Consider the following 57,671-nt stretch of genomic DNA (forward strand, 5'->3'; position numbering starts at 1 on the left):
AGTGCTCCTGTATATCCGTATGATTCTAACCCAGAAAATGTCATGTACGCTTTGGAAGAAAGTCAAATATTCAATTTCTTCTGTGGAGATGTTCATGTACGTGGCGTATATCCTACCTATATTGATAAACACTGGAAAAAACATAATGTGAAATTGGAAATTGAAGATGGAGATTTAGAGTTACTAAAAGAAGGAACCGTTGATTTCATTTCATTCAGTTACTATATGTCCAGGACAGAGAGAGTAGGAAGAACAGAAGCAGATGGTCGTCCTGGAAATGTGATTGGTGGAGCGGCAAATCCTTTTCTTAAAGCAAGTGATTGGGGTTGGGAAATTGACCCTACAGGTCTTCGTATTATTCTAAATGAACTATATGACCGTTATCAAAAACCTTTAATGATTGTAGAAAATGGTCTAGGTGCATATGACAAAGTTGATGAAAACGGCACGATTCAAGATGATTATCGAATTGACTATCTTCGTTCTCATATTTCAGCAATGGCTGACGCGATTGAAGATGGCGTGGATTTGATTGGTTACACTAGTTGGGGGCCAATTGATATCGTTAGTGCTGGTACAGGAGAAATGGAAAAACGTTATGGATTTATTTATGTGGATCTAGATAACGAAGGAAATGGAACATTGGAACGTAAAAAGAAAAAGTCATTTGACTGGTATAAAAAAGTAATTGAAACAAACGGACAAGAACTCTAAGATGATTTTTAGAAAGATGGGTTAGATTTAAATGCTCATCTTTCTACCTTTTATACTTCTTATTAATAGGAGATAATACAAAGTTTGTTTCAACCAGGAAATAAATTAAATAGCTCTAGACTAAAAATAAAGTAAGAGGTTACCCAATCTTTACTAATTTGCCTAGATGCCACGGGCAAAGCCTGGTATTAAGGACACAATAAAGTTAATGGCGAATTACTTTGATATTTTCCATTAACTAGTATGGGGGACATGTTCCTTGTCCCACAATTACATATAGGAGGAAAAACATCATGAAACATAAACAATTAAAACAGTTTCCGAATAATTTCTTATGGGGTGCATCTACATCTGCATATCAAGTTGAAGGAGCATGGGATGAAGATGGAAAAGGACCCTCAATCATAGATGTCAAAAGAATTCCAGAAGGTACAACAGATTACAAAGTAGCAAGTGACCATTATCATCGTTATAAAGAAGATGTAAAATTAATGGCGGAGATGGGCTTTAAAGCTTATCGTTTTTCTATTGCATGGACACGGATTTTCCCAGAAGGTACAGGAGAAATCAATCAAAAGGGAATTGATTTTTATAATAATTTAATTAACGAATTACTTAAATATAATATCGAACCAATCGTTACGATGTACCACTTCGACATGCCTTTAGCTTTAGATAAAAAAGGTGGTTGGGGTAACAGAGAAACTGTCGATGCTTTTGAAACCTATGCAAAAGTATTATTTGAAAACTACGGAGATCGTGTGAAATATTGGTTAACGATTAACGAACAAAATATGATGATTTTACATGGTTCGGCAATCTTAGGTAAAGACGGAGAAAACATGGAAAAAGAGCTCTATCAACAAAATCATCATATGTTAGTGGCTCAAGCAAAAGTAATGAAGCTTTGTCATGAAATGTTACCACAAGCAAAAATTGGACCAGCCCCAAACATTTCCTATATTTATCCTGCAACTTCTAAACCTGACGATGTTCTAGCAGCACAAAACTTCAGTGCTATTAGAAACTGGTTATACTTAGATGTTGCAGTCTTCGGAAGATATAATAATCTAGCATGGAGTTTTTTAGAAGAAAGAGATGCAATTCCTTCTATACAAGAAGGAGATATGGAAATTCTAAAAGCTGGTAAACCTGACTTTATTGCATTTAATTATTATTCAACGAAAACAGTAGAGGCTGCATTAGATGGTGAAAATGTAAAAAATGATACAGGAGATCAAGAACTGGCAGTAGGTGAAGCAGGAGTGTACAAAGGACATACGAATCCAAATTTACCCAAAAATGACTTTGGATGGGAAATTGATCCAGTTGGATTTAGAACAACTCTTCGTGAAATTTACAGTAGATATCATTTACCACTTATCATCACTGAAAATGGACTGGGTGCATTCGATACATTAGAAGAAGGAGATATCGTGAATGACCCATACCGAATTAACTACTTAAGAGCGCACATGGAGCAAATTCAATTGGCAATTACAGATGGAGTAGATGTATTTGGGTATTGCCCATGGTCAGCAATTGATTTAATCAGTACACATCAAGGTTCTAAAAAGCGTTATGGCTTTATTTTTGTAAATCGTGATGAATTTGATTTGAAAGATTTAAGACGGGTTAGAAAACAAAGTTTTTATTGGTATCAAAATGTCATTAAAACAAATGGAGCAGAGCTTTAATAGGAAAAGTTTTCTAATGTTTTAAGTCTATGAAAATGCCCGATTTAAATTAAAGTATATTTATCCATGTATTTGATAGTGGGAATAGAAAGCCACTTATTGTTCGGGTGGATAACAAGTGGTTATACCAAAAAAAAACAAAATCTCCTTTTTAATAGAATTTGTACATGCCTTAAAAAAGGGAAATAAGTTAATAGGAAAATAGTTGAAATAAACAGAGTGGATATACCGTTCTGTTTACTTCAAAGTAGATATGACCACCCGTCCATAGGGTGGTCATGTTTTAATTTACAGGAGGTACAATTATGAAATTTAATAAACATATAACTAAATTTCCAGAAAACTTTTTATGGGGAGGGGCCACCGCTGCCAATCAAATAGAAGGTGGTTATGGTGGAACAGAAAAAGGGCTTTCCGTTTCCGATGTATATATTTTTGATGAGAACACGCCAAAAGAACAATGGACTGATCAATGGCATTTGATGACACATAAGCAAGTAGAAGAGGCCCAAATTCCATCAAGTACAAAATATTACCCAAAAAGACATGGAATTGATTTTTATCATCATTATAAAGAAGACATTGCATTGTTTGCAGAAATGGGATTCAAAGCATTCCGAATGTCTATTGCTTGGACTAGAATTTTTCCTAATGGGGATGAACTTGACCCAAATGAAGAAGGATTACAATTTTACGATAACGTATTTGATGAATTATTGAAACATGGAATAGAACCAATTGTTTCTTTATCACATTATGAGATGCCACTTTACCTTGCAACAGAATATGGAGGTTGGGTTAATCGGAAAGTAATTGACTCTTTTGTTCGCTTTGCTACCACTGTCGCTAATCGCTACAAGGATAAGGTTAATTATTGGATGACCTTTAATGAAATTAATGCGGTTAAGCATCATCCGTTCGTAAGTCTAGGTGTAATTGAAGAAAATCACCCCCATCTTGAACAGGCAAAGTACCAAGGAGCTCATCACCAATTCGTCGCTAGTGCACTTGTAACTAAAGAATTTAAAGAAGCTAATCCAGAAGCAAAAGTTGGTTGTATGATGAGTTATCAGTTCCTTGTACCTTATAGCTGTGATCCGGATGATATTCAAGCCACTACTGAAAAGCAACGAGAATCATTATTTTTCAGTGATGTACAAGCTAGAGGATACTATCCTGCTTATACCGCAAGAATGCTAGATGAAAAAAATGTAGTACTAGAGATGGATCCCGAGGATGAAAAAATCATGCGGGAATATCCTGTTGATTTTGTATCCTTTAGTTACTATATGTCTAGTGCGGTAAGTTCACATCCTGAAAAATTAGAAGGTGCAGTCGGAAATTTAATTACAGGTGGAATTAAAAACCCATATTTGCCCAGTAGTGAATGGGGATGGCAAATTGATCCAAAAGGTTTACGCTCTGCATTAAATCAATTATATGATCGCTACCAAAAACCATTATTTGTAGCAGAAAATGGACTAGGTGCTATAGATGAAGTTGGAGAAGACGGTAAGATTCATGATGATTATCGTATTAATTATTTAAGAGAACATATTAAACAGATAAAAGAAGCTATAATGGACGGGGTAGATGTATTTGGTTATACCAGCTGGGGTTGTATTGATATGATTAGTGCTTCATCAAACCAGATGTCGAAGCGTTATGGATACATTTATGTCGACCAAGATGATATGGGTAGAGGAACAAAACAACGAATGAAGAAAGATTCATTCTTTTGGTATAAAAAGGTTATTGAGACAAACGGAGAAGAATTATAAAAAAGAAAATATGGGCTTCAGTTTAAACTGAAATTCATATTCTTATATTTAAAATTAAAAGGGGAAGTAAAATGAAACTAATTGCAATTGATTTAGATGGAACTACTGTAAATTCTAAAAAAGAAATTAGCAAAGAAAATATAGAAGCCATCAAAAAAGCACAAGAACAAGGGCATATTGTTATGGCTTTATCCGGACGTGCCATAAATGGTATAAAACCTGAATTAGATAAGTACGGATTAAACTGCCATATTGGGGCAAATAACGGTGCATCTTTATATGTGGATGATAACTTACTTCATATGACCTTTATAAAATCAGAACACTATAAGCGAATTTCCTTAGAACTAGAAAAAGAATTTGTTCCATTTAATATGTCTACGAATAACGGCGTGTTTGCTCCTAGAAATTGGGATGAAAGAGTAGAAAAAGTAATTTCTTCAGGTGCTGTTCCAAAAGAAAATCTTCAACATAGGCACTACGAAATGTTAACCAGATCAGCAGAAAAAAAGGGTCACAATCTCTTCGATGATGTAGAAGACGTTGTCAATGATGAATCAATTGAAGTTCAGAAGTTTTTGATTGTGACATTGGATCCAAAACAGAAAGAGAGAATAGAGCAGTTTCTAAGTACGATTGAGGAAATAGGTGTAGCTTCATCTACATTAAATATTGACATTATGAACAAGGATGCTAATAAGGGAACAGCCTTAAAATGTATGGCGGATCATTATAATATTCCATTAGAAGATACGGTGGCTATTGGAGATGATAGTAATGATATTACGATGTTCCAGATGGCGGGGTTATCGATTGCAATGGAAAATGCAAGTGATGAAGTGAAAGAGTATAGTGATGTTGTTACTTTTTCTAATGATGAACATGGTGTTGCTTATGCTATTCATAAATATGTATTAGATAGAAATGCTTAGTTTAATGAAGGTAACGGAAAATTAATATAGACAAATAAAAAGAGTTTTTGATGTTATAAAAATGTAATGAAGACAAATGGAGAAGAATTATAAGGTACATGGAAATAGGTTTCTTGTCTTATTTAGAAGGAGAGACCTGTCCCTGTAACCTGAAAGTGGGGAACGAAAATGAAGCTAATTGCGCTAGATCTAGATGGAACTACTTTTAACTCTAGACACGAAATAAGTAAGGAAAATTTAGAAGTAATCCAGAAAGCACAAGAGCAAGGGCATAAGGTAATGGTATTATCTGGCCGGGCGTTAGAAGAAATCAAACCAGATTTAGAAAAATATGAATTACTATGTCCTGTTGGGGCAAACAATGGAGCCTCCTTGTTTGTAATGAATCAAATAGTAAATATGATTTCGTTACAACCTGAACAAATTAATAAAATTGTTTTAGAAGTAGATAAGGAATACCTACCGTACAGAATTACTACCAATAAAGGAGTGTTTGTTCCAAATGATTACGTTCAGCGATTACAAAAAGTACTTACAACTGAAGATGATAAAAAGAAGCTAGAAATCTATAAAGCATATTCCGAGCGATATGGACATCAACAAATTGATCATATCGAGGATATTTTAAACGATAAATCTATTTCGATACAAAAGTATTTTGTTTACACACTAGACCCACTACAAAAAAGTAGATTCAAAACGTTATTAGATTTAATAGATGATCTCTATATTGCTGCTACTCCATTATTTATGGATATCATGCATAACCAAGCTAGTAAGGGAAATGCATTGAAGTATATGGCAGAATACTATAATATTCCACTCGAAGATACAGTTGCTATTGGGGATGAAGTAAATGATATTACTATGTTTCAGATAGCGGGACTAGCCATCGCAATGGGTAATGCAACGGATGAAGTGAAAAAATATAGTGATGTTGTCACATTAACAAATGATGAACATGGTGTTGCTTATGCTATTAACAAGTATGTTTTAGGAATAGAAAATGAGAATTAACAGAATAGAGCATGTTTGATTATTACTATAGTAGGTGATCAGATGAGGAAAATTATTTTTATGGATATTGATGGAACGCTGGTAAACGACAATGGAGTTATTCCAGAATCAGCCAAGCTCGCAGTCCAAAAGGCGCGGGAGAATGGACACCTTGTATTTATATGTACTGGGCGGTCTAAGGCGGAACTTTTCCCAGAGATTTTAGATATTGGTTTCGATGGCATTATTGGTGCTGCAGGAGGCTATATTGAAGTAGGACAAGAAGTGATCCTCCATAAGAATGTAAGTAAAAAAGATGTCGAACATCTAGTAAACTACTTCAACGAAAATAAAATTGACTTTTACTTAGAGTCTAATGGTGGGTTATTTGCAAGTGAAAACTGTAAAAAGCATATTGATGAAATCATTGAAAAAATCCTCGAGGAAAATCCAGATGCAAGGGAAGAAGTAGAAAAGGGATTACGTCCATTTCATGATGCTTTAATAGATGAGGAATATTTAATTCGAGAAGATATCAATAAGATTTCATTTTTAGGATCGGATATTCCTTTCGAGGTCATTCGTAAAGAATTCGCAGCAAAGTTCAATGTCATTCCTAGCACAGTACCTATGTTTGGAGAAAATAGCGGGGAATTATCCGTTCCAGGCATTCATAAGGCGACTGCTATTGAACTGTTACTTCAGCATTTACAAGCAGATAAAAAAGATACATTTGCCTATGGTGATGGGATGAATGATTTAGAAATGATTGAATATGTCCAACAAGGCATTGCGATGGGAAATGCGAAAGAAGCATTGAAGGAAGCAGCAGATGATGTTACCGGTACCCATGATGAAGATGGTATTTTTAATAGTTTTAAGAAGTATGGCTTGATATAAACTAGATGAAGAGTTAATTTCCAATAAGTAATGTTCATGGACCATTATGAATAGCAAACCTATTAGCAGTTAAATTGGTTTGCTATTTTTTACTATAACAATGATTTTGCAAGTGCTAGATTTTGTGAAAATAAATGTTAATTATGACCAACTAAGGAATTAATAGCATGATAAATGAAGGGGCAACTATTCCATAGATTAAAAGATTAGATTTTAGAGTATTAATCATATTTCAGATATCGGAAAATATAAAATTGACTAAGTATTCAAAGGAATTATCTGGTAATCCATGTTACTATTAAAGTGTGATTATTAACTAACTGATCTTGTGGTTTTTATCTTTTTAAGAAGTTGGTTAGGGGGAAGTATTTTGAATGTAGAACAAAAAAACATTCACTTTCTAAAAGAGTACATAGATATTGAGGGTCATAAAAATGGGGTATTTATAGAGTCAACGGATTTCGAAAATCCCTTACTCTTGTTTTTGCATGGGGGACCTGGATTCCCACAATATCCGATTATTAAACAATCCGGACTTACGTGGTCAGATGATTTTACGGTTTGTTATTGGGAGCAAAGAGGTACGGGGATGTCTTATAATGCATCCACTCAAGGTGAACTAACCATAGAAAGGTTAATTTCAGACGCGTTGGTCATAATCAATTATCTAAGGGAAAAGTTTAATAAAAAAAAGATTTATATTTGCGGGCACTCCTTTGGAACATTACTTGCTAGTATTGTTGTGAGTCGATATCCTCAGTATTTTCATGCGTATATTGGAGTTGGGCAATTTGGAAGACATTTTGAATCCAACAAGCATACGTATAATTTTTTATTAGAGACATCGATTAAACAAGGGGATAAAAAGGCGGAGAAAGATATTCGTTCTGTCACGTTTGATAGAGAATTTTATAAAAATCAGGGTTATCGTAGAATCTTAGGGAGATATCTTAATAAGTTTGGAGGTGGTACGAAGAGAACGGGATATTCCAATTGGAAAGGTATTAAAGATCTATTTGCTTGTAGCCAATATACTTGGAAAGAGCGTTTTAATATACCTAAGGGAATCTTCTATAGTTATGATGCCTTATCGGAAACCATTGCCAAAGCTGATGCTGTCATACAAGCACCTCGTATGGAAGTTCCTATTTATATTTTCCATGGTTTATTCGATTATCAAACCTCTTACAAAGAGGCAAAGCGATTTTTTGAAAAAGTAGAGGCACCATTAAAAAAAATCTATACGTTTGAGAACGCGGCACATTCTCCTTTTATAGAAGAAAAAGAGAGATTTATACATATTCTTAAAAAGGATGTATTGGGTTTATATGTTACTCCCATGCAATAAAATATCTTGCAAATAGAACAAATGCGGTTCCAAGAATGGAGCCGCATTTGTTTTTATTTAGTAGATAGGAAAGTATAAAAAACTTTCCGCCGACATAAGAAGAACTAACACATTCGTTAAATGACGAATGAATGTGAGTTTTTCTAATATCAAATTAAAACGCCGCAGTCCAACCACCATCAGCTGTGACTACTGTACCATTTACAAAGCTTGATTCATCAGATGCTAGGAATAATGCAACTTGAGCGATTTCCTCAGGTTGTCCAACACGAGGAATAACACCTTGTACTGGTTTAGTACGTTCTATACCAAATGGATTAACATTTTTCATAGAAGCAGAAATATTTGTTGCTACAGCACCTGGTGCAATCGCATTACAACGGATGCCTTTTTGAGCATACATATAACCAGTGTTCTTTGTTAGACCAATAACTGCATGCTTAGATGCACCATAAGTTGCACCGGCATGAGCACCATTTAGTCCACCAGTTGAAGCAGTATTAATGATGTTTCCTTTGCCTTTTTCTAAGAAAATAGGAAGTGCTTTACGCATTGCACGCATAACACCTTTTGTATTGATATCAAAAATCAAATCCCAACGCTCATCTAGAATGTCTCCAACAGGCTCGAATCCATCCATGATTCCAGCATTGTTTACTAGAATATCTAAAGTTCCATAAGTACTCACTGCAGTATCAATCATGTTATCCACGTCTTCTTGTTTTGCAACGTTTACTTGCACTGCCGTAGCACTGCCACCATTTGCAGTGATACCGTTTACAACTTCTTGCGCTCCGTCTAAATTAAGGTCAGCTACGATTACTTTAGCACCTTCACTTGCATACAGTTCAGCAATTGCTTTTCCCATCCCGGATGCTGCACCTGTTACGACTGCTACTTTGTCTTTTAATTTCATTCTATTTTTCCTCCCTTTAGCTTGAAAAATTTTATTGAACATGTGTACATTAAAATTATATGATAGGCTTAGAAAATAAACAAACAACAAAAATTATAGAAACCGTTGGGTAATCAACACTTCGGTAGAATTTTGTTGATTAAAGGGGTGAAAAAATTTGAAACATGACTTAAGAGTAATTAAAACACAGGAAAGCTTGCGGCATGCATTATTAGAACTTTTGAAAGTAAAGCCTTTAGAGGATATTTCAATTGCAGAGTTATGTCGTTTAGCTCAAATTAATAGAGGGACTTTTTATTCGCATTATAAGAATGTACATCAAGTATTCAAGCACTATTTAGAGGTGATTGTGGAAGACTTCAGACGTGCTTATGAAGAGCCCTACATCAAAACAAGATTCAAAATCGAAAATATGAATGCGGACATGATACAAATCTTCCATCATGTAAAGAAGTATCAAGATTTTTATCAAATCGTATTTGATCACAGAATTCCAATGATGTACTACTATTTACTATTTGATTCGGTCAGAACATTTATAGAAGAATCCTTAGTGAAAAATCAAATTGACAAAGAGGAGGGAACCCTAGAGGACTATCTGTTGAGCTATCAAACGAATGCAATCCTTGGGCTATTGATAGAATGGCACCGAAAAGACTATCAAACAAACGCCGAAGAACTAAATAAACAATTAATTACAATAATTTCCCTAAACAGTCCATTCCGCAATTAAAAGCCATGGGGACAGGTTCACTGGCCTGATTAGCTAAAGGGATAATCTTTATATTTAGAATGGCATAACCAACTATTGAGAGATCAGCTACTGATAAAGTTGATAATCTAGTAGTACTTTTGGGAAGTGTAGAAAAGTAATAGCTATTAGGTGAAAAAAGTAGGCCGAGGAACCTGTCCCCATGGCACTAAATGTGGTAAAATAGTAATTTGGTACTATATTACATCAGAGGAGAATTAGTATGTCTATCGAAGAATTAAACAGTCAAACATTAAGGAAGAAAAATAAAGTTGTATTAATCATGTTGATTATCGCTACTATTTTGGGTACTGTCGTTGAGATGAGTTTAGATAAGCCACTACAACTTATATTGTTGATAGCAATAGGTGGAGGATTACTTTGTGGAGTTATAGCTTTTTTACATAATACAAATCGTTTATCGAATGCAATTTCTTATTTATCAATATTTGGTTTAGTGTTAATTGTCGGAGCTATTATGTTAGTTAGCCCTTCCGAGAACAATTTGTCATTAATTTACTTTTTATTAATTTGTTCTGCTTTATACATGAACCTTGTTCTCTATGCAATAGGGATAGTAAGTGGAATAGGTTTACTAATATTTGCCTTTTCATTTAACAAGGGTTTCTATTCGTCGGATATTACCACTTATTTAATGTTATTTTCTCTAGCTATTATTGTACTATTTTTCCAACAAAAAATAATGGGTAGCCTTGAGAAAAATCTCGCTTCCATGTCAGATGCTATGGCAGAAAAGTTAGAGGGAGAGTCGAAACAGCGTATTACTTTAGCAGAAAACTCTGAAGTTATTGCTAGTAATATGCATAAAGTAGAAGAGCAATCTGAAACAGAAAAAATTACATTTAATGAGATCAATGATGCACTACAAGAAGTTGCATCTGGAACACAGTCGCAAGGAAATTCGATAAGCAATATTATTGGAGCAATTGAGACTACAGCTAAAGAAGTGACACGGATGAATGGGGGAGTAAATCAGATAAGTGATTTTACAACCCAGATGTCAGAAGAAATTGATGAAGGTCGCTCACAATCTCAAGTATTAAATAACCAAATGGACGAATTCAAGCAATTTATCCAATCAACTGAGGAACAAATGAAGCAGCTTGGTGAGAATATTGAGTCTTCCCTTAGCTATATCGAATCGATTCAGGAGATAACTTCGCAAACCAATCTACTTGCACTGAATGCATCTATTGAAGCGGCAAGAGCTGGAGAAGCGGGTAAGGGATTCTCCGTTGTTGCGGAAGAAATTCGTAAACTAGCTGAGACAACGGATAAAACGGCAGTCCAAATTTCTTCTACATTAAACCAAGTTCATTTGAACAATCTGGAGACACAGGGACAAATGAATGTTGTTGCTAGTAAGATGGATGAAAATATAGAAGGAACGATGAAGAATCAAAACATCTTTGAATCGATTCAAAAATCGATTATTCAATTAAATGGAGAAGTCCAATCATTTGAAACTGTTGCTCATAATATCAATAAAGAAACAGGCTCTATCGAAGGGGCAGTCAATGAATTTGCTGCTATTTTAGAAGAAGCATCCGCCTCACTTGAAGAAATTTCAGCAACTGTTCAAACACAAACAAATAATAAAGAACAACTTGCACAATTAATACAAGAAACAAACAAAGCAACCCAAAACCTAACGAACCTATTTTAGGTCCATGGGGACGGGTTCCTTGGCATTTTAGTTATTAGAAGTAGGAGTGTTTCATATGCGTAACGAATCTGATATAGAATTAGAACAGGCGATGGTGAATGCCTTGGCTGTATTGAAGCAATCAGAAATGGATCTTGAAAAAAAGAATAATAATAAATACTGGGCAGAACTTACTCTGCCCTTTACACTTCATGACGGATTAAGTAAGTATACAAAAGCTGAATTGGATGAAATTCGAAAGTACTTAGATATAAAGCGTGCTAGTAGCTTGAGAAAACCGGAATTAATTCTTCGGATACAGGAAGCCTTACCTCTATTGTTGGAAAAGCTTTGTCTAAATCTGGATGAAGAGCGTTTCAATTTATTATCCCAAATGGCAAGTAACGGTGGGTATATTAATGCGCCAAAACTAGAACATGAACAAATCAGCTATCTACGTGCTACTGGGGTAGTATATACAGGAAAAAATAATGGAAATCAAGTTCTGGCATTGCCAACGGAGCTTATTGATACGATACTTTCTCTAACGAAGGATAAAAGAATACTAGAAACTATAAAAAGAAACACGGAATGGATAAAGCTTACACATGGTCTTTTGTATTATTATGGAACACTAGATATGAATAATTTAATAGACCTATTGGAAAAATATACAGAAAAGCCATTGATTCTACGAGATTATCTAACTGTCATGCATGATGCAAATACGTACCGAGTGGAACATAATGTTGACATGGAAGGATACTCTAATAGACGAGTATTTGACCCGAAAAAAGTGAAGCAGGAGCAACGAGCGAGAGCTGGCGTTTCCTTTTATCCATTTACTAAACAAGAATTACTTACTGCCGGAGAAATGGAGTTCGTGGATAGAAATGAAGGCTATCAAAGAATGGTCCAGTATATTGTAGGAAATTATGAAATAGATAAGGATGAAGCGGACAGTATAGTTGAGGAATGTGTATACGCGATTAGAATCGGACATGCTCCTAATGAAATCCTTGAATATTTAGGTACAAGACTAGAATTTATGAGTATGGAATCTGTTCAAGCGATGATGGCTCAAGTTATTCATGTAAAGAACCACACAAGGCAATGGTTTCTCAAAGGCTATGCACCTATTGAACTAGGAGAACAGGAGAAACCGTTTCTTCAATCAACACCAACAGCATCGGATAAAAAGCCGATACACACTGGTAAGAAAATTGGTAGAAATAAACCTTGCCCATGTGGAAGTGGGAAAAAGTATAAGAAATGTTGTGGCAGGTAACTGAACCTATTAACAACCAAAATTCAGTAGTTTAAACAGTATATCTGTTGAAGCGTTTAGAAAAAAGAAGTAATCGTACACCCAAATCAAAGGGGGCGGTTACTTCTTTTTACATAGGCTGCGATTAATCTAACAATAGGTACCAAGAAAATGAAACTCTTCCACTATTCTGAGCTGTTCTTTAAACCTGGCACCCTCGTATCAAATATACAAATCGACATAATATGACAAAAACCGGGAAGTGGCAGGCACCTAGGCCCCCCCCCCCCGGCAGGCCCTGTGCTCCGACACTCAGGCTAATTTAGGGTTTTCTCGAATTCTTTTGCTGTTACTGGTTTTCCGAATAGATATCCTTGGCCGAATACGTCTTGGTTACTGATTTCTAGTAGGGTAGTGAGTTGTTCTTCGGTTTCTACACCCTCAATGACGACTTTCAATTGTAAATTGAGTCCTATATTCATAATGGTTTTTACCATTGCTATATCTGTTTTGGAGAGATCTGTGATAAATGTTCGATCAATTTTGATTGTATCAATGGGCAAGCTTTTTAAGACAGAAAGAGAGGAGTATCCAGTACCAAAGTCATCGATGGATATATTTATTCCTATTTTGCGCAGCTCATTAAGAATTCTTGTAGAATCCTCTATATTTTGCATAATACTTTCCGTTATCTCTAATTCTAAAGCGCGTGGATTAACTTCAGTTTCTTCTAAAACTTTCTTCACACCATTCAAGAAATCCTTATGTTGAAACTGTCTTACAGAAACATTGACGGACATTGTTAGGTGATGAAAACCGTTGTTTTGCCATTCTATTAACTGTTTACAAGCATGGAAAAGAACCCAATTACCAATTGATACGACTTGTCCGGTCTCTTCTGCTAAAGGAATAAATTCGTCTGGTGGGATTACGCCAAATGTAGGGTGTTCCCAACGTAATAATGCTTCTGCACCTATAATCTTTCCGGTTTGCAAATCTACTTTAGGTTGGTAATGAAGAATGAATTCATTTTTGGAAACTGCCTGGGCTAATTCGTTCTCAAGCTGCATTTTTCGTGCAATCTCTTGATTTAATTCAGCGCTATACATTTCAAATTGATTTCTTCCTTTACTTTTTGCAAGATACATCGAGGTATCCGCATTTTTCAGTAAAGTTTCATAGGTAGTTCCATTCTCAGGATACATACTTATACCGATACTTGGGGTAATGGATATTTGATAGATACCAACAGTTAATGCTCTAGAAAAACTTTCTAAGATTGTCGTAGCAACTTCCTTACAATAGTCCACTGTTGCATCTTGAAGGATAATAATAAACTCATCTCCACCAACTCGGTATACACGATCACTAGTTGAAATAGACTGTTTTAATCTAACGGAGCCTTCCTGCAAAAGTTGATCACCGATTCCGTGTCCAAGTGTATCATTAACATTTTTAAAACGATCAAAATCTAATAGCATGATTGCAAATTTTCTTTGGTTTTCTTGCGCAAATGTAATTAAACTTTCTATATCTTTAAGATAACTGGCTCTGTTAAATAAGCCTGTAAGCTTGTCGTGATAGGCATGATACCATAGGTTATGAAGAAGCATACGATGCTTTTTCATGATAGATATTTGTCTGATTACGATGACAATTATAGATAAGAAAAGACCTATTTTTAAAGCATTCCAATCCCATCCTGTGCTTTGTAAGACAATAAAGGCGAGGTAGATAACACTCAGATTTAGCAGTAATCCACTATCTCTTTGGTTGAGAAAGGAATTGGAATGCCACTTTTTCTCTACCTCATAAACTTCAACATAAAAGTTACAGAACCCAATCAAAAGGATGGCTAGTAACCAAAGTGGGTATACGATGGTACCTGTTTCAAATAATCCGCTGACTAATAAATAAAGGTATAATGTATCTGCAATAATTTGGGTGAAGAAACCTAATGTTAGAAATAGAAATGTCTTATACTCCTCGGTATAACGGGTCATATAAAATATATAAATCGATAAAAATGCAATTCCTATATCAAGAATAGGGAATAGTACAAATACTGGAACAATGGATTGATAATCACTTGACAATTTAATGATTGGATCAATTAAATAATAATAACTGATTGAAATAGCCGCAATCATGAAAATTAATATATTAAATAAAAATGGACCCATGGAGAGAGATTTGTATAATAATTTAAGTTTATATAGTAATGCGATAAAGTAAAACATATACTCTGTTATTCGAATAATAAAGGAAACAGCAGGATAATCTGTATCACCATGAATCAATAGATTGACCAACCATATGAAGCTGGATAAGAAGTGAAGGGATAACCCAATTTTCATTAGTATAATAAAAATTCTATGTTTGATAGTTAAAATGCGGTAAGGTCTAATAAACCAATAAATAGAAATTGCTGCACCTATCATAGGAAATAGAGAAGCACCAAACACTTTCATCCAAGTATTATCCGTATAAAACCACAACCAACCATAAAAGCTAGCGAGGAAAAGGAGGATAAATACTGTAGCACTTTGCTTGTTTCTTGTCACGTTAGTCCCACCACTCTTTAAAAGATACTATATAATTAGTATCTTAGAAAAGAGCATGCGTATACTTTACTTTAACTAAATAAATAAATAATGATTTCTTGAGCCGCCTATCTATCGTGAAATTATGATGATAACTATCAATCAATAAAAAAATAACCCAGTTCGTTAAGAACGAGTTATGGAATAATTCAATGGTTAATTTTCTTCTTTATCTTAAATTTAATTCTTCATACTAACGGAAATAAACATGGAAGCATCTTGTTTCATAAATATTTGATTTCCATGATGGAAAGTCTTCGTTTCTGTGGAATTAAATCCAACTTCAGATAAATTTTGTTTCAATTCCTCATGAGAAAAACCATTATGAACTTTTGGATGATATATTTTATTATTCTTATCAAAATCAACAATAATAAGCTTGCCCCCACTATTCAAAAGGTTGAACATTTCTTGAAGGATTTTATTCGTATCTGGAATGTGTAGGAGTACGAGTGACATGAGAACGATGTCAGCCTTGCGTTCAGGAGTTTCTTGCGTGAAATCTGAATAAAGTACTGTTGCATTGGTAATACCATTGCGTACTATTTTACCCTTCGCAACCTCCAACATTTGTTCAGATGAATCCACCAACAAAATAGAGTCTACTAATTCTGGAAACTCTAAACTAATTAAACCAGTACCACTACCATAATCTATCAGTGACTTTGATTTACTATTTTCCAATTCCGTTCTAACTTCCTTAACAATTACTTTCGCTAATGCCTTTCTTTCCTCCGTATCGTATCTACTAGCCAACTGTTCAAAAACATTATTTTCCATCCATAATACACTCCTTATTCAGGCCATGGGGACGGGTTCCTCGGCCTTTTTAGTAAAATGATGAAGAGTAAGCATGCTCTACCAAAGTAGCGAAATCCCAAATGCAATCTCAGAGTGGTATAGTAGAAGTCCAGCAGCATATAATAAAAGCTGCTCGACAGTATTAGTTTCGTGGAAGAATCATGTGTTCAGGCGTGAGATTCTCACTTTCAGCGTAACAATTACATTAAATAACGCGATTCTTACCAGATGTCGAGTGCCCACGTATACAGCCACAACCTAGTTGGAAAAACCCCATTCTAGATTTACTCTCCATGCTTGTTATCTGTGTTGATCAACTAAAATCTGATTGCCATCTGGGTCCTCAATCGTAAAATGTGCAGGTCCTTCTGTAGACTCATCTACCTCCGTTGAAAATTTGATGCCTTTTGCTTTAAGTTCTTTTTGAATGTCACGAACGTCTGTAAAAGAGTCAAGGTTTTCAGCGTTTTGATTCCAACCTGGATTGAAGGTAAGGATATTTTTGTCAAACATTCCTTGGAAAAGGCCAATCACAGTACTACCATTTTTCATGATTAGCCAGTTTTGACTAATGTCTCCACCAAGTGTTTGAAAGCCTAGTGATTCATAAAATTCCTTTGATTTGTGGATGTCCTTTACCGTTAAACTGATTGAAAATGCTCCTAGGTTCATGGTTTGTCCTCCTTATTTATAGTTGTGATAAATTATATATTATGTAGACTACTGGATTTCACGTAAAAAATGTATATCTTCCATAGTAAGTGGCTGTCCACTAATCGTCGGCTTTATCTCTCCTGCTAGATTAATCTCACCATTTACTAAATTTTTCTCTGTAATAATACTTGGAATAGTATACTCAATCAGCTTTCCAGCTATATCATAAAATAAATAACCTTCCTTTTCATCAAAGATAAAGGAATTAATTTTCATATTAGGTGTGATGAATAAAGTTATCTTTTCTTGGTCGTTCCATATCATTTTGATTAGGACTTTTTTCTGTGTTTTCTTTTCTACTAGGGATTTCCAGGTAGTTAGTGGAGATGTTTCTTGCATGGTTTTCCTCCCTGTGTTCTTGATGGTTTCTCTATACTTTATAATAAGTATTTCCTTAAAAGTTAGTAGAACTCGGTTTAACTTAATAGTTTTTATTATAACAAAAATCATACCTAACGGTTAACCCTACGAAAGTTTGTAAAAATGTTCTGCCCTGATAACAATTTGATATAATAAATTAGATTTAGAATGAAAGGAGGTATTTTGATGACTAAAAAGACAAAACGTAAAAAGATATGGCGAATCGTAGGATTAGTAATAGGAATTATTGCTCTTATTTGGATTATTATTTTCTTTTTTCCGGTTTCTAAAAATACAGATTTACATAAATTTGATCGTGAAAGACCACTCGTCATTGCCCATGGTGGTGGAAATGATTTAGCACCATCAAACACATTAGCCGCATTTACAAATGCCCATGAATTAGGTGTTGATATGCTGGAGTTTGATATCCATATGACTAAGGATGATTATTTAGTTTCCATTCACGACCCAACAGTTGACCGCACGACGGATGGTCAGGGGAGAGTGAATGATATGACATTGGAAGAGGTCCAAGCGTTGGACGCAGGAGCTAACTTCCAGGACGTAAATGGAGAGTACAGTTATCGTGGGAAAGGCGTATATATTCCAACCGTGGATGAAATTTTTTCAACAATTAATGATTCAGATATGCTGTATACCATTGAAATTAAGGACTCTAATGATCCTGATTTATACCAGGAGATGAGTGTGTTATTGTGGAAACTAATCCAGGAATATGGTTTAGAAGAAAATGTGCTCATTGCAGCTTTTGACCAATCTATAATTGATATGGTATTAGAAGCTTCTGATGGCGAGGCACTTGTTAGTGGTGGACGGGATGAAATTACTAAGTTTGTAGTGTTCCATAAGTTGTTCTTAAACGGATTATATCAACAAGATGTTCATGCACTTCAAATTCCGACTGAAGATAGTAATATTAATCTTATGGATAAGAAGTTAATTCGTGGTGCGCATAATAGAGGAATGGACGTGCACTATTGGACGATTAATGATCCAGAGACAATGCAGGAATTAATAGATCTTGGTGTAGATGGGATTATGACGGATAGGCCGGATCTATTGATGGAGTTAATCGATAAATAAAAGGGGAGGGAAAACATTAGATTTTCCCTCCTTCCTTATGGTTTTTAATAAATAGTTTGTATATTGATTAATTCAATGACCTTATTATCTTCACCAGGATCAATGGATACAAGCTTCGTGTTTTCGATAAGGTCTGCATAAAATTCTTCTCCAGCAGGATAAACGCCATCCCATCGTAATGGAACGTTATAAACATTAATGGTACCATCCCCATTACCACTATATGTAACGGATCCATCCACTAAGCGAACACCTGCTAATTGAATAACATCTTCCGGATAAGTAGCACTGGTCTCGTCATCTGGGTTTAGTGGTGTACCAGCTGGAATATGTTGAGCATATAGTTCTTCCAATTCTTGATTTGGACCAAGTTGTAACCAGACACGTGCGTATTCAATTTGTTGACTAGAATACTCGGAAAGTAAATCTTGTTCTCCGGTTCCACCAGTATTTGTAGTTTCATTATCTGTTTCCTTGGAAGCGGTGTTATTCTCATCCTCAGTAACAGATTCCTCTGACTCACTTGCTGCAGTATCCTCATTTTCTGTTGCGACTTCCTCTGATGATTCTATGTCAGAATGGTCTTCTGGAGAAGCAGCAGTGGATTTATCCGTTGGCTCATCACTACAACCCACTAGCATAAATATTACCATACTGAAAATAAGAATCAGTGCTGTCTTTTTCATTCGTTAATCGATTCCCTTCGCTGTCATTTTTAGAAAACTAAATTATTAGTTTTCTAATAGTAGTTTAGCACAAAAAAATAAGGAGGGACTAGATTAGCCCCTTCATTCTTGTTGAATTTTACCATATTATTAGAATCACGATGAAACCAATAACCATAACAACTAACCCCACAGGAAATGCCAATCGTACATATTGTAGACTATTTATTTTTAGTTTTCCTGCTGCGATGGTGTTCGGAATATTACCTGGGATGAGTATCCCACCACTAATAATAAGTCCAAGTAGTAATGTCTTTATAGTAAGTTCATTCATTGCTGGGCTTACTTCAGACGCTGCAAGAGTATGAATTTCATAGTAAAGGATATTTGAAAAATTGGATACACAACTGGTTTGAAATTAAATTAAACTAAGGACTAAAGCGATGGAAAGTCCTATCACTATCCCTACATCTGGAGCAAAACTTTTCGTGTGCTTTCTTTTTTCAATGATAGTAATCATCTTTCCGAGTATTACCAATATAATTGCCGCGCTTAATACTGAACGGCTAAAAGTTGAACTGAAAGGAATGTCTGTTATTAAAACTATTATGGTTGGAATGATAACTAATAATATAGCAATGATGTATAAGGGTAATTTCCATTTATTCATTATGTAAAAGTGCCTCCCACTATCTTATCTTGTTATAAAATCACAATAGGATTTAACATCAATAAAATGCTCATTTAAAATCAAATCCTATGATATGACATACGTTCCAAATAAATCACCTGTTTTTATTTGGAAAAACATGCCTTTCTCATTTTCAGACTTGTTCTCTTCATTATATTATCATTTGTGATTTCAATCCAATTGATATTCCTTTGATTGCTATCTTGCTGGGGCACTTTGGTTGCCCGTATTGTCTCGTCGTCTTTAATGATGAAAGCTATATCACTTTTGTGTAAGTTACTAGGATTGATGTTTGCAGTAATTGCGTCTGCATATGGGGCTATAAAAGCACCAATATATTCTACTTTTTGTTGGTATAGGAATTCGTTAATCATGCGTATCCTCTAAATATAAGGACGTACACTACGTCATTATCCTTGAAACTTGGATTTCATTTGGTTAGTTATATCTACGAATGTAATTTTAAAAGGTTTCACTAAGATGAAGAGCCTTTGAATACAGTCATTTTAACTTTTATATTGGCCCTTATTGTTAAAGAAATTTTACACTTGTTTGTTCCCTTGACAGTATATTATCTGAAATCTATTCTTATAATTGTAGAACGTTTATTTATTAGGAGGACCAAATGAAAAAAGATATACACGTAGTCGGAGCAGTAATAGTAAATGAAGGAAAAATATTATGTGCACAAAGAGGCCCGGAAAAATCCTTACCTTACAAATGGGAATTTCCTGGTGGTAAAATAGAAAGTGGGGAGCTACCTAAAGAAGCGCTACAAAGAGAAATAAAAGAGGAAATGAAATGTAAGATTCAAGTTGGAGATAAGGTTGAACATACCAGTTATGAATATGATTTTGGAATTGTTCATTTGACAACCTATATTTGTAAGCTTGAGGAAGGAAACCCTGTGCTGACTGAACATGTCAATATTGAATGGTTACAACCAAATGAGTTACCATCATTAGACTGGGCACCAGCTGACATCCCTGCAATTGAAAAACTAAGTAAAGAGTTCAATTTTTAAGCTATTCAGGTATATTGAATAGCTTTTTGTCGATATTTTTTCTTGTGGAAGGTGGTTATTTCATGGATCAACTTGTAAGGGATTTAAAGTCAGCATTGCACAAAGGATTTATTGATAGAAAAATAAGTAATTATGGAAGATATTCTCCTAAATTATTAATTAATAACCAAAAGAACAATGAGAATGTCTTAACATCTATTTTAGAGGAACTAGATAGCTGTAATACTTTTCTGTTCTCAGTTGCATTTATTACAGAGAGTGGTCTGGCTACTTTGAAGTCTCATTTATTAGACTTAAAAAGAAAAGGAATTTCTGGAAAAATATTAACCTCAACATTTTTGAACTTCAATCAGCCAAAGGTATTTAAGGAATTATTAAAAATAACCAATGTTGAAGTCCGATTAGCTGATGTTGAGGGATTTCATTCAAAGGGATACATATTTGAAAAAGATAACCGTTATTCTTTAATCGTTGGAAGCTCAAATTTAACTGCACAAGCATTAAAGGTTAATCATGAATGGAATGTAAAGCTAACATCTCATGAAAATGGTGATCTAATTCAGCACTTTAAGAAGCAATTTGAACAAATATGGGAGCAAAGTACTTCTTTAAATGATGGGTGGATATACGAGTACGAGAAAAGATATACTCCAATAGATTTCAAGACTGCTGAGAAAGTTCTTGATTTTCCGGAGGATTATAATAAAAATCCACTTGAGGATGCGCTAAAGATTAATCCCAATAAGATGCAGCAAGCAGCTTTAAAACAAATTGCTGATGTAAGGGCTAGAGGGCTAGACAAAGGATTAGTAATTTCTTCAACTGGAACAGGTAAAACATATCTGTCTGCCTTTGATGTAAGACGTTTTGCGCCAAAGCGAATGTTATTTATCGTTCATCGTGAGCAAATTCTTAATCAGGCGAAATCTGATTTTAAGCGGGTTTTAGGTGGTTTGGAAAAGGACTTTGGAATTCTGTCTGGCTCAAGTAAGCAAACAAATGCTAGATATTTATTTGCAACGATCCAAACGATATCCAAGCAAGAAAACCTAGAGAGCTTTGAACGTGATGAATTTGATTATATTTTAATTGATGAAGTGCATAAAGCTGGTGCAAAATCCTATCTGAAAGTTATTGACTACTTTAAACCAAAGTTTCTAATGGGAATGACTGCTACGCCAGAAAGAACTGATGATTTTAACATTTATGAGCTCTTTGACTATAACATAGCCTATGAAATTAGACTGCAGGAAGCATTAGAAGAGGATATGCTTTGCCCGTTTCATTATTTTGGAGTAACTGATTTTGAATTTGACGGTGAACTTATAGACGATACTACAATCCTTTCAAAATTGGTAACGGAAGAACGTGTAAGTCATATTTTGGATAAGGTTAATTATTATGGTTATTCAGGTGAAGAGGTTAGAGGGTTAATGTTCTGTAGTCGTAAGGATGAAGCGGTTAAGCTTTCCCAAGCTTTAAATAATAGGGGTCTAAGAACTGTTGCTTTAACTGGTGATAACTCACAGGAAGAAAGAATGTGGCAGGTAGCTAGATTGGAAAACGGTGCCCTGGATTACATTTTAACAGTAGATATTTTCAATGAGGGTATTGATATACCTAGTATCAATCAGGTCGTCATGCTAAGACAGACACAATCTAGTATTATCTTTATCCAACAACTGGGAAGAGGACTTAGAAAGCATGAAACAAAGGATTTTGTTACAATTATTGATTTTATTGGTAACTACAAGAATAATTACCTTATTCCAATTGCTCTTTCCGGAGATAAGTCTCAGAATAAAGATAATATCAGAAGACATACTTCCGAAACTAGTTATATTAAGGGGATATCAACTGTAAACTTTGAAGAGGTTGCTAGAAAACAAATATTTAAATCAATAAATAGTAGCAATCTAACAGCAATAAAAGTATTGAGAGAAGCGTATATGGAGTTGAAAAATAGGTTAGGAAGAGTACCCGATATAATTGATTTCATTACAAACCATTCTATTGATCCGGTTGTTATAGTTGATAAATATAAAAACTACTATCAATTTCTACTAAAGATGGACGAAGAAGTTCGAAGTATAAATGTTTATGAAGAAAAAGTATTAACAATGCTTTCAATTGAATTATTAAATGGCAAGCGTAAGCATGAATTATTACTTTTGAAGATGCTTTTCGAAAATGGAAAAGTTCCTGAAAATGAATATCTAGATAAATTAAGAGAAACAAGATGTTCAACGGATAAAAAAACTTTAGAATCTATACGTCGTATTTTTGATCTGTCATTTTTCACTCAATCTGATAAGAAGAAGTATGGAGAACACCCAATTATACTATTGGAAGATGATAAAAGTTACACATTTAATGAATCTATCATAAGTAGTCTTAGTTCCAATGAATACTTCCATCATTTAGTAAGTGATATTGTAGTTAGTGGACTAGAGAAGAGTAATAAATATAACTGTAGTCAGCCACTTACTTTATATGAGAAGTATTCAAGAAAAGATGCCTGTAAACTTCTTAATTGGGACAATGATGAAAGTTCTACTATGTATGGCTATAAAACTAAGCATGATACATGTCCGATTTTTGTAACTTATCATAAGGATGATGAAGTAGAATCAAGTGTAGCATACGGGGATGAATTCATTAGTCCAGATACATTTAAATGGTATACTAGAAGTAATAGGTCACTTCAATCTGAAGAAGTTCAGAAGATTATCCATGCTGAAGAAAGAAACATGGACATTCATATCTTTATTAAAAAAGATGATGACGAAGGAAGTAATTTTTACTACCTTGGAAAGTCAAATCCGGATAAAGAAACGGTTGAACAGGACACGATGCTTGATAAAAAAGGAAATAAAATCCCGGTTGTTCATATGAATATGATTATGGAAAAGCCTGTTGAGAATAATCTATATGGGTATATTGTTGAAGGTGTAAATTAATAAAGAAAGCAGAAGTAACCTTGGGGAGGGACTTCTGCTTTTTAATTTATATAAAGTAGGTGGAATGATGACTAAAGTTATCAAAAGAAAAAAGTACTGTACTCAGCAGTTGAAAGAATCTATGTAAAAATATTGGAAATTTCATTTTATGGCCTTTTATTAGGAAGAATATTACAAAATTCGTGGTAATTTGATAATATTAATATTAAGAACATAAAAGAGCATTCTTACAATAAACATACACTTAGAATTTAAAATAGGGAGGATACTTATGCAATCTACTAATATGGAAACTAATTGGACTAATGTTGCTTGTGCAAGTGCTGCATCATCTTGGAATGGATATACCTATCAGGGAAAAGTTGCAGTGTATACTATGCTTTGTCTAATCAACCAACTAGGAGCTCGTAATGAAGATGTAAATTTTTACTCTCTTGAAATAGAGTTGTTTGAAGATTTTTCAATTAAGTACGACAACCAATACTTTTCAATACATCAAGTAAAGTCGTATCAAGATAAGAAAACTATTGGTGGATTTAAAGCAACTGTTCTCGAATTATTAGGAAAATGTCTCATTGAACCAACAGTCAAGGAAGCAAGTCTTCATACAGCGATCAATATAAAAGACTTTGCTATTAAGGATATAATAACGGACCTAATAGCCTATGAGCCTGATAAAAAGAAAGATCTATTAAATCATTTTAAAAAACTGCTATTTGATGAAAATAAATTCAATGAGGCATGGGATAAGCTTAAAATTAATGTGTACAATGGGGAGGTAAATGTTCATAGGGTTGTTCAAGTTGATGAAATTAACGACAAAATAAAAGAACAAATAAAGATATTTCTTCAAAATGATATACATAGGGATTCATCAACAATTAGTAGTGAAAATATTGATTATGCTTACTCAAACTTACTCCATACAATAAATAATCTCATAGCTGATATTCATATGAAAAAGCAAACAAATCCAATTATTACATTTACTGAAGTACTAAAAATTCTTCAGAATGATAGTGTTTTTAATCTAACGAATGAAACGGTTGCTAGCTTACTCATGGATGATTTAACTACATATTTTGAGGAGTACTGTGAAGAACAAGAAATTGACCTTGAGTTAGATGACGAAAAGGCAAAGATATGGACCCATCATATAGACATATTAAAATTATTGTCACCCGAAGATTTTGTGCTCATTTGTAGGAAAATTGCACCGAACATCTCTATAAAAAAGTCAAATTCTATTAGTATAACAGAATATAAAAGACTTATGGATCAACATGGAGTTAAGCAGATGTTATTTGAGTGTATATTTACTTTCCATCATTTGTTAGAAGCAGCAACAATAAAAAATGATATTCTTCTAATAAAGAAAAGTAAGGCATCTAACTTGATTACCCTTATTCTAAACCAAGGTAAGAATGCTTGTTCCAAAGTAGGCAAGGATATTTTTAATAATTTTAATCATGATGAAACTCTTTTAGAGCTGCTTTTTGAAGTGGAGACCTATATTAATAAATCAATTAATGAGGAGTATACAGGAACCATTACAGATGTGGAATCGGATACAGATTTACAGAATAAGGAGAAATTCACTGGCACAAAAAGGATAAAATTTATGGATATAAATACTGCAATGGAGGAATTTAAACCGCATGCATAACCTAATTAATAGTATCTTCAAAGAAGCAGAATTTGATAATAATGAAAGAATTAACTTTAAAGGTGACTTTTCAGCAAACTTTTCTTTTTTCACAAGGACACATAATAATAAATTTGATTTTTATCTAGTTGCTAACTTTAAAGAGGGAGAGATAAAACTTGATAGTTTAAAGAAACAATTAGATCAATGTTTTGAATCAATTCTTGAAGAAATGAATGAAACAGGCATAGATAAGAATCTTTCATTTCTACTACTTCTTGAGACTGAATCTATCGACAATTCGATTGAACGGATAAGATATATTTATAATCTAGAAGAAGACCCATATGACTTTAAGAAATATGTACTAACATATACTAAAAGTCAAGTTGATGCTTTGAAAACGTATATAGAAGAAAACGCACAACTTCCTCTAATTACAACACTTAATAATCTTTTGCAAGAGAAAACGTTATTTGCTTCTTTTAAAAAGAAGGAAGAAGACAGAAGCACTACAGAAAAACAAGAAGTTTTATTGTACGATTTAATATCAAAGTTATTCATAAAAATACCATTTCTTAGCGTGATAATAAAGCAAGAATGTCTAGATAGCTTAAAGCAAGAAATAGATGAAAGTCTGAATCAAACTCAAGCAGAAATAGTAAATTTAATCCTTGAACAACATTCAAATGATCCTGAACTTCATATAGACGGTATTTTGAATAAGATGGGGGTTGAATATAATGAATAGTATACTAAAAATATCTAGGGTCTACATTGAAAACTTCAAATCGATTGAAAAATCATGTCTTGAATTTAATAATCAAACGGTTACAATTCTTGATGGCCCAAACGGGTTCGGTAAAACCAGTATTTATGATGTCATAGAACTTGTATTGACAGGTAGTATCAGGAGAATTAAACAATTGAAAATAAACGTTGGAAATCGCGGATATGATGATTACTTGTTTGCTAAAGATCAATCTAAATCAATTATTTTAAAAGTTGAACTTGAAGTATTTGATTCTGAATTAAAATTAACTAAAAGAATCGTTGTTGGACGGAAAATTAAACCTAATTTACTAAATAGATCAAGGAAGAGACCTTTTGATTTTGACTATACTGTCCATTTGCTAGAAAATTTTGATGAGAGCTTAACAGATCAAAATAAGTCCTCTCAAACTGTAATTGAGCATCTATTTGGGGTTTCTGATTTTGAATCTAAGTTCGGTTTATATCACTATATTGAACAAGAAGAATCAAGTCATTTGCTGAAAAAAAATGAAAAAGAAAGAATGGATTCAATAAGTAAACTTTTTAATATTGAATCTGAAGTGAATGAACGAGATATTCTTGAAAAGGCTAAAAATAAATTAATCCATCATAAAACAAGCTTAAGTAAAAAAATAGGTGACATTACCATAGATTCTACTACTGCCGAAGAGAATATACAATCATCAGAAGTTGAATATTCTCAGTTGATTAATATTCCTTCAAATAAAATTGTGTGGGATCAAGAAATTATTAAACCATTGGATAAAGAAAATAAAGCCGCGTATTTGGAACAACTAGCGTCTATAAAAGGCTTAATAAATAATTTTAATGAGTTTAAGATAGAGTCCCAAAACGAAAGGATTCGAGGTATTGCTTCAAAGGAACAAAAACTATCAGCATTAGTTGTTTTGGGACACTTTGAAGAAGAATTAGAGCAAATCAAGAACAAGCATAATTTGAAAAAGAAGTTTGAAAATACCAAAATGAAGATTGAGAAAAAAGAAATCTTTACAATGGATTTAAATTGGAATTTAGTCTATGAACATTTTAGACTATCTATTAGTAAAGCGGACCTCATTCAAAAGATAAATTTTATTAAAGGATTACAAACGAATTCTAGTAATCTCTCAAGTGTAGTAGAAAAATTACTTTTAACTAGAAAAGATCTTATACTAAAATATGAAGATTATATTAAAAACAAACAAATTGATGGTAACGATTGTCCACTGTGCGGAAGAGAATGGGAATCATATCATGAACTCATTACACAAATTGATAACAAAACTGAATTATTAAAAAAGGAACTTGATAATTCTTCTGCGATTATTCTTAAGGAAATTGACAATCTATATGACCAACATTTGACTCAATTAGTTACCCAATTAGATGAAATTATAAAGAAATCCATTGATGATACATTCTTTAAACAGCTAAATGAATATAAAGTGTTAAATGTTGATTTTAATGCAGCGAAGAAATTCTTTAATGAGTTAAATATTGATATTTCGACTTACTTCAATAATGAAAAGGATTTCGTAAATAATCTAAGTGAGAGAGTGGAGAGTATAAAGGAAATATTGTACAGTAAACTTTCTAAAAGTAAACTAGAAATCGATAGATTTAATGAATATAAAGAACTTTATAGAAATATTTTTGCTAGCAATGAAGAGTTACTTAAAGATATAAGTGTTACGGGTATTGATCAAAAGAAACAATATATTGAATATATGTACTATTTGCAATCAAGTGAATCATTTATTAGGCATCAAAGATTAGTTAAACAGTTCAAGCTAGTTGACGAATCTATAAAATCCCTTACTGAGTCCATTGGTATCTATAATGAAAAAATAAATGGATACCGTGCTAAGATGATTAGTGAAATTGAAATACCATTTTATATTTATAGTGGAAAAGTAATTCAAAACCATCAAAGAGGAATAGGGGTATTTATTAAAGAAGACCCAAACGAACAAACCGGCGACCCACAATTAAAGGCAATAAATTTTGTTCCACCTGAGAAAACGGATCATGATATAATGCATTCATTTAGTTCTGGTCAGTTGTCCGCAACCGTACTTGCTTTTTCTTTAGCTTTAAATAAGGTTTATAATAATAGTGGTTTGGGAACTTTACTTATAGACGACCCAATCCAAACAATGGATGAAATAAATATGGCTTCATTTGTTGAATTGCTAAGAAATGATTTCTACGATAGACAGATTATTTTATCCACTCACGAAGATAAGATATCAATGTATATCCGGTATAAGTTTTTAAAGTACGGATATAAAACTGGAAATATAAATGTTAAAGAGGAATTTTATTGAATAAAAGTATGAAACTACTAATATTACTTTAGTAGTTTTCATACTTTTTTATATACACAAAATAAATGGTAGGTAGAGCATTTTTGTCAAGTATTAAAGTAAGGGGTGGAAAAATGGATTTAGAATTACATTATAAAAATGAAGTAATTGGAGCTGTAAATACATTTATACAAATGATTAACCAAGCGGATAAATGGAACCCGGAAGGTAAAGGTATAATAGAAAATAACTGGCATTATCGTTTACAGGAAAATAATACGTTCCTAGCAAAGTTAAAAATAAATGGAGTTGATGAAATGCTTTCTTTTCAAAAATCCGAATGGAAGAATTTAAGTGTAAATATGCTTGGAAACCCTAAGTTGAAAGAACTATATAAAAGATTATCCTAAAGGTGATTAGGCCATAAAATGTACGACTTTTATCATGTTATTATCAGGGATTGACACAAGTATTACCACTTTTTGCCACTGCAATTACCAACAGATTAATGCCAAGGAACTTCACTATGGATACTTTAAGAAAATTTATCGGTTTTTTACTGAGAAACTAGCTTGATGTTATTAAACAATAGAACTACATTTGATGAGAGTCAATTACATTATTTTACCGTGATTTAAAATCAGGGCACTTGAATAAGTGAAATAGCTAAAACAGGCGTTGATAAAGAATCTAACGCTGTTAAGGTTACTATTTTTCGATTATATTGCCTTTTGATGGTTGACATATTTTACGGATCACTGTCCCATAAAAGCATGGATGCTAGAATAATAATGCTCATAGCTCATATTTGGGGTATCATCAATAAAACCCAAAAATCGTATACTAAGAAAATTTAGTCGAAGAAAAAATGCGTTTCTTATTACTGCTACATTTGTTAATATTGAGGAAATCCAGTCATATCCTAAATCCAGCGTAAATCCAAATAATCCACAATGAAAAGGAAGTCTATTTCAGATAATAGGCTCCCTTTTTTTATGCAGTAAAACAGCTTACTTATCCCTCTAAAACCAACGAAAACCCACCAAAACAAAATATTTCCAAAAAAAATGCCACCTTTCTCTACTATCCTTCGATTATATAGGTGAAACGAACATTACCACACAAACCAAACACCCACACAAAAGAAAGGAGGTCACCCCATGCAACGACAAACCCTAACAGTCAAAGACGTAGCTAACTACTTAGGTGTCCACACTGACACCGTCTACACCATGGTAAAAATAAATCAGATTCCACATCTAAAGCTCGGTAAACGGATTTTATTTACGAGGGAATCGATTGATTTATGGATGGCGGATCAGGTGAAAAAGAGTATTAAATAACATTTATATTGGAGGTGTTTTAGTAATGGATTTTACAAAAGAGTCGAATGCCTTTAAGGAATGGGTACAATACAATAACATTCCTTCTAATGCCGTTCTTCTGTGGTTTGTATTAATGACGTTTAAGCATTCCATCAGCTGTCAAGGGAAATTTCAATTATCAAATTTAGTCGTACAACAATTTACTGGGTTATCCAAGCAAGGTTTAACGGATGCTAGAAGGAAGTTAGTAGATTTCAATCTATTAGACTACGAAAAAGGAAATAAAGGTAAAGATCCTAGCTATCAAATGAGGTCATTGGTCCACACCAATGACCAATCTGAATACGAGTTACATGACAAATTACATAAAAGTACCCAATCAAGCTCATTATCAGTCAGCCATGCGGAATCATCTTCTACCCAATCCAATACCCCATTGGTTCAAACTAGTAAATCAGTCCATAAGGCGGACTCATTTCATGATAAGAACGTATCTTTATATAGACAAAGACAAGACAAAAAAGAAGAATTAGAAATTGTCCATTTCTATGAGTCTCATATTGGAATATTGAGTCCACTTGCGAGAGAAAGATTACTAACTTGGCAGGAGAAATTTAGAGATGAAGTGATCTGTGCTGCGATTGAGATTGGGGCAGAACATGGGGCGAGGAAAGTTGGTTATGTCGTGAAGATTTTACAGGAATGGGAGCGGAATGGTCTGAAGACGGTAGGGGATGTGCTTGCTTATCGTCGGAAAAAACTAAATCATAGCCAGAAGACGTTTTACTCGGATAAAAAGAATGGGCAAAGCTCTCATTCAATCTTTGATGAACTAAGGAGGGGAGGCTAGTGAATCGGCAGGAAGCGGTTGATATATTGGAGACGATTAAGCTGTTGTATCCGAAATATGAGTTGACGATGGAGAAGGGGAATATTCTAATCAGGATACTGGAGCAGATGGATTATAGGCTTGTGATGGAGAATCTCACGAATTATGTGGCTAGAAGTCCTTTTCCACCAACAATTGCGGATATTGCTGCCTATCCATCTGAGGATAATGTGAATTTGGAGCAAATGAAGATTTGGCGTGAGGAAGCAAGTAGGGTTCCAGATAGTATGAAGAAGGGTTTTCTGGAAGCTTTAACAAATCTAGTAAGGAGTTATGTGGTTCAGGTGGTATAATAATTATAGAAAAACTTCTTAAGACATTCCCCAAATTCCCCACAAGGATGTGTACATATGTCTATTTCATTAGTGGTAAAAGAAGACACCAAGGATTACACACACCATGATCAACTATTTAAAGAATTAATTCATCATTTTTTCGAGGAATTCCTTGAAGCATTTTTCCCACAAGTACATCAGCACATTGACTTTACAACTATAACAGCATTGTCAGAAGAAATGTTCACAGATTTATTCGAAGGTGAAAGCCGTAGGGCAGATATTGTAATTGAAGCGAAGCATAAGGGTGAGGATACCATGCTTATAATCCATGTTGAACCACAGAGTTATCCTCAAAGTAAACCACCTTTTCATGAACGAATGTATCTTTATTACAGTCTTTTGTATAATAGGAATAGGAAACCAATTCTGCCTATTGCTGTTTTTAGCTATGATGAAAATAGAACAGAAAAGGATGAATTTAATATCAAATTCCCGTATTTTCACGTATTAAAATTCAATTTTCTTAAAGTAGAATTACGAAAAACGAATTGGCGTGAATATATAGAATCCAATAATCCGGTTGCTGCTGCTTTGCTAAGTAAAATGGGATTCACGGAAGAAGAAAGAGTTCAAGTTCGTTTGGAATTTCTTCGAATGATGACTAGTATGGAGTTAAATCCAGCGAAGGAAAGATTAATTTTTGGCTTTTTTGAGCGGTACTTAAAATTAAATGAAAAGGAGGAGGCTATTCTTATGGAAAATATCAAGCATTTAGAAGAGGCGGATAAGATTATGGAACTCCCTATCTCCTGGGAAGAAAAAGGGAAAAAAGAAGAAAAGAAGAATATTGCCCGCACAATGCTAGAAAATGGCTATCCAATTAAGGAAATTCAAAAGCTTACTGGTCTTAATCGCAACGAAATCGAAAAGCTCAATCCATAATAGAAAGGGGAGCTAACACTCACTCCCCTTTCGTACATATGAAAACTATGGTATGACTGCAACTCATTCGTAATAGTTTAAAGGGTCAGACCCTAAAATTCCGAGGTGCACAGGATTAAGCAAGATATGATTATTTAAATTATTTAGGGGAATTGGAAAGGGTAGTCGTGGATAACCCTGGTACCAAAGGGTATTCCATATTGCTTACTAATGATCATTTATACTGGAAACCATCACAAAAGGAAAATGCAGTGGATAGAGACTTTCATATTTATGATGGGCGAATTGTTTCTGAAATATGTTCGTGGAGTGAAGAAGCATCAAAAAGTACAACTTTGGGTAGGGAGGAACCAATAATATTTAATAATTCGTATCACATGAAATGGCAGCCTTATTTCTTATTCGGAAACAATAAAAATGAGGAATTTCGAGTGTTGATGAATGAAATTAGGAATTGAAGATTTGAATACCGAGTTTGCTATGGGAAATAAGGGGTAGAATTGTAGTGAAGTAAATCATACCAACTTCACATTTTTAATAAAGCATAGTATAATATCTGTAAATTAGATTTCAATGAATAAAATAATACAGTAATACGAGGTGCTTATTGTGAGTGCGGTAGGTTCTAAATAGGAAAAAAATAATGAAATAAATACGATGACAAAAGGGATTTATATGGATTTCATACCCTTTGTTTTGTCATGGATTTATTTCAATACCTATGAAGATACCTACAATACTTTATAAAGCGTGTAATGATGTTGAAATAGCTTTCTTAACGATAGCTTATTTCATTGTATTTGCATATGACACATGCCTTGTAAATGTAACGAAAGCTGCGGTATCCTCGCAGCTTTTTTGGTAGTTAGGAAAGTATAAAAAACTTTCCCCCGACATAAGAAAAACTAACACATTCGCTTGGGACTGAGCGAATGCGAGTTTTTCTAATTATAGGATAACAATCTTTTACACCTGCAAAAAATACCGTGTCAGATGTAAATTTCATTGGAATCTAATGTGTAGGTATCTTCACGTATGATAAAAATAAATCATAGTGAGGAGAAATTATAGTGAATAGCATGACCTTTGAAAAGTTACAATACAACGAATTAAAAGGAATCGTTAAGTCTTATTGTGTAAGTGGACTAGGGAAAAACAGGATAGATAAATTGAAACCTAGCACAAGTATGAAAGTAGTTAAAAATCGTTTAAATGAAACGACTGAGGCACGCGCAATATTGGATGCAGTTGGTAATGTGCCATTTTTGGGAGTTTCTAATATTGAGAGTATTATTCAAAATCTTGAAAAAGGCATGATACTGGATCCGAGCGATTTGGTTAGTGTATCGGATTTTTTAAGAGGTTGTCGGAAAATAAAAAAGTTTATGTTGGATAAAGTGTTCTTTGCACCTGTAATCGCATCGTATGCAAATTCTATGTCTGAATTCAAACATGTGGAGGAAGAAGTTGACTTTTCAATTAAAGGAAATCGTATTGATTCAGCTGCAAGTAAGGAATTAAGACGAATAAGAAAAAATATTGATTCGGTTGAAGAAAAGATAAAGGACCGTTTAAATAAATATTTAAGTAATAGTACCAATAAGAAGTATATTCAAGAATTTTTTATTAGTAAGAAAGATGATCGATATACCATACCGATTAAAGCTTCGTTTAAAAATCAAGTTTTAGGAACAATTATTGAAGTTTCTTCTAAAGGATCAACGGTGTTTATCGAACCAAATACAGTTACAAAATTAAACGGAGAACTTGCAATACTGAAAGCTGAAGAAGCAATTGAAGAATATCAAATACTAGCTGCCTTATCAGGAATGATCTTAGAGAACTTGGATGATATCAAGATTAATCTGGATCTTATTAGTCAATATGATATGGTTTTTGCAAAAGCGAAATTCAGCAAACATATCGACGGAATAGAGCCCAATTTAAATGATATTGGTTATATAAAATTAGTTAGCTGTAAACACCCACTTTTATCAGGGGATGTTGTACCCCTTCATTTTGAAATTGGTGAAGATTACCGTAGCTTAATTGTTACGGGGCCAAATGCTGGTGGGAAAACGATTGTTCTCAAAACAATAGGATTAGTAACATTGGCAACAATGTCAGGTTTTCACATTACTGCGGATAAGGAGACAGAAATTTCGGTTTTTGAAAATATCTTTGTAGATATTGGTGACAATCAAAGTATCGAAAATGCACTTAGTACATTTTCATCTCATATGAAAAATCTTTCCGAAATAATGAGTGTATCTAATAATCATTCTCTCTTACTATTTGATGAAATAGGAAGTGGTACAGAACCCAATGAGGGAGCGGCAATTGCGATTTCAATTCTAGAAGAATTTTATCATATGGGTTGTATTACAGTTGCAACAACACACTATGGAGAAATAAAACGGTTCTCAGAAATGCATAATGATTTTATGAATGCTGCCATGCAATTTAATAGTGAAACATTAGAACCAAAATATAAGTTGATGATAGGTAAATCAGGGGAAAGTAATGCCCTTTGGATTTCTAAAAAGATGAATATACGAGAAAATGTGCTACAAAGAGCTAAAGAATATATGGGAAATAAAGAATATCAGTTAGACATGGTGAATGAAGGTAAAATAAGGAAACCTAAAATCAGCAATGAGAAAACCAAAGAGAAGTATGAATTTAAGAAAGGGGATCGTGTGAAATTATTAGACCATAATGACTATGGAATTGTGTATAAAGAAATAGACAATTTCAATCAAGTTGTCGTGTTCTATAACGGAGAGTTTATCAATGTAAATGAAAAGCGACTTGCACTAGAAGTACGAGCGCAGGAATTATATCCAGAGGGATATGATTTAGAAACATTGTTTATCGATTACCATACACGGAAAATGCAGCATGATATAGAACGCGGTTCAAAAAAAGCACTTCGTAAAATTCAAAAGGAAATTCGAAAGAACAAAGACTAGAGTTAGAAAACTTCTTCAACTTTCTAATCTAGAACTTTGTATTCAAATCATAATTGGTTTGATTCGTTAGGAAAAACTTTTCGCACGTATAGAAAAACCTGTATTCACTAAAGGATAAGTGAATACAGGTTTTCATGATATTTTAATAAATTATCGAGATTAATCGTATATAACAGCCTTACCTTCTTCACGTAACTTCTCTAAAGATGTAAGCATATGATTTATTTGTTCATCAGAATGTCTTTCCCATGAACCTAATTCAGCTAGTATTTTCAGAGGAGATTTAGACCGATAAGAACGTGTTGGATTTCCCGGGAATCTTTTGTCCGTTACGTTCGGGTCATTTTCAAATTCACCTAATGGTTCTACAAGATAAATTCTTTCCTTTGCTTTCGATTTTGCTAATTCTGCACCCCATTTAGCTGCTTCTAATGTTGCGGTGAAGTATATGTGGTTTGACTTTTTATCTTGATAGTTGGATACATGTTGAGGTACTAATAAATCTCCAATCTTTAGTTCTGCTTTTGTACCATGAAAAAAGGGACCATTGTCTAAGACAGCTTTATTATCATTCATACTGATACACCTCTTTAATTTGATTTGATATACAGTATAGTTTATAAAGAACAAAAAATGTAGTCTATAAATATTCTTCAAGGAGTGGTAAAATATAAGTATAGAGATTAAATTGGTCGGTTCACCTACTACATATATAATCCAAAGTAAAAAGCAGTTTATCTACGGATCCTTATTCCATATTATATAGAATATTCATCCAAGGCATTTGTTCACATCAAAGAACAAATGCCTTCTTTTTTTGTATGGAAATAATATACATATAAAAGTGTTTAATTAATATCAATAGAAAGGGCGGAAATTTATTGAAGAGACTAGGGGTATTCATTTTTATAGTAATGACGTTTTTTTACTTCCTTGTTGCTTGTGCTTCTTCAGATAATACAGGAAGTAAAGAATTAGAACAAGACAAAAAGGGGACAGAAAGTGTAGAAAGTAAACAAGAAGATGAGAGTGAGGAAACAAAGGAAGAAGATATAGAAAGTACAGAAGAGGAAACAGAATCCGAGAAAGCAGACACTAAGGAATATGCAGCCTGTAAAGGTATATTGTTTTCAGTCGGGGAAGAAATTGACGGGCGTGTTTTAGCGGATTGTGTGATTGAGGCGATGCTTGTCCAGCAAACAGGAACACATATTGTGAAGGATGAGAGTGGTATTACGACTACCGTAGATTTTAAATGGGATCCTCATTTTTCACTTGCTACACATAACGATGAATTTTCTGTCGTTCTTAAAGAAGATACTGGCTGGATGAAGACGTTGGATGGAAGGTGGATACAAGAGGACCCAAACTCCACTCATCCAGAAACCATAACGGCAAATGCCGTTATCAATGGGTATCGTGTATTTGCAGATCCACGTTTTATTGGTGAATTTTTGGCGATGGTCAACACGTGGACCGTTGCTGGTGAAGAACCAGTACCAGATGCAGATTCTTTTGCAGATAAGGCATGGAAACTAACCACTGATGATGTGATTGATATGGAAATTTCTGTTGTATCTGACTTGGAGTTTTGGATAACCAGTGATTATCTAGGTGCATATTTTGTTGCGACTGGAACCATGGGAAATGTTAGTGCAAGAACCTCTAATACGTTCACACAATGGGGAGGCGAGGTTGATATTCCGGAGCCAGAATAAAACGCTGTTACGATTTGGAAAAAGGCACAGAAAATGGAAAAGTAAGGAGGTAACTGAACAGACAGGTGAAAAAGAAGAACAAACGGCGGGAGAACAATTTAAAGAAGTTGATGATAATCTAGATGTAGAGAGATTTAAAACTGAAGATATCAATGAACAGTAGTAGCTCGAATCGTGGATTTATAGAATTCGACATAATATGATTATTTCCGAGGAAATAATCATGAAATATAACTTTCTTTTGCAATAGGAAACGATTATATTCATGTATTCACTAGGATGGATGGACGTTTAATCTATCGCCTTGTTCCACGTTTGCTTGGTACTCGATAAATCCAATTATTAGTATGGCTATTTATTAAGAAAGCCTTTGTTTATAGACGAAAATAGCCATTTACCTTTAGGCATGATAATGCTCCCTTTCAGTAAAAAAATACACTAAATCCCTCTTTGTACGTAAAGGTGAAACAACCCGTGAAAAACCGCATAGTTAGAAATGTATAGAAATGCTCTGTTATCCTCCGTTTAATTACGAATTCAAATGTAATCACATCCCGAATTTGTCGTATTTTGACAAACTTTGGGATGTGATAGTGTTTTTAATCCAAAAGTCACGGTTCCAAACTACCATTATTGATTTTGATGCCTTATCTGGATTGAAATTTGATCATGTTAAAAGTACTATTATAGGTAATATGAATTTACTGACAAATGTTACCATATTTCTTTATGGTGTATTTAGACGGAACACAATCAAATTTAAAAAGGGGGACCTCAAATGAGTGGAGAAATTAAACTTGTGGATGGACCTATCAAACAAGGGATAAGCCAATTAAATGGTTCCACAAGGGCGTTAGTTACTTCTTTTTATTCTTTTCAAAAAGGAGATAACACGTTAGATATGGTTGATTCATTACTAGAAATAAACCAGTCCTTTGAAGATGTACTCATCACCTACCGCGAAATCATGGTAAAGCATGCTGGGATGACAGAAGAGGCGATTGTTTCACTACAAGAAACAGAAAAATTGGTGGCATCTGGTATACGATTAATAAAATAAGTTGGATTAGACGGCTTAATTACTGTTCAATAAAATGTGAGGTGATTTTCATGTCAGCGGACCTATATAGTATTAACTCCCAACTGTGGCAAATCCAAAGTTCCATCTGGGCTAGCAAGCAACAGTTGGAGCAGAAGAAGGAAGAATTACGGCGTTTAATGCAAGCTTTATCTGATTTAAGGCAAAACAAAAGTGATTTTATTACTATGAAAAGAATTTGTATCGAACCAGAGCTAACCCCAAAAACACTCCACGGAGACCATGCTAATAAACTAGACACCTTCAGAAAGAACGAACTCCAAGTAAGTTTTCTAGCCATTCCAAATGAGCAAATAAGTTCTGCAGAAACTACCATAAGCAATAAGATTCTTAGTGTTCAAAATGAAATAGCTGCCCTTGAAAGTAGTATTGCTGGGTTAGAATCGAGCTACGCTTATCTTGTAAATCAAAAACAAATTCTGGAAAAGGCTTAAAACATCCAACTAAATTCTTTCCCATAATGGAGGTGGGGACATGATGATTTTAGATGCGAAAAGTTTACTATCAAGTATCGATAAAACAACACTGGGAATTAACTCACTCTATAATCAAATATCAGCTATCCAACGAGCAGTTAGAGATTTTTCTGCACTTGATGATGTACTGAAAGGTTCAGGGGGAACAGCAATCCGTTCCTTTTACAGTGATGGCCATCAACCTTTTTTAATCTTTCTCTTTCAATCACTAGTGGACTATAAAAATGTTTTGTCAGATATCCAATCAGCTATTGAATCTTATGAGTCACATGCCAATGGATTTGTAAGGCAGGATTTTCTAGAAAGCGATATTACAAATGGTTTGGAAAATGTAAAGAAACGAACAATTGAATTGACTGCTGATGCAAATAGTATCTTACAACGTGTTCAAGACCTTGTTGCAGTAAGTAAAATTGATGAATCAGAGGTTGTTGATACAGTAAGACGTGGAAATGAAAAAGTACGAAATATGATAGAGGAACTGAAGATATTGGATAGTTATGGTGTTTCCCGTTTGGAGAAAACGAAGGATAATCTGCAGACGATGAAGAGTTATATCTCGGAATTGGATGCAAAGTTTACTAGTGGGGGTGCACTTACTGACTTTAATGCAAAAGCAATGCAGGGACTTACTTCATATAGCACCATCATGGATGGTATCTACAATAAAGAAAGTTCAGAAAGCACCACGTTAGATGGAAAAACAATTGAAACCATGCCAATCTATGAGATTGGGAAGGCTAAAGATGCAGAGTTAGAAGGAATTAGTGAAGATGCAAAGGAGATTGTGAATCTAGCATTTAAGGATTTAGAGAATGGTGTAATTGATAGACAAGAGTTTTTGAGAATTCTTCTTGGAATGACTAGTCTTGAAAGAGATATAGCAGAAGGAAAAGTGGAGACCGAGGTTGAGGTAACATTACTAGAATATGTTGAAAAAAATCAAAAAACAATTGCCATGAACGGGTATGCCGAGTTAATAGGGAAACTCATTAACGATCTAGGTAAGGAAGTTGTTGGTACTGGTCAATCTTTAAAGAAATTTCCTGTTTCCTTACAGTGGGCACATAAGGCTGGAGATGCTGTGATTAAACATGGGAAAAATATTGCGGGTGCGGGTACGGTCCTTGGTGGAGTAGCCATGGTCGGAGGATTTAGTATTGGTATGTATGATGATATAGCGAACAACGGTAAGACGGTTGGGGAAGCTATTGCGCATAATGGAGCGGCAGCAGGTGTTGGGTTGGCAACAAATACAATTATTACAGCATCAATTGTAGGATTAGCTTCGAATCCAGTTGGCTGGGCTGTAATCGGAGGTGTTGCAACAGGGTTATTTGTAACATCCCTCTTTAATGTAGCATATGAAAATAATTGGTTAGGTATACAAGACGGCCTAGATTGGATTGGTGGAAAAATAGATAGCACTTGGGAAACTACTAAAGAAATTGCCACCAATGTCGGGGAGGCTATTAAGGATGGCTTGAATGCCATAAATCCATTGAAATGGGGATGGTGGTAATTATATGAATGTTGAAGTTCTTAATATTCATAAAAATTTAAGGTACCGAATCATGACAGTAAACGGCAAACACTATATTTTTGATCAAGACCGTCCGTACTTAGTGTTTTTCTTTCCGTTTTTAAATTGGATGAAGTCACATATTGTCTATAAAGTTTCAGATCCAGTTAAATTAGAGCAGTTAAAAGTTATTAAAAATGAAAATAAATTAGGTACAGGATTATTTATTCTTACAGGAGGATTAACAGTATTTTTAGGGAATTTATTAAGCTTAGTTGTTGAAAGGTTTGATTTTCAAATATCACAAATTTATATATATAGTTTATTATTAATTTCCACATTTCTTGTTATCTATTTTCGCTTTCGTATAAGTAGAAAAAATCAAAAAAAATTATGTGATATTGTGCAACTTGAGGAACTAGAGACGGAAAAAATTCGGATTAGACCCCAATCCTTTAAACATTTTAGTTTTGTATTAGTCGCATATATATACATTTTATTAATTACGCTTGCTTCATTAATAGCTTTTATTAAATTACCTAATTTTATTTTATTTCTCTGTTTCATTTTGTTTTTATTTTTAACATTAATAGTAAACGGACTGACCTTAAAGGTTGGAAAAAACAAGATTAAACTGAAAAACAATAAATCTGCAGATTAGAAAGAAATTAATTCGATTAAGGGGAGAAACACATGTTACCAATTGGATCAATCATCTACCTAAAGGACGGTTCAAGGAAAATAATGATTTTAAACAGAGGTCCAATTATAGAGAGGAACGGCAAACAAACAGTATTTGATTATTCGGGCTGTTTTTATCCACTTGGATTAGTACCGGACAATATTTTTTATTTCAACCATGAAAATATTGATGAGGTTGTATTTGAAGGTTTTAAGGACTCAGAGGAAGAACGTTTCCAGAAGCTATTTCATGATTGGCGAAAGGAAAACGGCGATAAGTTTGCAAGAGGAAAAGTTACAGGGGTGATTTAGTAGGGCATAGAAGGATTAGTCTCTCTAATTTGGAAGTGAATTTATGGAAATTAATATGTTGACTGTGGATAAAAAAATAAAGACAGGATGGTTTAAATATTAGGTGAATTATTTAAGAAGGAGTTAAAGAATGAAAATTAATTCAACTATAGAGTTTGGACAACTATCAGACGAGTTCAAAAAACACTTACAATTCCTAGATATATTCAATATAAAAGGCGCAACATCCATGCTGCTATTTGGATTGTATGACATCCCTCTACTATTGTCTTTACTTACAATTTATAAAATTGAGTTTATCTGGGGTATCCTACCCCTTCTAGTAATTCTTCACGCTTGGATGTTTCGACTTTTATTTAAAAATCCCTTTTCTACTCAATTTGAGACCATATTATATTTAGGAGCTTTTGGGTTAATTGGTTCATTGACCTTTATTATAATGATATACGGGATATCGTATTATGTGTTGGGAATTTCTTCTGTTATCTATTACTCGGTATTAACACTTACTTTATTGATGTCATCTATTATTCTAATAAAGTATCAAATAGACAAATATGCTGGAGATCTAACTAAGGAAAAAAAGAGTCGGGACCAATCAAAGTACATCGGACTAGTTACCGTCGCTCCCGCCATTGGATATATTTTGGCGCTAATAACGGCTGATACAACTATACTAAAGCATAGTGTGACATTAGGAATGAATTTTATACTTTTCCTAATATATGGGTACTTTGGAGCTAGGTTTCTACACAAATATTTTTTCATGAAAACTAATATAGATTACGTGAACTTCCAGATGCCTGCAAAAAAAGATTACAAAGAATTAATAAAAAATGGAGTAGAAATTAAATAGCTATATTTAAAGGAAGAAATTATGAAAATTGATTCTAATATTAAACGTAGAGATTTATCACAAAAATTTAAAGAACATTTATTGTTTGTAGATATAATAAATGTGAAGTCTTCAGTAGTAACCGTAATACTTGTACTCTATGATCTACCATTAGCCGCGGGTCTACTGAGCATATATAAATTAGAGTTTTTATGGATACTTATGCCATTTATAATCATTTTGCATTTATGGGGTATTCGACTTTTAGTAAAGAATCCATACTCTACACAATTTGAGACGATAAGATTTATCGGGACTCTAGGTGTAATAGGGACATTAACTTTTTTTATTATAGCTAATGGTATGTCCATCTTTGCTTTTCATATTAATTCTATCTTATATTATGGTTTAATCAATTTATCCTTATTGATTACGTCTTATATACTAGTAAAATATCAAATTGACAAGTATTCTGGCGATCCAACAAAAGAGGGAAAGAAGCATGATCAATCAAAATACATGGGATTGTTGTCTGTCTCCCCAGCAATAGGATATCTGTTAGCTTTAAGTACAAAGGGCAATTCTACTCTTCAATTAGCTATTATGATGATTATGATTTTCTTTCTAATACTTCTGTATGTATATGTAGCAGCTAAGTTTATACACAGATACTATTTTATGAAAACGAACATAGATATTGTAATACTCCAAACACCTACAAAAAAAGAATACAAAGAGTTAAGAGAAAAAGGAGTAGAAATTAAATAATAGAAAACTATTACCCAATGGTTCTATCGAATGGTGGAAATAAGCGTTTAATGATTTATGGTATGGAAGAAAACAACAAGTTGTAGATGAAGAACAACCAGATTTAGTAGAGGATGCAATTGATACAACCATGTTTGACTACATTGGAGTTCCTTATCCGGAAGGCTCTATTAATCAGGAGTTCTCGTATGCTTTTAACCATTCCGATATACAGGACATCATCTTTCAAGGATATGAAGATGATGAAGAAGACGAATTCCGGAGTATATTGGAGAGGGTATAAAACTTTAATCATTAATACCTAATTCTTCCGCTTATTAATCCATTAAATTGGGGATGGTGGTGATCTTTATGAAGGGTGAAGTCCTTCACATTCATAGAAACATTAGGTATAGACTTATATCAATAAATGATACGCGGTATATAGTTGATTTAGATTACCCACTTTTAGTGTTTTTCTTCCCTTTCCTAAATTGGATGAAATCACATGTTGTCTATAAAATTATTGATGAAAATCAACTTGAACAACTAAAAGTAATTAAAAGTACCGACACAAAAGTCGGCTATACACTATTAACTGGAGGACTATCTGTTCTTGGGGCAAATTTATTGGAAATGGTAATGGATAAGTTTGAAATATCAATGCCAAACGTAATTAATTATATTATTCTTTTCACTTTTACTATCTTAATTGTTTTTTGTCGTTTCCATATTAGTAGAAGGAATAAGAGGAAATTATATGACATAGTCCAGTTAGAGAAGTTAGAGAAGATAAAGATACGTTTTGGCCCCCAAAATGTTAAACATTTTTTCTTATTTCTTATTTTGTATTTAGGATTTTTAGCATCTAGTCTGGCAGGAATAATCATGTTCATACAATACAAAAACTTCTTAATTCTATTTTTTACAATTCTTTTTTTGTTCTGTTTCCTATTTGTAAATGGGATTTCGTTATTCCCAGGGAAAAATAAAATACGAATGAAGGAACTTCAAAATTTTGAAGCAGCAAAATAGTTTGAAGAAAAAGCGGTGATAGTCTATGTTAAGTGAAGTACACCATATTCATAAAAATATGAGATATAGAATTATTAAAGTGGATAATACATACTATATTTTTGACCTTGACCGTCCTTTTTTGGTATTTTTCTTTCCTTTCCTTAATTGGATAAAAACACACACGATCTATGAAATTAAGGATATGGCCCAGCTGGAGCAGTTAAGAACTGTTGAAAGTAGTTCCAAAATAGGATTTGGGATAGCTATGTTTACAGGTGGTTTATCTGTTTTTTTAGCTAATTTACTAGAACCTATTATATTTAAGATGGAATTTCAAACACCAACCTTTATTACCTATATTTTACTTATCATTTTTTCTATTTTAGTAATCTTTTTTCGTTTTAAATTAAGTAAAAAAAATAAGATAAAAATACTTAATGTTGTTGCATTGAGTACTTTAGAGAAAAAAAGAATCTCAGTTAAACCACAATCTATTAAACATTTTTGCTTAATATTATTCATGTATATAATAGTATTATTATTTCTTCTAGCATCAATCTTCATGTTTATTGAATTTAAGAATTACTTCGTTTTGTTTTCCTTTATACTAATATTATTTTTCTTGCTTATTATAAATGCATCTACATTAGCACCAGGAAAAAATAAAATAAAAATAAACAACAATAAATCTGCAGTTTAAAATAAAATTTATTAACAAATGGGGGAGAAACACATGTTACCAATTGGATCAATCATCTACCTAAAGGACGGTTCAAGGAAAATAATGATTTTAAACAGAGGACCTATTATTGAAATGGATGGCAAACAAACAGTATTTGATTATTCGGGCTGTTTTTATCCACTTGGATTAGTACCGGACAATATTTTTTATTTCAACCATGAAAATATTGATGAGGTTGTATTTGAAGGTTTTAAGGACTCAGAAGAAGAACGTTTCCAGAAATTATTTAATGATTGGCAAAAGGAAAATAGCGGTAAGTTTTTGAAAGGGAAAGTGACAGGAGTGATTTAGTTTAGGGTAAAAAGGTTTCAGCCTTTAAACTAAGGAGGTTAAGAATGGACATTAATATCTTAATTATTTCTTTTATAATGATTTTCATGCTTCATAATTTAGAGGAAATTATTACAATAGAAAGATGGCATAAAAAAACGTATCCTCAGGTTATACATCGGGTCCCGTCATTTATACAAAAGGAAATGAAGCAGTTTAATGATATTACAAGTGCACAATTTGCTCTTGTTGTTTTTGTGTTATCGATTGTTGTTTCTGCTTTGATTTTGACAGCAGTAGTGACAGAGCACTATTTCTTGTTTTTGGGGGTAGCTATACCTTTTGCGTTAAATATCTTCACTCATCCATTACAATCATTGTATTTGAGATGTTATACTCCTGGAGTCTGGACATCTATTTTACTGATAATCCCTTATAATATTCTATTATTCTTTCACTTCTCTAAAGAGGGGTTATTTACGATGAGCACAATGATAGGTGCATTAATTGTGATGGTCTTACTTGTACCAGTGTTCCTTCTTAGTCATAAAATTGGTGGAAAGTTAGATGGGTGATGCCGCTGTTACATGTTTTTTCTAAATACAATACCATTATAGGTTGAACTGGAACCAAGCTCATATACTATCATCAGTCATTCTCGCTACTAGTAACATTTTTATCTAGTATAGGTATAATTTACTGTTTTGTGGCTGTAGCCTTTTACTAAATGAGTTTCCATTGTAATATCAAAGTAACATGAAGAAGGTCGGATTAGTATAACAAAAACCACATTGTGGATAGTTACAAGCAAAGGCTGACTCTTATTTGATCCCTTCAGTTCATGAAAATAGATTGAAAGATTTGGGGGAAGAAGTAATAGCTATGAAAATCACAAAAAAAGATAAATTATTCACGGGACTATTAGTAAGCATACTATTTGGAATGACTATCTTAGTTGGCTGTACAGATAATGAAGAAACAGAAGATACTGATACTCCGGAAAAGAAAAACACAGAAATAACAGAGGATGTTGAGAAAGTAGATGATAAGAAAGATCCCTTAGAAGAAGACATTTCCTTTGGAGGAAATGTCTATGTAGAGGATGATAAAATTCGAGTGGTAGGGGAGAGCAATCTAGTGGAAGGTACTTTTGTAGTAGGTACTATATATAAATCGCCTTTTACTGAAGTGCGTGATAATGCCGCCCTTATTACAGAGGAAGAAGTTTCCGTTGATAAAAATGGAAATTTTGAAATGGAGTTTCTATATGAAACAGATACTGATATGGATTTTCTAGAATATTACAATGGAAGAATACTTGAAGTGGAATTGGAAGTAGAGATGGCATACAGCCAACCTGAAGAAATTACAGAGTTATATGGTTTTAACGGTGAGAATCTCCGTGGACCAATCGTATATAAAGAGTTTAGTTTTGGTGAAGTGTACCAATATTTGTATATGCCTATATATGTTCAAATTGGGGGTGACCAAACAGAATATGAAATAAAAGCCCCTGAGCGATTACCATTACCGAAAGACTATGGGAAAACAAATGTATGGATTGATATTGAAGAGATAACACATGACCATGAGTATTTTTATGTAAAAGGGAAATCAAATTTGATAGAGGGTGCCGCTCTTCTAGGAGGTTATTATTCAAGTGAAATAGGCTTACTCCCACAAAGTTTCTTTTATAATACTGCCCATATCCAACCTGATGGATCATTTGTTTTTCGTGCTGAATATCATTCGATAGCCGAAGAAGGCTTTATTCGTATTCGTATTAAATCTATTGGTTCACATTTGGCTAGTAATCTCTTGGAGGAAGCCTATGGAGATGAATTTGAGCGAATCGAAGGAGAGTATGTAACGTTTAATGAACAAGATGATAAAAATGAAATTGAAATGATTCTCTACCCATCTATTCCAGAAATAGACGTACCAGAAGAAACAAATGTTACAGAAGATGATGGAGAAATTAAGGTTCAAGTACCTGATGATGTTTTATTTGATGTTGACAAGAGTGAAGTAAATCCAGAGGCAAAAGAAACATTGGATGACATTATCGCAATGTTGGAGGAACTAGAAGCAGGAACAAAAATTCACATCAATGGTCATACTGATTCTGAAGGGGATGCGGATGATAATGTATCACTTTCAGAAAAAAGAGCACTGGCGGTGGAAACGTATCTGACGAACAATGGAAGTATTGATCATCTTGATATCGAGACGAATGGCTATGGTGAAACAAAGCCGATTGCCTCTAATGAAGATGAAGAAGGTAAAGAAAGAAATCGTCGGGTGGAAATTGTCATTAACCCTAAGTAGGTAAAAGATACAGTTCATAATAAATTCATCCCTGTTTAAGTGACAATCAAAATTTGTAGTAAATCGATAGAGCCGGAGGGAAAGGATCATTTATTAGCTAAATGCCCTATCCCTGAGGCTCTATTTTGTAAGTAACCCAAAGTACTTACTAATCCAAAAAAGTTCAAATTATAGATTGAGGGATTAATGAATATGAAAAATAAGTACAGCAAATATTCCGCTATTTTAAGTTTATATTGTGGAATTGCAATGTTTGTCAGCTATTACATTGCACCAGATTCACCAGAAGGAATAATAGTTCCTATCCTGATGTTTTTATTTTACTCTGCTATCCTTGCTGGGATTTTAGGTTTAGTATTTACCTTTATTGCCTTTTTAAAAAGTGAAAAAGGATACTTGAAGATAGTTGGACCCGTTCTACTTTCTTTGGTTTTATTATCATTTATCCTATCTTTTGTCAGTATTATGTTTATGGGTGAAGATTAGTTCCGGAAAGAGGGGGGCCAAGGTATGCCAAACCATAAAAGGGAATGGTAAATTAAGTTTTAAGTTGATTGAAAACTCACATCATAAATTATTTACTAGTGGAAGTAGAGGAAGAGAATGGGGAAAAGAAGAACAATCTCATCCCCGTTGTGACACCCAATTAGTCTAACTTCATTAACAGCTATATTAAGGATCAACAATCGTATAATGCTGCCATTCATAAGGTAGTAATGCCTGGTATTTCCTCTGTAAAAACCGATCATCAACAAGTGCAATCACACCAGTATCAGAATCCGAACGAATAAGTCGGCCACCAGCTTGGAGTACTTTATTCATTCCAGGATAGACATAGGCATAATCAAAGCCATTCTTACCAACCGATTGGAAGTAATCCTTCATAATATTTCTCTCTAAACCAATCTGCGGCATTCCGACCCCAACGACGATTACCCCTTGTAACCTATCTCCTTTTAAGTCTACACCTTCAGAAAAAATCCCACCGAGTACAGCAAAACCTACCAATCTATCGGCTCGTTCAGACGCAAACTCTACTAAAAACTCTTCCCGTTCGCCTTCTGACATTCCTACATCTTGAATAATAGTTTTCACATCAGAATATACTTCAGTAAATAGTTCATACGCACTTCTCATATATTGATAGGAAGGGAAGAAGATTAAGAAGTTTCCATCCTTCTTATCTAATACCTCTTTGAAAAAATGGACCATTGGCTCTAATGTATTTTCTCTATCCCGATATCTCGTCGATAATGGTTGAATGATAACTTCTGCATTCTCTCTTGCAAATGGTGATGGAATGGAGATAACATAATCATCCGCTTGTCCTCCAAGTAAATCCTTATAATAATCTGCAGGTGTTAACGTTGCAGAGAAGAATATTCTAGCCTTGAATCCTTTTCCCATTTTTAGAATTTGTTCGGATGGATCCAAGCAAAATAATTTCATCTTTACTTCACTATTATGGACTTCCACGTACGTCACAAACTGGTCATTGTATAGCTTAGCAATTTTCACGAAGGTTTGAGCGGCAAAATACGTATCTAGCAATAATTCATGATCATTCCGTACCAACTCCACCTCGGCGTCCGTAATGAATAATTCTAGTAATTCTACTAGCTCTTCATCTACGTCCGTCCGCAAATATTCTTCGGAATTCTTCACCTGTAATAAGTGGTCATTGATTGCTTTCGCGCCATTTGCAAGAGGGCCTTTTTTAAATTCTCTTTTCAGTTGCAAAAAGTTGGATTTATAAATTTCCGCAGAATACATTTCCCTAGCACGATCAACTAGGTTATGCGCTTCATCCACTAGTATTGCGGTTTTCTTCTTTTGATCTTCCAGCAACCTTTTCAACGACACTCTTGGATCAAAAATATAATTATAGTCACAAATGACAACATCCACTGCATAGGCCAATTCTATCGAAAATTCAAAAGGACAAACCCGATGCTTCCTGGCATATAGCTCAATAACGCCACGATTCATCATCTTTTCATTCTCCAAGATATCGATAACGGCTCCATTTATTCGGTCATAAAATCCATCTGCAAATGGACAATTTACACTCGTACAAATCGTTTCCTCCTGAAAGCAAATTTTATCTTTAGCGGTAATGGTTAGAACTTGAATATCTAGACCTTGATTAATCAATAGACGAAATGCTTCTTCAGCAGCGGTTCTTGTTATCGTCTTTGCAGTTAAATAAAACATCTTCTCCAATTTACCTTCACCGATTGCTTTGACTGATGGAAAGATAGTAGAAATTGTTTTACCTATTCCAGTAGAGGCCCTTGCGAATAATGTTTTTTTATCAGCAATGGTTTTATATACTGCACCAGCAAGTTTTCGTTGTCCCACGCGATACGTATCAAAAGGAAATTCTAGTGTTTTACTCGTCTTATTTCGCTTTATCTTATGCTTTATCTTCACTTTTAAAAATGCAGCATATTCCTTGATCACTTCATAAACGAAGGATTCCAATTCCTTGAACGTCATTACACGTCGAAATTGCTTTTGCTCCTCTGTTTTTGCTTGTACATATGTAAGCTGAATGGTCACCTCTGATAAATCATGGTCCAAAGCATAAATATACCCATAAAAAATAGCCTGTGCCCAGTGTACAGGATGTGTATCCTCCTGAATTTCTTCCAAAGAATTTACGGTCGACTTTATTTCGTCGATTGTTATGGAGTCCCCATCCTTTAGTAGTCCGTCACAACGCCCATCCACTCGAACAACGAAGTCCTCATAAGGGATTTCGGTTTCCACAAAAACTTCTTTTTCATCCTGTTCGCGGTAGTCTTTTTGGATTAATTGATGGATTCTGGTTCCTTCTGTCATCACAGAAGCCGTGCGAAAACCAGACTCAATACTGCCACTTCGATACACATATTCAACTAAGTTTCTAACGGAGATTCTCATTACATTCGTCATCATATCACCTGAAATTTTTGTTAACTTTAGTTTATCAGTTAATAGGGTGGAGGAACAGTGGGATTACATCTCTCAGACAATGTCGCAATTCTAGAAAAAATTTTTTCAGCTTATTCAGTATACATTTGAAATTATGTATAAAAATATCAACATAGTACGAGAAAGTTTAGAGGAGAGATTTTTAAAAGTGTTTATTGGAATAGTAGCTTTTTTGATTAGTTTGATTATGTTTTTTCTCTTTTCTGATAAGACAAAATTTCAGTTGTATGTAACTACGGGTTATATTGGAATAATATTGGCGTTAATTACAGACTTATTGATGTTTGTTTATCCTTTATGGAACTATCCAGGATCAAAAATAGAAAAATTTATGATTCAATTACTAAATGGATTTGGGTTATATTTTGTAGTTATCTATTTCTTTCTTCAATTTTTACCAAAAAGGCAAACGCTATTAACGATGATACGATATATAGTTTATTGGTCTTTATTTTCTATCTCACTGGAACTTCTATTTTTGTATATTGGATTTATTGAACATGGATTATGGTGGAACATTCTGTACTCGTATATAGCTGATTGGCTTCTATTTATTACATTTTATCTCCATCATAGATGGATATCGGGCTATTCTATATTAAATGAATATTAATCTCGTATGGGAGAATTCTAATATGCAAATAAGCTGGCAAGAAGTTGTAGAATATACGCAGCGCTCTAAATCACTTCGAATGGAATATTGGTTTACGGAAACTTTGTTTTCTTTTAGTTGGTGGATACTTTTAGTTACAACCATTGGTCATTGCATTGTTTGGTTTGTTATTTTGGATAGAAAAAGAATATTTGAGATTCTTACATATGGGTTTTTGGTATCAGTTGTAGCCACGATATTAGATGCGCTAGGTGTTCTAGTATCATTATGGGATTATAAGCACACGCTAACACCATTAATATTACCTATTGAAATCCACATTGTGATAATGCCTATCATTTATATGATTATTTACCAGTACTTTCATACATGGAAAAACTTTATCATTGCAAGTACAATTAATGCGCTTCTTTTTTCCTTCGTTCTAGAACCTTTATTGGTATGGTTACAGGTTTACGAATTAAATCAGTGGAAACATTTCTATTCTTTCTTTCCATATATTATTATGGGTGTGTTATTTAAGTACTTAATAGTTAAAATCAAACAGACATAGTTTAAGATTGCTCTTATGGTGATTGTGTTCATAGATTATTTCAACGGAAGAATTTTCAGGAGAAGATATATCAAGAATTGTAGATCTGTCTGATTATCATTTTAGAAGAATGTTTTCGTATATGACTGGTATGACACTAAGGATAAAAGTAAAAAGTGTGGATAATTATTAGTCTTATAATATTATAGGGGAGTAATTTTTTTGACTCCCCTAGACTTCCAAGTGATTGTGTTATGCCAATTCACCTTAGCAAAAAATTCTCCGTATAAAATGGCTGATAATCCTTATTAAAAGCAACCCCAACTGCTAAGGAATCGTATTCAGCCTTTAGAATATTTTCCCTGTGTCCAAGCGAATTCATAAGACCCTCATGGGCAAAAATACTACTGGGCTGCCCCGTTGCTAGATTTTCTCCAGCAGCACGATAGGTTATGGCGTCTTTCTCCATCCGGTCAAAAGGAGATTCTCCTTCTAAGTTTTCATGACTAAAATAATTGTTCTTTGCCATGTCAGCACTGTGGTCACGGGCCGTTTTCAGTAAAGGTTCTTCCCATGTAAGTACAGATAATCCATGATTTACCCTTGCAGCATTTGTTAAATCAAATAATTGGTATTCTAAGCCTTGTTTCAATTCAGAACTTGCAACACCAAAGTATGATTCCTTCTCTTTTTCAAGATCAACACTAATTATTTGAATGGCGGTTACTGTTTTGTTTTCATGGATGTCATAAAAAATAGTGACATAATTATTATCAATTAAAAAGGTGTTGTACTCTTCCGTGTCTTGAACTTGGTAAAGAATTCGTCCTTTTCGAATTGCTTTGATTGGTTCATCTAGTCTGGATAACACGTCATTTCTTGTACTTTCAAATGTAATTCCAAGTGTTGAAGTTAGTAAGTCATGATTTGTATAGAGTCCGGCGACATTGTCCTTTTTATCGTACGCAACCATGAGAAAGTTATGATAATTTTCATGATAGGTAACCCATTCGGTACCATATTCGTTCAATGTGGAACGCTTTGACTCTCCAACTTGTTTCTCAACGTCAGAACGGTTATCACCAATTTCAATATTGTATAGGGAAAAGGTTTGTTCTGTTGGTTGCTGTAGATTTGGTGCTTCTGGTACTCTTGTCGTTGGTGTATTGTCCTGTTTTTTTGATGTGAGCTGATTCCATAATAGTTCAACTTCCTGTTTGATGGTATCTACTGTTAAGGCAACTCTTGGATTGTCGAATACCCCTTCAACATCGCTTTTCATTTCATTTAACGTACCACTAAAACCAGACTCTTGGAATGTTTCTCCATAAAAATGCCAAAGAACACCAAGCAGCAATAATAGAAAAAGAATCGTTCTTAGTTTTGGCATTATTTTTCACCCTTACTTAACTAGATTTGTAGATTGTTTATTATAACATTATGAACAAAAATGTGGTTGGATAGTAGTTTTTTGAAAAAATAATGGAGGAAATGGGTATTTAGCTTCATTTCATGGAAGGTTCAATCTTCTTTATTACAAATTCGTCAAATAATAAGGAAAGGTGGCAAAAAAATTTGGATTTTTGCCACCTTTCCTTATGTCGTTCCTATTATATAAGTATATAGATGCAATCAATTACTCCCTGCAAATACCAGGCCATCCACCATTCTAATTACACGATCGGTATATTTTAGCATTTCCTCATCATGGGTAACCATTAAGGTTGTTATGTTGTAGTTTTTAGTTATATCGCGTATTAATACCATAATATCTATAGACCTTTTAGAGTCTAAACTAGCAGTAGGTTCATCAGCGAAAAGAACTTTTGGTTTATGGATGATGGCGCGTGCAATTGCTACACGTTGCTTTTCTCCGCCTGATAGAGAGGAGGGATAGGAACTTTTTCTATGATCCATTCCAACTAATGTTAGAATTCGATTCACCTCTTTTTTCTTTTCAATTTTCTTTAACTTAATCTCGGCAACATCAAGCATTAATAGCAATTGCTCCTCTACCGTAAGAAACGGGACAAGATGGGCAAATTGAAATACAAAGCCGAATTCACTTGCACGGATTTTTCGAATTTGTTCAGAACTCATCGTCGTTAGGTTTTTACCATTAAAATGGATTATTCCATCCGTCGCATCTTGAAGCCCAGCTGCGATTGTTAATAATGTGCTTTTTCCAGAACCTGATGCACCAGTTAAAGCAGTTACTTCACCAACATTTAGGGAGAGATTAATTCCTTTTAAGACGTCTTCTTTTAGTTCGCCATTGATAAATGTTTTACTTATACCTTCCATTGCAAATAGTTCCATCTTACACCTCTCCTTGTTGAATTGCTTGTAAGGCTTCTACTTTTTTAATCTGAATGCCCGATAATGTAGCTCCAATAAAACCTATTAGAAGGAATATTAATGACAATTGGACGGTTGTTTGGATGCTTAAATTAAATGGCATTCCATTTGGTGCCAAGGAATTAAAAAGTTGGCTGCCAGCAATTGATATTCCCAATGCAATAACTGTAATGACCACCATTTTTGTCCACATCATACGGAATAAGGCACTAGTCTTGACACCAATTGCTTTTAATATCCCGTATAGACCAATCTTTTGAACATTCATCATGTAGAAAAAGATTGCAAATAACATGCCACTAATGACAATCAGAAACCAGACAATCATATTTAAAGACATTTGCTCAGCACTGTAGCTTGGAATGGTTTGGAGAAATTCTTGATTAGAATAAGATTGTAAGCCAGTAAATTCCTGTGCTGTCTCCAATTCCGGTATGAAAATAAGTTGCATTTCACTTGTCCGATATATTTCTTGGTAATCCTCTGTACTGATAAAAGCGACTGGTGCATGACTATATTTTTTTTGATCTACAAATCCTTTCACCACAAATGTTCCATGATGTTGATTATTGGTTAAAATGTCGCCAATTTTGATGCCTTCCTCTTCTAATGAACGGTCTAGGATGACTTCACCACTACTGACTTGTTCAAATAAATCGGTATCTGTCGAGGTCACAAAAGCAACACTCCGCTGTTTGTCAGACTCATCATTTATAAATCCCAATTGTATGGAAAGAGCAACAGCATTCTCGTGACTAGTTAACATAGCATCTTGTGTTTCGCTGTTTATTTTTGATAGATTATACATTTCCTCGGCATCTTCGGTCATATAAAATTGCCCAGGTGGTAAATCTTTGATTAATCCTGCGTTATCATGTGATAGCCCATTTGCTAATCCAGATATAATAAATGTTAATAAACTAACTAGAAAGACAATGGAACCTAATATTAAAAATCTCGCTTTGTTTTTCTTCATTTCTTTCCAGGCCATATTCATAGAAATCTCTCCTTGACGAGGTACAGGTTCATTATCCTGCTAGTTTTCCTCTCGATAAAATAAAGTAATTAAGAAAAATACAATGAAGCTAATTAATAGTAATACTCCTCCACCAATATAAATGGCTAACGTAATTCCTTCTGGGAGATTAAATGGCTTAACCATGTACAACCACATACCAATTGTCAGCCCAACGGAACCTAAAATGGCACTCCATACATGGATTTTCGATAATAAATTATTAGTTGTTTGGAATACTTTGTAGAAAACTGCCCAACCAAATAATGTTAACCAACCTACGACAAGAATATGGGCATGAACTGCACGAAAGGCATAAGAGCCAGAACCGGCCATATGTGCACCTAATATTGCACCAATTACCCCGAATATTGCAGCAAAACGTAAAAGTAATACACTGTTTTTATTCATCTGAAAATCCTCCTAAACTATTATAAATATCCTTGATCCTTCTCTAATGTACGATTGAAATATGAACAATGGATGAACAAAAGATTACAATATTAGTTTTCAAGAAAGTTGGTGGGAAAAAGTATAATTATGTTAAACTAATAATAATTGGGAACCGAATAGATGTTCCCCAGTACGTAAATAGTTTAATTGGAGGGTTAGTAATGAGGCCGAATCTAACAAAAGAACTTAGTTTCAAAGATTTTAAGGATTTTTATTGGTTAAAGGATGAACTACAAGCATTTTGCAGGGAACATGGAATGAGTGCCACTGGCTTGAAGGTAGAGTTATCCGAAAGGGTGGAAACCTTTCTACGGACAGGGGAAATTAAAAAGCCAAGTAGGAAATCAAAGGTAATGAAAAAGACAGAAATTGAAGTTAAATTAAGTCTTGATACCGTTATTACGGAAAATCATCGTTGTAGTCAAGATGTTCGGGCATTTTTTAAAACAGTCATTCCGAAATTTCACTTTTCTACGTATATCCAGGACTATTTAAAAGAAAACACTGGAAAAACATATCGTGATGTTGTAGATGCCTGGTATGAGGAAGAAAAGCGAAAAAAAGATCCTACATATAAGAAAAATATTGCACCCCAATTTGAATACAATCAATTTATTCGAGATTTTTTTGCTGATCCTAAAAACCAAGGGAGAAGTCGAAGCGAGGCGATTGCAGCTTGGAATGATATGAAAAGATTGCCAGGGAGTAATAAGTATGTTTCTTCCTGATTCAGACCATAGAATGTAGAATATATTATTGAAAGAGACATTTGTAATAGAGTGAGCGAATCCATAAAAAGGAGGAAATTTAAAATGAAGGTCGGATTAATTGGTGACAGTTTAACAGAAGGTCGTCCAGGTGTTTCTTTTTTTAGTATTTTGCAAGAGAAATATCCAAGTATCACGTTTATCAATCTTGGAAAACCAGGAGAAACCATTAAAAGTCTGTATACACGTTTGGATAAAACGAAATTAGACACTAATTATGATCTAGTATTTCTTTGGATTGGGGTTAATGATGTTTATTCAAAGTTATTAAAAATTCAAGCACAACCTATTGCAAAAGACCATGAGGAATTTAAAGCATACTTTCATAATGTACTAGATATGATTCGTCCTTCATCTAAGCAAATTGTTGTTGTATCGCCAGCTGTCATAGGAGAAAACACAAATAATCTATCTAATAATGAGCTTAGAGAATTAACTTCCATAATAGAAGAGGCTAGTAATCACTCGAAGGTAAGCTTTTTGAATCTAAATGCTATATTTGAAAAACAGTTGGCCCAACGAAGCTGCTCTGATTACATTAGTACAGATGTGTTTAGCGTTATGAAAGATGTACTCTTTTATAAAAAGCCTAAGCGGATAGACCACTTATCTAGTAAACGAGGACTATTCCTGACATTAGATGGAATCCATTTAAATAGTAATGGTGCAATGATTGTAGTAAAAGAATATTCGTCCATAATTGACCGGGTCTTATGAAAAGTTAGGGCGCTGAAAATACGTAATAAAAGGTTCTAGTTAAATTTGGAATGGGGTAGTTCTTGGTTGTCATTAGACGGTTGGCTAGGATTATAAACAATCAGTGGGTGAAGTAGTAAAACCCCACTGATTGAGGTCTTATTTAATAGGCAATTTAATAATGAAAGTTGTCCCCATATTCTTTTCGCTAGATACATCAATTTGACCACCATGTAGTTGTACTATAGTTGCAACTATAGAAAGACCTAATCCTGTTCCTACAGTCGATCTCGTACGTGCTGTGTCTACCCGATAAAAACGGTCAAATATTCTTTCCATATCTTTTTCATTTATTCCAATCCCATTATCGCTAAATGTTATCCAAACCGAATTCTCTTTATCTTCTATCGTAATGACAATACTTCCATTTGGTTTATTATATTTTATTGCGTTGGATAAAAGGTTGTCCCAAACCGTATTTAATAGGGATGGATCACCATGGATTTTTACCTCAGGTAAGGTGTACTCAAGCATGATTTCTTTTTCGTTTATTATCCACTTGTAATTTCTGATTAGTTCTTTCATTTGGTGTCCAATATCTACTGTTTCTTTTTTTACAATATCTTCGTTTTTGTCTAATGATGCTAGAAGTAATAATTGTTTTGTTAAGGAAGATAGCCTTCTAATTTCATCATTGATGATGGAAATATATTGAACTTTCTCTTCCTTGGTTATGGATTCGTCATCTAGTAAGTTGGTATACCCTTTGATATTGGAAAGTGGGGATTGAATATCATGGGAAATGTTAGAGACGAATTCCTTTCTCATGTCATCTACTTGTTCAAGTTTTCTAGCCATCATAAGAAAACTTTGGGTAAGCTCTCCTAATTCATCATGACGGGAAGTACGTACCTCTACATTAAAATCACCTTTTGCAAGTGATTTGGTTGCTGTAGTAAGCTGGGAAATCGGCTTTACTAAATACTTGGTGCTAAATAATACAAATAGAATACTTAAGACAATGGTTAATACAAGTAGCCATCCAAATAATAGATGCATTTCATTAAATAAAAGCTTGATATCTGGTCGTAGGAAAAGTGCATAGTTTTTCCCATTATGTGTGATTGGTACTCCAATCGAATTCTCGAGTTCATTAGCGAAAAACCCTGTTACAAAAGTCTCTTGTGGAAAATGTAGAATACCGTGATAAATATGTCCGTTTAGTACCTTTTCTTTGGTTGAATCAGAAAGTGTAGTTACTCTATAGGCTGAACCAAAAAATACTTCTTTTCCTGAACCATCTACTAAATAAAATTGATACCCAACAGAAGAAAGGTGAGTCAGGTATTCTTCCAAATCTATGTTGGGATGGTCTTTAATATATGATGAGATGCTTATCGCTATATGGGTGTTTTTCTCGTCATTTTCGGGTTTTAACTTTTGTTGATAATATGTATTGGATATTAAAAAAGCAAGAACACCGCTCAAAA

At 33.9% G+C, this 57,671-nt stretch carries 58 protein-coding genes and 1 pseudogene (2 of these 59 cut by a window edge); 43 read left to right on the plus strand and 16 right to left on the minus strand.

From position 1 onward, the window contains the following. From K332_RS0120145 to K332_RS0120175, 7 genes are all read left to right on the plus strand, one after another. Nucleotides 1-714 carry the end of a glycoside hydrolase family 1 protein gene (locus K332_RS0120145; RefSeq protein WP_036689481.1) on the plus strand. It extends 732 nt beyond the left edge of the window, so only the last 714 of its 1,446 coding nucleotides appear in the window; the start codon falls outside the window, past its left edge; it ends in the stop codon at nucleotides 712-714. Nucleotides 715-1,007: 293 nt separating this feature from the next. Beyond that, nucleotides 1,008-2,411 (plus strand): glycoside hydrolase family 1 protein, encoded by a 1,404-nt coding sequence (locus tag K332_RS0120150; protein WP_026909094.1) that lies wholly within the window; start codon nucleotides 1,008-1,010, stop codon nucleotides 2,409-2,411. A gap of 305 nt (nucleotides 2,412-2,716) precedes the next feature. Next, the gene (locus K332_RS0120155) at nucleotides 2,717-4,192 is read left to right on the plus strand and encodes a glycoside hydrolase family 1 protein (protein ID WP_036689484.1); all 1,476 of its coding nucleotides are present in this window, start codon (nucleotides 2,717-2,719) and stop codon (nucleotides 4,190-4,192) included. A 71-nt stretch (nucleotides 4,193-4,263) separates the two neighbouring features. Continuing rightward, nucleotides 4,264-5,124: a Cof-type HAD-IIB family hydrolase gene (locus K332_RS0120160; RefSeq protein ID WP_026909096.1), complete on the plus strand. Its 861-nt coding sequence runs from the start codon at nucleotides 4,264-4,266 to the stop codon at nucleotides 5,122-5,124. Nucleotides 5,125-5,292: 168 nt separating this feature from the next. After that, nucleotides 5,293-6,141, plus strand: coding sequence for a Cof-type HAD-IIB family hydrolase (locus tag K332_RS0120165; RefSeq protein ID WP_026909097.1), 849 nt, complete (start codon nucleotides 5,293-5,295; stop codon nucleotides 6,139-6,141). A 42-nt stretch (nucleotides 6,142-6,183) separates the two neighbouring features. Then, nucleotides 6,184-7,020 carry a Cof-type HAD-IIB family hydrolase gene (locus tag K332_RS0120170; RefSeq protein ID WP_026909098.1) on the plus strand — a complete coding sequence of 279 codons (837 nt, stop codon included), beginning with the start codon at nucleotides 6,184-6,186 and terminating at the stop codon, nucleotides 7,018-7,020. A gap of 370 nt (nucleotides 7,021-7,390) precedes the next feature. Beyond that, nucleotides 7,391-8,368 (plus strand): alpha/beta fold hydrolase, encoded by a 978-nt coding sequence (locus K332_RS0120175; protein WP_026909099.1) that lies wholly within the window; start codon nucleotides 7,391-7,393, stop codon nucleotides 8,366-8,368. A gap of 154 nt (nucleotides 8,369-8,522) precedes the next feature. Here the strand turns inward: K332_RS0120175 and K332_RS0120180 are convergent, their stop codons facing one another. After that, entirely contained in the window at nucleotides 8,523-9,284 is a 762-nt protein-coding gene (locus K332_RS0120180; RefSeq protein WP_026909100.1) for an SDR family oxidoreductase, read from the minus strand. Nucleotides 9,285-9,441: 157 nt separating this feature from the next. Here K332_RS0120180 and K332_RS0120185 point away from each other — a divergent pair, with 157 nt between their 5' ends. The 3 genes from K332_RS0120185 to K332_RS0120195 all read left to right on the plus strand — a co-directional run bounded on the left by K332_RS0120185 (nucleotide 9,442) and on the right by K332_RS0120195 (nucleotide 12,989). Beyond that, a complete protein-coding gene (locus K332_RS0120185; RefSeq protein WP_026909101.1) occupies nucleotides 9,442-10,017 on the plus strand; it encodes a TetR/AcrR family transcriptional regulator in 576 nt (191 codons plus the stop codon). Between the two features lie 241 nt (nucleotides 10,018-10,258). Continuing rightward, nucleotides 10,259-11,722 (plus strand): methyl-accepting chemotaxis protein, encoded by a 1,464-nt coding sequence (locus tag K332_RS0120190; protein WP_026909102.1) that lies wholly within the window; start codon nucleotides 10,259-10,261, stop codon nucleotides 11,720-11,722. Nucleotides 11,723-11,777: 55 nt separating this feature from the next. Continuing rightward, complete coding sequence (locus tag K332_RS0120195; protein ID WP_084288188.1) at nucleotides 11,778-12,989, plus strand: Rho termination factor N-terminal domain-containing protein; 1,212 nt, start codon at nucleotides 11,778-11,780, stop codon at nucleotides 12,987-12,989. A 296-nt stretch (nucleotides 12,990-13,285) separates the two neighbouring features. On the opposite strand, the gene K332_RS0120200 is transcribed toward K332_RS0120195, so the two are convergent. From K332_RS0120200 to K332_RS0120215, 4 genes are all read right to left on the minus strand, one after another. Then, the gene (locus tag K332_RS0120200; RefSeq protein ID WP_084288191.1) at nucleotides 13,286-15,532 is read right to left on the minus strand and encodes a putative bifunctional diguanylate cyclase/phosphodiesterase; all 2,247 of its coding nucleotides are present in this window, start codon (nucleotides 15,530-15,532) and stop codon (nucleotides 13,286-13,288) included. Between the two features lie 219 nt (nucleotides 15,533-15,751). Beyond that, nucleotides 15,752-16,351 (minus strand): class I SAM-dependent methyltransferase, encoded by a 600-nt coding sequence (locus K332_RS0120205; protein WP_026909105.1) that lies wholly within the window; start codon nucleotides 16,349-16,351, stop codon nucleotides 15,752-15,754. A gap of 321 nt (nucleotides 16,352-16,672) precedes the next feature. Next, the gene (locus tag K332_RS0120210; RefSeq protein ID WP_026909106.1) at nucleotides 16,673-17,044 is read right to left on the minus strand and encodes a VOC family protein; all 372 of its coding nucleotides are present in this window, start codon (nucleotides 17,042-17,044) and stop codon (nucleotides 16,673-16,675) included. Between the two features lie 48 nt (nucleotides 17,045-17,092). Beyond that, nucleotides 17,093-17,425 carry a hypothetical protein gene (locus K332_RS0120215; protein WP_026909107.1) on the minus strand — a complete coding sequence of 111 codons (333 nt, stop codon included), beginning with the start codon at nucleotides 17,423-17,425 and terminating at the stop codon, nucleotides 17,093-17,095. Between the two features lie 207 nt (nucleotides 17,426-17,632). Between K332_RS0120215 and K332_RS0120220 the strand changes: the two genes are divergently transcribed. Then, entirely contained in the window at nucleotides 17,633-18,553 is a 921-nt protein-coding gene (locus K332_RS0120220) for a glycerophosphodiester phosphodiesterase family protein (RefSeq protein ID WP_245604780.1), read from the plus strand. A 44-nt stretch (nucleotides 18,554-18,597) separates the two neighbouring features. Here K332_RS0120220 and K332_RS0120225 read toward each other — a convergent pair whose 3' ends face one another. From K332_RS0120225 to K332_RS23030, 4 genes are all read right to left on the minus strand, one after another. Continuing rightward, nucleotides 18,598-19,239 carry a hypothetical protein gene (locus K332_RS0120225; RefSeq protein ID WP_026909109.1) on the minus strand — a complete coding sequence of 214 codons (642 nt, stop codon included), beginning with the start codon at nucleotides 19,237-19,239 and terminating at the stop codon, nucleotides 18,598-18,600. Nucleotides 19,240-19,357: 118 nt separating this feature from the next. Further along, nucleotides 19,358-19,603: a DUF1646 family protein gene (locus K332_RS0120230; RefSeq protein ID WP_342665485.1), complete on the minus strand. Its 246-nt coding sequence runs from the start codon at nucleotides 19,601-19,603 to the stop codon at nucleotides 19,358-19,360. Nucleotides 19,604-19,636: 33 nt separating this feature from the next. Continuing rightward, complete coding sequence (locus tag K332_RS0120235; RefSeq protein WP_026909111.1) at nucleotides 19,637-19,888, minus strand: hypothetical protein; 252 nt, start codon at nucleotides 19,886-19,888, stop codon at nucleotides 19,637-19,639. 125 nt (nucleotides 19,889-20,013) lie between these two features. Further along, nucleotides 20,014-20,283: a hypothetical protein gene (locus K332_RS23030; protein WP_084288194.1), complete on the minus strand. Its 270-nt coding sequence runs from the start codon at nucleotides 20,281-20,283 to the stop codon at nucleotides 20,014-20,016. Between the two features lie 251 nt (nucleotides 20,284-20,534). Here K332_RS23030 and K332_RS0120245 point away from each other — a divergent pair, with 251 nt between their 5' ends. The 12 genes from K332_RS0120245 to K332_RS0120300 all read left to right on the plus strand — a co-directional run bounded on the left by K332_RS0120245 (nucleotide 20,535) and on the right by K332_RS0120300 (nucleotide 35,024). Next, the gene (locus tag K332_RS0120245; protein WP_026909112.1) at nucleotides 20,535-20,933 is read left to right on the plus strand and encodes a (deoxy)nucleoside triphosphate pyrophosphohydrolase; all 399 of its coding nucleotides are present in this window, start codon (nucleotides 20,535-20,537) and stop codon (nucleotides 20,931-20,933) included. Nucleotides 20,934-20,995: 62 nt separating this feature from the next. After that, nucleotides 20,996-23,893 carry a DEAD/DEAH box helicase gene (locus K332_RS0120250; protein WP_026909113.1) on the plus strand — a complete coding sequence of 966 codons (2,898 nt, stop codon included), beginning with the start codon at nucleotides 20,996-20,998 and terminating at the stop codon, nucleotides 23,891-23,893. Between the two features lie 271 nt (nucleotides 23,894-24,164). Then, nucleotides 24,165-25,559: an ABC-three component system protein gene (locus tag K332_RS0120255; protein ID WP_026909114.1), complete on the plus strand. Its 1,395-nt coding sequence runs from the start codon at nucleotides 24,165-24,167 to the stop codon at nucleotides 25,557-25,559. After that, nucleotides 25,552-26,289, plus strand: coding sequence for an ABC-three component system middle component 1 (locus tag K332_RS0120260; RefSeq protein ID WP_026909115.1), 738 nt, complete (start codon nucleotides 25,552-25,554; stop codon nucleotides 26,287-26,289). Before K332_RS0120255 ends, K332_RS0120260 begins: the two co-directional genes overlap by 8 nt. Further along, nucleotides 26,282-28,639: an AAA family ATPase gene (locus K332_RS0120265; protein ID WP_026909116.1), complete on the plus strand. Its 2,358-nt coding sequence runs from the start codon at nucleotides 26,282-26,284 to the stop codon at nucleotides 28,637-28,639. Before K332_RS0120260 ends, K332_RS0120265 begins: the two co-directional genes overlap by 8 nt. Before the next feature lie 113 nt (nucleotides 28,640-28,752). Then, the gene (locus K332_RS0120270) at nucleotides 28,753-29,028 is read left to right on the plus strand and encodes a hypothetical protein (RefSeq protein WP_026909117.1); all 276 of its coding nucleotides are present in this window, start codon (nucleotides 28,753-28,755) and stop codon (nucleotides 29,026-29,028) included. A gap of 750 nt (nucleotides 29,029-29,778) precedes the next feature. Continuing rightward, nucleotides 29,779-29,961 (plus strand): helix-turn-helix domain-containing protein, encoded by a 183-nt coding sequence (locus K332_RS0120275; RefSeq protein ID WP_026909118.1) that lies wholly within the window; start codon nucleotides 29,779-29,781, stop codon nucleotides 29,959-29,961. A gap of 25 nt (nucleotides 29,962-29,986) precedes the next feature. After that, a complete protein-coding gene (locus K332_RS0120280) occupies nucleotides 29,987-30,793 on the plus strand; it encodes a DnaD domain-containing protein (protein ID WP_026909119.1) in 807 nt (268 codons plus the stop codon). Then, complete coding sequence (locus K332_RS0120285) at nucleotides 30,793-31,125, plus strand: replicative helicase loader/inhibitor (protein WP_026909120.1); 333 nt, start codon at nucleotides 30,793-30,795, stop codon at nucleotides 31,123-31,125. Before K332_RS0120280 ends, K332_RS0120285 begins: the two co-directional genes overlap by 1 nt. Nucleotides 31,126-31,182: 57 nt before the next feature. Further along, nucleotides 31,183-32,052, plus strand: a complete 870-nt coding sequence (locus K332_RS0120290; RefSeq protein WP_051359562.1) for an RpnC/YadD family protein — start codon at nucleotides 31,183-31,185, stop codon at nucleotides 32,050-32,052. Between the two features lie 152 nt (nucleotides 32,053-32,204). After that, nucleotides 32,205-32,510 carry a hypothetical protein gene (locus K332_RS23035; protein ID WP_051359563.1) on the plus strand — a complete coding sequence of 102 codons (306 nt, stop codon included), beginning with the start codon at nucleotides 32,205-32,207 and terminating at the stop codon, nucleotides 32,508-32,510. Nucleotides 32,511-33,122: 612 nt separating this feature from the next. Beyond that, entirely contained in the window at nucleotides 33,123-35,024 is a 1,902-nt protein-coding gene (locus K332_RS0120300) for an endonuclease MutS2 (protein WP_026909122.1), read from the plus strand. Nucleotides 35,025-35,183: 159 nt separating this feature from the next. Here the strand turns inward: K332_RS0120300 and arr are convergent, their stop codons facing one another. After that, nucleotides 35,184-35,600, minus strand: coding sequence for an NAD(+)--rifampin ADP-ribosyltransferase (arr, locus tag K332_RS0120305; RefSeq protein ID WP_026909123.1), 417 nt, complete (start codon nucleotides 35,598-35,600; stop codon nucleotides 35,184-35,186). Between the two features lie 305 nt (nucleotides 35,601-35,905). Here arr and K332_RS0120310 point away from each other — a divergent pair, with 305 nt between their 5' ends. The 16 genes and pseudogenes from K332_RS0120310 to K332_RS0120390 all read left to right on the plus strand — a co-directional run bounded on the left by K332_RS0120310 (nucleotide 35,906) and on the right by K332_RS0120390 (nucleotide 47,257). Beyond that, nucleotides 35,906-36,742: a hypothetical protein gene (locus K332_RS0120310; protein WP_036689489.1), complete on the plus strand. Its 837-nt coding sequence runs from the start codon at nucleotides 35,906-35,908 to the stop codon at nucleotides 36,740-36,742. Beyond that, a complete protein-coding gene (locus K332_RS0120315) occupies nucleotides 36,720-36,905 on the plus strand; it encodes a hypothetical protein (RefSeq protein ID WP_026909125.1) in 186 nt (61 codons plus the stop codon). Before K332_RS0120310 ends, K332_RS0120315 begins: the two co-directional genes overlap by 23 nt. A gap of 615 nt (nucleotides 36,906-37,520) precedes the next feature. After that, the gene (locus tag K332_RS0120325; protein ID WP_026909127.1) at nucleotides 37,521-37,802 is read left to right on the plus strand and encodes a YwqI/YxiC family protein; all 282 of its coding nucleotides are present in this window, start codon (nucleotides 37,521-37,523) and stop codon (nucleotides 37,800-37,802) included. 50 nt (nucleotides 37,803-37,852) lie between these two features. Then, nucleotides 37,853-38,275, plus strand: a complete 423-nt coding sequence (locus tag K332_RS0120330; protein WP_026909128.1) for a hypothetical protein — start codon at nucleotides 37,853-37,855, stop codon at nucleotides 38,273-38,275. Between the two features lie 40 nt (nucleotides 38,276-38,315). Further along, nucleotides 38,316-39,839, plus strand: a complete 1,524-nt coding sequence (locus K332_RS0120335; RefSeq protein WP_026909129.1) for a ribonuclease YeeF family protein — start codon at nucleotides 38,316-38,318, stop codon at nucleotides 39,837-39,839. A gap of 4 nt (nucleotides 39,840-39,843) precedes the next feature. Then, on the plus strand, nucleotides 39,844-40,500 hold the full coding sequence (locus K332_RS0120340; RefSeq protein ID WP_026909130.1) for a DUF443 family protein: 657 nt from the start codon (nucleotides 39,844-39,846) through the stop codon (nucleotides 40,498-40,500). A 32-nt stretch (nucleotides 40,501-40,532) separates the two neighbouring features. Then, nucleotides 40,533-40,832, plus strand: a complete 300-nt coding sequence (locus tag K332_RS0120345) for a DUF4176 domain-containing protein (protein WP_026909131.1) — start codon at nucleotides 40,533-40,535, stop codon at nucleotides 40,830-40,832. A gap of 130 nt (nucleotides 40,833-40,962) precedes the next feature. After that, entirely contained in the window at nucleotides 40,963-41,688 is a 726-nt protein-coding gene (locus K332_RS0120350) for a hypothetical protein (RefSeq protein WP_026909132.1), read from the plus strand. Between the two features lie 21 nt (nucleotides 41,689-41,709). Beyond that, nucleotides 41,710-42,435 carry a hypothetical protein gene (locus K332_RS0120355; RefSeq protein WP_026909133.1) on the plus strand — a complete coding sequence of 242 codons (726 nt, stop codon included), beginning with the start codon at nucleotides 41,710-41,712 and terminating at the stop codon, nucleotides 42,433-42,435. Between the two features lie 73 nt (nucleotides 42,436-42,508). After that, nucleotides 42,509-42,718: pseudogene (locus tag K332_RS24085) on the plus strand (DUF4176 domain-containing protein); the annotation flags it as partial. Between the two features lie 68 nt (nucleotides 42,719-42,786). After that, nucleotides 42,787-43,449: a DUF443 family protein gene (locus K332_RS0120365; protein ID WP_026909134.1), complete on the plus strand. Its 663-nt coding sequence runs from the start codon at nucleotides 42,787-42,789 to the stop codon at nucleotides 43,447-43,449. Nucleotides 43,450-43,474: 25 nt separating this feature from the next. Beyond that, complete coding sequence (locus K332_RS0120370; protein ID WP_026909135.1) at nucleotides 43,475-44,131, plus strand: DUF443 family protein; 657 nt, start codon at nucleotides 43,475-43,477, stop codon at nucleotides 44,129-44,131. Nucleotides 44,132-44,164: 33 nt separating this feature from the next. Beyond that, complete coding sequence (locus K332_RS0120375; protein WP_026909136.1) at nucleotides 44,165-44,464, plus strand: DUF4176 domain-containing protein; 300 nt, start codon at nucleotides 44,165-44,167, stop codon at nucleotides 44,462-44,464. A 44-nt stretch (nucleotides 44,465-44,508) separates the two neighbouring features. Next, nucleotides 44,509-45,018 carry an HXXEE domain-containing protein gene (locus tag K332_RS0120380; protein WP_026909137.1) on the plus strand — a complete coding sequence of 170 codons (510 nt, stop codon included), beginning with the start codon at nucleotides 44,509-44,511 and terminating at the stop codon, nucleotides 45,016-45,018. A 307-nt stretch (nucleotides 45,019-45,325) separates the two neighbouring features. Continuing rightward, on the plus strand, nucleotides 45,326-46,771 hold the full coding sequence (locus K332_RS23430) for an OmpA family protein (protein WP_156914249.1): 1,446 nt from the start codon (nucleotides 45,326-45,328) through the stop codon (nucleotides 46,769-46,771). 192 nt (nucleotides 46,772-46,963) lie between these two features. Further along, the gene (locus K332_RS0120390) at nucleotides 46,964-47,257 is read left to right on the plus strand and encodes a hypothetical protein (protein WP_026909138.1); all 294 of its coding nucleotides are present in this window, start codon (nucleotides 46,964-46,966) and stop codon (nucleotides 47,255-47,257) included. A gap of 186 nt (nucleotides 47,258-47,443) precedes the next feature. On the opposite strand, the gene K332_RS0120395 is transcribed toward K332_RS0120390, so the two are convergent. Then, on the minus strand, nucleotides 47,444-49,708 hold the full coding sequence (locus K332_RS0120395) for an ATP-dependent DNA helicase (RefSeq protein WP_026909139.1): 2,265 nt from the start codon (nucleotides 49,706-49,708) through the stop codon (nucleotides 47,444-47,446). A 187-nt stretch (nucleotides 49,709-49,895) separates the two neighbouring features. On the opposite strand from K332_RS0120395, the gene K332_RS0120400 reads away from it, so the two are divergent. Continuing rightward, a complete protein-coding gene (locus K332_RS0120400) occupies nucleotides 49,896-50,360 on the plus strand; it encodes a CBO0543 family protein (RefSeq protein ID WP_026909140.1) in 465 nt (154 codons plus the stop codon). A gap of 22 nt (nucleotides 50,361-50,382) precedes the next feature. Next, entirely contained in the window at nucleotides 50,383-50,913 is a 531-nt protein-coding gene (locus K332_RS0120405) for a CBO0543 family protein (protein ID WP_026909141.1), read from the plus strand. Nucleotides 50,914-51,154: 241 nt separating this feature from the next. Here K332_RS0120405 and K332_RS0120410 read toward each other — a convergent pair whose 3' ends face one another. The 4 genes from K332_RS0120410 to K332_RS0120425 form a co-directional block, all read right to left on the minus strand. Then, on the minus strand, nucleotides 51,155-52,282 hold the full coding sequence (locus tag K332_RS0120410; RefSeq protein WP_026909142.1) for a CAP domain-containing protein: 1,128 nt from the start codon (nucleotides 52,280-52,282) through the stop codon (nucleotides 51,155-51,157). Between the two features lie 242 nt (nucleotides 52,283-52,524). Continuing rightward, complete coding sequence (locus tag K332_RS0120415) at nucleotides 52,525-53,211, minus strand: ABC transporter ATP-binding protein (RefSeq protein WP_026909143.1); 687 nt, start codon at nucleotides 53,209-53,211, stop codon at nucleotides 52,525-52,527. A gap of 1 nt (nucleotide 53,212) precedes the next feature. Beyond that, on the minus strand, nucleotides 53,213-54,247 hold the full coding sequence (locus K332_RS0120420; protein WP_026909144.1) for an ABC transporter permease: 1,035 nt from the start codon (nucleotides 54,245-54,247) through the stop codon (nucleotides 53,213-53,215). A 39-nt stretch (nucleotides 54,248-54,286) separates the two neighbouring features. Continuing rightward, on the minus strand, nucleotides 54,287-54,676 hold the full coding sequence (locus tag K332_RS0120425; protein WP_026909145.1) for a hypothetical protein: 390 nt from the start codon (nucleotides 54,674-54,676) through the stop codon (nucleotides 54,287-54,289). A 203-nt stretch (nucleotides 54,677-54,879) separates the two neighbouring features. Between K332_RS0120425 and K332_RS0120430 the strand changes: the two genes are divergently transcribed. Both K332_RS0120430 and K332_RS0120435 read left to right on the plus strand, forming a co-directional pair. Beyond that, a complete protein-coding gene (locus tag K332_RS0120430) occupies nucleotides 54,880-55,446 on the plus strand; it encodes a DUF6434 domain-containing protein (RefSeq protein WP_026909146.1) in 567 nt (188 codons plus the stop codon). Between the two features lie 84 nt (nucleotides 55,447-55,530). After that, nucleotides 55,531-56,202 carry a GDSL-type esterase/lipase family protein gene (locus K332_RS0120435; protein ID WP_026909147.1) on the plus strand — a complete coding sequence of 224 codons (672 nt, stop codon included), beginning with the start codon at nucleotides 55,531-55,533 and terminating at the stop codon, nucleotides 56,200-56,202. Nucleotides 56,203-56,340: 138 nt separating this feature from the next. On the opposite strand, the gene K332_RS0120440 is transcribed toward K332_RS0120435, so the two are convergent. Beyond that, nucleotides 56,341-57,671, minus strand: partial view of a sensor histidine kinase gene (locus tag K332_RS0120440; protein ID WP_026909148.1) — the 3' portion only. It continues 49 nt past the right edge of the window; 1,331 of the gene's 1,380 nt are visible here — the last part of the coding sequence; its start codon lies off the right edge, out of view — the gene reads right to left on this strand; the stop codon is at nucleotides 56,341-56,343.

The organism is Paucisalibacillus globulus DSM 18846 (assembly GCF_000482485.1).
Classification (GTDB): domain Bacteria; phylum Bacillota; class Bacilli; order Bacillales; family Amphibacillaceae; genus Ornithinibacillus; species Ornithinibacillus globulus.

What these genes read in the sequence shown, in the direction of transcription:
- K332_RS0120150 (WP_026909094.1), top strand. Translation starts at nt 1,008, where the DNA reads ATGAAACATAAACAATTAAAACAGTTTCCGAATAATTTCTTATGGGGT.
- K332_RS0120155 (WP_036689484.1), top strand. Translation starts at nt 2,717, where the DNA reads ATGAAATTTAATAAACATATAACTAAATTTCCAGAAAACTTTTTATGG.
- K332_RS0120160 (WP_026909096.1), top strand. Translation starts at nt 4,264, where the DNA reads ATGAAACTAATTGCAATTGATTTAGATGGAACTACTGTAAATTCTAAA.
- K332_RS0120165 (WP_026909097.1), top strand. Translation starts at nt 5,293, where the DNA reads ATGAAGCTAATTGCGCTAGATCTAGATGGAACTACTTTTAACTCTAGA.
- K332_RS0120170 (WP_026909098.1), top strand. Translation starts at nt 6,184, where the DNA reads ATGAGGAAAATTATTTTTATGGATATTGATGGAACGCTGGTAAACGAC.
- K332_RS0120180 (WP_026909100.1), bottom strand. Translation starts at nt 9,284, where the DNA reads ATGAAATTAAAAGACAAAGTAGCAGTCGTAACAGGTGCAGCATCCGGG.
- K332_RS0120190 (WP_026909102.1), top strand. Translation starts at nt 10,259, where the DNA reads ATGTCTATCGAAGAATTAAACAGTCAAACATTAAGGAAGAAAAATAAA.
- K332_RS0120195 (WP_084288188.1), top strand. Translation starts at nt 11,778, where the DNA reads ATGCGTAACGAATCTGATATAGAATTAGAACAGGCGATGGTGAATGCC.
- K332_RS0120205 (WP_026909105.1), bottom strand. Translation starts at nt 16,351, where the DNA reads ATGGAAAATAATGTTTTTGAACAGTTGGCTAGTAGATACGATACGGAG.
- K332_RS0120210 (WP_026909106.1), bottom strand. Translation starts at nt 17,044, where the DNA reads ATGAACCTAGGAGCATTTTCAATCAGTTTAACGGTAAAGGACATCCAC.
- K332_RS0120215 (WP_026909107.1), bottom strand. Translation starts at nt 17,425, where the DNA reads ATGCAAGAAACATCTCCACTAACTACCTGGAAATCCCTAGTAGAAAAG.
- K332_RS0120220 (WP_245604780.1), top strand. Translation starts at nt 17,633, where the DNA reads ATGACTAAAAAGACAAAACGTAAAAAGATATGGCGAATCGTAGGATTA.
- K332_RS0120225 (WP_026909109.1), bottom strand. Translation starts at nt 19,239, where the DNA reads ATGAAAAAGACAGCACTGATTCTTATTTTCAGTATGGTAATATTTATG.
- K332_RS0120235 (WP_026909111.1), bottom strand. Translation starts at nt 19,888, where the DNA reads ATGAATAAATGGAAATTACCCTTATACATCATTGCTATATTATTAGTT.
- K332_RS23030 (WP_084288194.1), bottom strand. Translation starts at nt 20,283, where the DNA reads ATGATTAACGAATTCCTATACCAACAAAAAGTAGAATATATTGGTGCT.
- K332_RS0120245 (WP_026909112.1), top strand. Translation starts at nt 20,535, where the DNA reads ATGAAAAAAGATATACACGTAGTCGGAGCAGTAATAGTAAATGAAGGA.
- K332_RS0120250 (WP_026909113.1), top strand. Translation starts at nt 20,996, where the DNA reads ATGGATCAACTTGTAAGGGATTTAAAGTCAGCATTGCACAAAGGATTT.
- K332_RS0120255 (WP_026909114.1), top strand. Translation starts at nt 24,165, where the DNA reads ATGCAATCTACTAATATGGAAACTAATTGGACTAATGTTGCTTGTGCA.
- K332_RS0120260 (WP_026909115.1), top strand. Translation starts at nt 25,552, where the DNA reads ATGCATAACCTAATTAATAGTATCTTCAAAGAAGCAGAATTTGATAAT.
- K332_RS0120265 (WP_026909116.1), top strand. Translation starts at nt 26,282, where the DNA reads ATGAATAGTATACTAAAAATATCTAGGGTCTACATTGAAAACTTCAAA.
- K332_RS0120270 (WP_026909117.1), top strand. Translation starts at nt 28,753, where the DNA reads ATGGATTTAGAATTACATTATAAAAATGAAGTAATTGGAGCTGTAAAT.
- K332_RS0120275 (WP_026909118.1), top strand. Translation starts at nt 29,779, where the DNA reads ATGCAACGACAAACCCTAACAGTCAAAGACGTAGCTAACTACTTAGGT.
- K332_RS0120280 (WP_026909119.1), top strand. Translation starts at nt 29,987, where the DNA reads ATGGATTTTACAAAAGAGTCGAATGCCTTTAAGGAATGGGTACAATAC.
- K332_RS0120290 (WP_051359562.1), top strand. Translation starts at nt 31,183, where the DNA reads ATGTCTATTTCATTAGTGGTAAAAGAAGACACCAAGGATTACACACAC.
- arr (WP_026909123.1), bottom strand. Translation starts at nt 35,600, where the DNA reads ATGAATGATAATAAAGCTGTCTTAGACAATGGTCCCTTTTTTCATGGT.
- K332_RS0120325 (WP_026909127.1), top strand. Translation starts at nt 37,521, where the DNA reads ATGAGTGGAGAAATTAAACTTGTGGATGGACCTATCAAACAAGGGATA.
- K332_RS0120330 (WP_026909128.1), top strand. Translation starts at nt 37,853, where the DNA reads ATGTCAGCGGACCTATATAGTATTAACTCCCAACTGTGGCAAATCCAA.
- K332_RS0120335 (WP_026909129.1), top strand. Translation starts at nt 38,316, where the DNA reads ATGATGATTTTAGATGCGAAAAGTTTACTATCAAGTATCGATAAAACA.
- K332_RS0120340 (WP_026909130.1), top strand. Translation starts at nt 39,844, where the DNA reads ATGAATGTTGAAGTTCTTAATATTCATAAAAATTTAAGGTACCGAATC.
- K332_RS0120345 (WP_026909131.1), top strand. Translation starts at nt 40,533, where the DNA reads ATGTTACCAATTGGATCAATCATCTACCTAAAGGACGGTTCAAGGAAA.
- K332_RS0120350 (WP_026909132.1), top strand. Translation starts at nt 40,963, where the DNA reads ATGAAAATTAATTCAACTATAGAGTTTGGACAACTATCAGACGAGTTC.
- K332_RS0120355 (WP_026909133.1), top strand. Translation starts at nt 41,710, where the DNA reads ATGAAAATTGATTCTAATATTAAACGTAGAGATTTATCACAAAAATTT.
- K332_RS0120365 (WP_026909134.1), top strand. Translation starts at nt 42,787, where the DNA reads ATGAAGGGTGAAGTCCTTCACATTCATAGAAACATTAGGTATAGACTT.
- K332_RS0120370 (WP_026909135.1), top strand. Translation starts at nt 43,475, where the DNA reads ATGTTAAGTGAAGTACACCATATTCATAAAAATATGAGATATAGAATT.
- K332_RS0120375 (WP_026909136.1), top strand. Translation starts at nt 44,165, where the DNA reads ATGTTACCAATTGGATCAATCATCTACCTAAAGGACGGTTCAAGGAAA.
- K332_RS0120380 (WP_026909137.1), top strand. Translation starts at nt 44,509, where the DNA reads ATGGACATTAATATCTTAATTATTTCTTTTATAATGATTTTCATGCTT.
- K332_RS23430 (WP_156914249.1), top strand. Translation starts at nt 45,326, where the DNA reads ATGAAAATCACAAAAAAAGATAAATTATTCACGGGACTATTAGTAAGC.
- K332_RS0120390 (WP_026909138.1), top strand. Translation starts at nt 46,964, where the DNA reads ATGAAAAATAAGTACAGCAAATATTCCGCTATTTTAAGTTTATATTGT.
- K332_RS0120395 (WP_026909139.1), bottom strand. Translation starts at nt 49,708, where the DNA reads ATGACGAATGTAATGAGAATCTCCGTTAGAAACTTAGTTGAATATGTG.
- K332_RS0120405 (WP_026909141.1), top strand. Translation starts at nt 50,383, where the DNA reads ATGCAAATAAGCTGGCAAGAAGTTGTAGAATATACGCAGCGCTCTAAA.
- K332_RS0120410 (WP_026909142.1), bottom strand. Translation starts at nt 52,282, where the DNA reads ATGCCAAAACTAAGAACGATTCTTTTTCTATTATTGCTGCTTGGTGTT.
- K332_RS0120415 (WP_026909143.1), bottom strand. Translation starts at nt 53,211, where the DNA reads ATGGAACTATTTGCAATGGAAGGTATAAGTAAAACATTTATCAATGGC.
- K332_RS0120420 (WP_026909144.1), bottom strand. Translation starts at nt 54,247, where the DNA reads ATGAATATGGCCTGGAAAGAAATGAAGAAAAACAAAGCGAGATTTTTA.
- K332_RS0120425 (WP_026909145.1), bottom strand. Translation starts at nt 54,676, where the DNA reads ATGAATAAAAACAGTGTATTACTTTTACGTTTTGCTGCAATATTCGGG.
- K332_RS0120430 (WP_026909146.1), top strand. Translation starts at nt 54,880, where the DNA reads ATGAGGCCGAATCTAACAAAAGAACTTAGTTTCAAAGATTTTAAGGAT.
- K332_RS0120435 (WP_026909147.1), top strand. Translation starts at nt 55,531, where the DNA reads ATGAAGGTCGGATTAATTGGTGACAGTTTAACAGAAGGTCGTCCAGGT.